The organism is Prauserella sediminis (assembly GCF_014195435.1).
Lineage (GTDB): Bacteria > Actinomycetota > Actinomycetes > Mycobacteriales > Pseudonocardiaceae > Prauserella > Prauserella salsuginis.
In genome coordinates this window covers 3,012,433-3,070,103 of record NZ_JACIBS010000001.1, presented here as the reverse complement: position 1 = coordinate 3,070,103, position 57,671 = coordinate 3,012,433, and the positions used below count along the sequence as shown (strand labels likewise).

Here is a 57,671-nt window from a genome sequence, read left to right as displayed (position 1 = left end):
GGTCAGCAGCAGGTCAGCGGAACAAGACCAGCGGTACCGACCGGCGACATGCCGCAGAGCAGGCTGGAAGACGCGGCGACCGCCCGCCCGATGACCGAATCCTGGGGGCATGCTCACCGTCGCAGCTCGCTTCCGCCGGATTCACCCGCCCACGTCCGTGGAACTCGCGAACAACCCGGCCGACATGTTGTGCAAGGCTCCTGTGCGGTGACTGTTCCGCACAGGAGCCTTGCACCCACGTAGCCGTGGTCATGGCGGGCCGTAGCCGCCCGCCATGACCACGCGAACTCGAGAACACGGTCAGTGCAGCTCGACCGTCAGCCCCGGTAGAAGTAGCCGGTGGCCTCAGCACACACCTCGACGACCGTGTATTCCGGCGTTTCCCACATCATATTTTCCTCCTCGTATTCGGCATACCCGTTAACCGGACAGCATGATCCGCCGGTCTCGAGGCCACCACCTCGAAACGTCACGGCTCGAACGAGCATCCGCGACCGCTCGGAGTTCCTGCAACAGAGATAGGACCAGTGGCCGGTAACCCGTGCCGAACGGCGGCTCGCGCGACACGATCGGAGTGACCGGCGTCACCAGCGGTGCACCGCCCGCCGTCCGGGTGATCACGACGCCCCAGGCGAGCCCCAGCCGCAGCGCACGTACCGCGGCGTTCAGACGAGCTGGTTCGCCGCGCCCGACCGGCGTCCACGCGCGGCCACTACCAGGCTGAACCCGCTCGATCGTAGCCCGGTCGGAGCAGTGCCGCACCGTCATCCGGGAAACGTCGACCCACGCGACAAGTCAGGACACGATTCCCCAGCACTCGCGACACGGAACCGGCCGAACACGCCCGCCGAGCGGCCCACGCCGGCGGCCAACGCTCCTCACCTCGCCCGGCGGCGGGATGGCGGTAGGCCGCGATCGCGACCGCCACGGCACCGCGACCGGCTGTGGCACCGCGTTCGGCGATGCCCCAGGCAGGGCAACGTCAACGTCCACGGCCGGCCACGGCATCGGCGACGTGTCAATGCAGCGCGACCCCCGAGAAAAATCCATTCTTAAATTCTTCGAATTACTTCCCATAAGGTACTTAAATGACGATCCGACGGAGGCCGATCCACTTTTCGACAGAGTTCGGATTAGACTCGGGTCGTGCGAATTTATCTTGGATCCGACCACGCCGGTCTCGAACTCAAGGAACATTTCGCGGTCCGGCTCTCCGGCCTCGGCTACGACGTCGTCGACGTTGGACCGGCCGTCTACGACGCCGAAGACGACTATCCCCCGTTCTGTGTCGAAGCGGCGCGGCGCGTCGTCGCCGACGAGGGCAGTCTCGGCCTCGTCATCGGCGGGTCCGGAAACGGGGAGCAGATCGCCGCGAACAAGGTGCCGGGTGCCCGCGCGGCGCTGGTGTGGAACGTGGAAACCGCCAGGCTGTCCCGCAAGCACAACAATGCGCTCCTGGCCGGCCTCGGCGCGCGGATGCACACGACCGCCGAGGCCGAGCACATCGTGGACGCCTTCCTCACCACCGCGTTCGAAGGCGGCCGTCACCAGCGCAGGATCGACCTGCTCTCGGACTACGAGCGCTCCGGCGAACCGCCCGCCCTGCCAGGGTGATCAAGCGTCCGGCCGGTGGCCCCCGACACCGCCGGCCGGACACCTCGCGGCTCACGGCGGCTGGACGAGTCCGAGCCGCCGTTCGATGCCTTCCCACGAGCCGGCGTCGTCGGAGACCGGCCGGCCCTCGTCACGTGCGGCCCACGCTGTGGCGACGACGGCCTGCAGCAGCGCGCCGTTGCCGAGGCCGTTGCCGTTGCCGTTGCCGTTGCCAAGGCCGTTACCGGAGCCCGCGTCGTCGGCACGCGGGATGAGTGGAACGCCGCCGGGCCCGAGTTCGAGCAAGTGAGCGGCAGATGGGCCGGGTACGGCCAGCGCCGGCGCGAGGAGACCGCCGACGTCGGCGGCGACGTACGTCGGACGCAGTGGCCGCTCGGCCAGCGCCAGGTCGCGAAGTCGGGAGGAACCGCTCAGCACGAACAGCGAGTCCAGGCCGGCCGCATTGGCGCCTTCGATGTCGGTGTGCAGCAGGTCCCCGCACACGAGGGTGTCCTGCGGTGCGCTGCCGAGCCTGGACCGTGCCAGGTCGAACAGGGCCCGCTGCGGCTTGCCGACGACGTGCGGCTCCGCGCTGGTCGCCGTCTGCACCAGGGCGACCAGCGCGCCGTTGCCGGGCGCTTTCCCGTACGGCGTCGGCAACGTGAGGTCGAGGTTCGTGGCCACCCAGGTGGCTCCGCCCTCGACGACGCGGCCCACAGCGGCCAATTCGGTCCAGGTGATGTCGATTCCCAGTCCCTGTACGACGGCCTCGACGGGCGCGTCCTCCAGCTCGGCGACGCGGACCGGGGTCAGTCCCGCTTCGGCAAGGGCGTGGGCGACTCCCGGTCCTCCCACGGCATACACACGCCCTCCTCGCGCCAGGCGCTGTGCCAGATAGGCGGCCGCCGCCTGCGAGCTGTTGACCACCGACCATCCGCCGGGTGCCAGGCCGATTCCGCGGAGATGATCGCCGACACCCTCGGGTGACCGGGACGCGTTGTTGGTCGCGAACACAACGGGCACACCGTCGGCCGTCAACCGGGTCACGGTTTCCACCGCGTGGGGGACCGCCGCGGCACCGCGATAGACGACACCGTCGAGATCACAGATCAGGCCGCGGTAGCGAGCGATGAGCGGCTCGGCCAGGCCCGACACGGTGGCGATCTCTTTCGTCATGCGTATCAGCACTCCTCGTGGGTGCGGCCGGTCGGCACCGGCCTGACCGTCGCGGCCGGACCACCCGGGAGACCACGGGCGGGCCGCTCCGGCGGTACCGGCGTCGCGCTTCCTGCGGTTCCGGCCTCAGCCGACCGCCTGGTGCTCCGACCGGACCGACCGCACGATGCCCGGGGTCGAACACATCACCGTCGACTCGGTCGTCGTGCGGTCCGGGTAATGACCGACGCCGCGCAACAGCTCGTTGCTGGTCACGCCGGTGGCGCAGAACAGGATTCGCCCGCCCCGCACCAGATCCTCGGTGCGGAGAACGCGATCGGCATCGCGGCGCACACTCTCCCGCCGGTCGGCTCCTTCGGGCCGGAGTAGGGCCTGCAGCGAACCGCCAATGCAGGTCAGGGCGGCAGCGGCGAGCACGCCTTCCTCGCCACCTCCGGTGCCCAGCAGCACGTCGATCGGGCTGTCGGGATGGGCTGCAGCGACGGCTCCCGCCACCTCGCCGCCCTCGACCAGGTGAACCCGCGCACCCGCCTCCCGGATGTCGCGCACCAGGTCCCGATGCCGGGGCCGGTTGAGCACGGCAACCGTCACGTCCGACGGAGTGCAACCCTTGACGGCCGCGATCGCGCGCAGGTTCTCCGCCACCGGCCGGTGGATGTCGACGACGTCGGCGTGGTCGGCGCCGACCACCAACTTCTGCATAGGCACGGCCGGTGGCGGGTCGTACATCGCGCCGCGCTCGGCCACGGCGATCGCCGTAATCGCGTGCGGCACGTCCCTGGCCGTCGACAGGGCGGCCTCGCCCACGGAGACGCCGACATCGCACGCAGGGCCGGTGCCGTCACCGATGACGGCTCCCTTCGACAGCGCAGGTGCACCGTCCGTCCGCTGCGAGCCGAGCACGACGACTCCCCGCATCGGCACCGGCAGGATGTACTCGTGCATGGCCGCCAAGGCCGCCGCCCCGCCCGCGTCGTCGTCGCCGTGCCCGACCCACCTGCCCGCCGCGATCGCGGCCGCCTCGGTCACCCGGACCAGTTCGAGCGCGAGCGTGTGATCGGGCCCGTCGGTGCCGTCCGACAGGATCGGTCCCAGCTCTGGCGAACGGGCGCGGCCGGAACGTGCGCGTATGTCCCACTGCTGACTTCTCATCGACACCCATCCACTCGGGCCGGCGACGGCGCGTGCCGGGTCACCAGCCTGCGCGCCGGTTGCGCCTCTCCGGCCGGGACCGCAGAAGCACGGTTGACCGGATCGGGAACCGCGTCACCGATCCGGTCAACCGTTTGTCACGTCAGGAGGTCAGCGCGCCGACGCGTTCGCGACGGCTCGCTCGGAGAGCGCCTGCTGCGCGGCCGCCTCGTTCCCGTTGACTCCTCGCCACGCCTCCAGCGCGGGGCCGACGAGCGCCCTGCCGAACGAGTAGGTGAGCTCCCAGGGAAGCGAATCCAGGTTCTGCATCGCCGCGAGGTTCTGCGTCGCGACCTCGGGGCGCTGCCCACCGGACAGGAACGCGATGCCCGGCACGGAGGCCGGCACGGAGGCCCGCAGCGCGTCCACGGTGGCCTTGGCGACCTCCTCGACCGACGGCTGTTTCAGGCTCTCCGACCCGGCGACGACCATGTTCGGCTTCAGGACGATGCCGTCGAGCTGCACCTGCATCAGGTCGAGCTCGTCGAACACCCGCTCCAGCACCGAGGTCGTCACCTCCTGGCACTTCGACAGCGAGTGCGCACCGTCCATCAGCACCTCGGGCTCCACGATCGGAACCAGGCCGCCCTCCTGGCAGAGACCGGCGTACCGCGCCAGGCCGTGCGCATTCGCACGCACCGCACGGTCCGTCGGCTGGTCGTCGCCGATGTTGATGACCGCGCGCCACTTGGCGAACGTCGCACCGAGGCGCACGTACTCCTCGATCCGCTCCCGAAGCCCGTCGAGGCCCTCGGTCACCTTCTCCCCCGGGGCGCCGGCCAACGCCTTCGCACCCGTGTCGACCTTGATCCCGGCGAGAATTCCGATGTCCCCGAGATACTCCGGGAACGTGCGCCCGTTGGACAGGCTCTGATGGAATGTCTCGTCGGCGAGGATGATGCCGCTGATCGACTCGGCGAGCTGCGGGGTCGTGACGATCAGCTCGCGGTACAAGCGGCGATTCTCCGCCGTCGCCTCGACTCCGACCTGCTCGAGTCGCGAGGACATGGTCCCGATACTCTCGTCGGCGGCAAGGATCCCGCGCCTGTTGGAGACGAGCGTACGCGCGATCTTGTTCAGAACTGACATTGAGCTTTGATCCTCCTGGCTTGGTGCCGAGAGTTCGGCAGGTTCACGAGTTGTTCGGCGTTCAGGTCATCGTTTCCATGGACTGCGAACGTAAGAACATGGTTCTTGCGGCATCTGCCTCCGCGATCACGTTGCTCCCGAGCTCCGAAACGCCGTCGACAGGCCGTAACGGGCTTCCCTTCTTCGCGGCGATCTCGACGAGCTCACGGGCATAGCCGGGCAGCGGCCGGGTCTTGCTCCACACCGCGTGAATGGGCTTCGCCGGCATGTCCCGATCGAGGGGCACCCAGTGCAACCGGCCGTCCGCGAGCTCGGACCTCACGGTGGAGACGTTCAGCACCGCCGCACGCTGACCGGCCGCGATCGCATGCTTGATCGCCCCGTTCGAGGGGAATTCGAGATAGTTCCGCGGGCCTCGTGCGGCCCCCAGCAGTTCCTCGGTGAACTCGCGGATGGCCGAGCCCCGCTCACGGACGACGAGCTGAGCGTCCGCCAGCTCCTGCACCGCCGCGGGACCGGGCCGGGTGGCCCACGGATGGCCCGACCCGACCACGACGGCCAGCCTGTCGTCACAGATGTACTGGGTGATCAGGTCTTCGCGGGACTGCTTCGGCACGAGCCCGCCGGCCTCACACCAACCGTCGATGAAGGCGAGGTCGACATGGTTCGCATGGACCAGCTGGCGGAGCGTGTCGACCTTGCCGGTCTGCACTTCGACCCGCACGTCGCCGAACGCCGCACCACCGCGGCTCAGCCATTCGGGAATCAGGTTCTCCGAGATACCCGGGCTGCTCGCGAGCCTCAGACGTTTCGTCTCCGAAAGCGACGATCCGGAGCCGAACTCGAGCAGCTCGCGCGCGGCGTACATCACGTTGCGGGCGTACTCGGCCAGAGTCTTGCCGTCCTCGGTCAGCTTGGAACCGGTCGGCGAACGTTCCAGCAGCCGGATCCCGAGGCGCCGTTCCATGGCGCTGAGCCGGATGCTGGCAGCCGGCTGCGACAAGCTGTGCGCTTGAGCCGCCTTTCCGACGCTGCCGTAGTCCTCGACCGACAGCAGCAGATCCAGGTCGGCGAGCTGCGGCATCTTCGACGGGAGAACCACGATTTCACCTCTCGTTCCATCGGACGTCGCGGACGCCACCTTCGGCCGGGCCGCTCGGCACGCGACGTGCACACCGGCCGTCCTGCGACACTTGTCGAACACCGAACATCGGTTGCTGGCGAGTTCACCCAACTCCCGGCGAGCAAGCCTCGCACCACGTCTTCTCGGTGTCGCGGTTTCCGTGTCGCAGCACGTGCATCCGCGACGGTCCCCGGCGTCCATCCGTTCGTTCCACCGCCTGCAGTTGTCGGTGACACCTGCGCTGCGAGACGTGCCAAGAGCGTGCACGGGCTCCGAACACACCGTCAATCAGTTGTGCACGAACGCGCCGCGTGCAGACACGAACGGCGGGAAGCCGGTTACCTACGGGGCGCCGCACATGCCGGGCGGTTCCGCCGAACCCCGTTCCTCGAGGACTCCGCAACCAGGTTTCCACCCGGCCGAGACGTCCCTCCTAACGCACCAGAGTCCCGGGTTTCCCGACCGCTCCCCGGAACTCGTTCAGCCCGGAACGACCGGAAAACCCCGCAGGTGTGCGGAGAATCGTTTTCTCCCGAAGCAAGGGGAGCACGGCCGTGTGCTTCCCTCCGTCACCGCGACGCAGCCATTCGTCCTCGGCCTGATTCCGCTCGTCGCACACCGGTCGCCAACGGCCGGCCGCCTGCACGAGAGTGTGCGACAACAGGAATCCCCTTCGAGAACGTCGAATCACCCGAGCGGTCGCCGCACCGGTTCCCGGCCACGCAACCCGGCCGGGTAGACGTTCCGTCCGATCGGATCGGACTTACGCCGTCCGACCGGGTTCCGGTCAGTCCTGTGCGTCCGCCGCGTCGCACGCGCGCGCCGCCCGGATGGTGAGCAGCTCGGCACGTTCCTCCCGGACAACCTTCAGTACGCTCTCCGGAAGCGGCTTGCGTGCGAGAAACCGGTCCGTTTCGTCGAGCACGGACTGCTCGATGTCGGTGAAGCAGGGATACAGCGCGCGTGCGAATGCCGACAGGAACTCGGTCTCGGCGGTGCCGGCCATGTATTCAAGAGCCTGCCAGTAGCGATCCGCGAACGGCGTGAGCAACGTTTCCTGTCCCGGCTGCCGTAGCCCTGCCATGATCGCCTGCCGCTCCGCCAGCGAGTGGTCCCCGCTGAACAATCGTGTCCATGCCTTTTCCTTGGCGGCGGGTGAGGGCCATGCCGCCTCTGCCGTCAAGGCGTTCCGGCGACCGTAGTCACCGGGGTCGGCCTCCATCGCGATGTCGACCAGGTCGTCGATGTCGCCTCCGGTCTCGGCGAGCCGGAGCAACGCCCGCCACCGCAGATCCCGATCGGCCTCCAGGCCAGCCCACGGGGGCCGGCCACACACGATGTCGCCGAGGAGGCCGTGATCGTCAGACCGAACGACACCCACCAGGGCCCGGGCGAACGCCAACTGGCGGTCGCTCCCTCCGGCGGCACACACCAGGTGTTCCCGCAGGCTGCGCGCCAGCACCTCGAGCGTGTCCCGCCCGGTGGCCGGGTCCCCGTACACCCGTAGCGCGCGCGACGCCCGTTCCAGGAGAGCCTCGAGGATACCGACGTCGGTCTCCCGCGTTCCGTGCGCGAGAACGGCCGAGGCGTAACTCCGCGCCGACAGGAGGGCGTCCTGGACCTCGTCCCACAACGCTCCCCACATGACCGCGCGTGCTCGCGGATCGTCCACTGCGGACAGACTACGGAGCGCCGCGCGTCGCGAGCGAGAGTCCAATCTGGTCTTCACATGACTCACGGCATCGGCGTTCGGCAGCAGCAGGTCCGGTGCCGGGCCGTCGAACTCCGCCAGAACGTGCTCGCATTCGGGAGGACCGAGCGATACGTGCACGGGCGTCCGCGGCACCAATGCGGCGTCCCGATAGTCGAACGCGGCGACCCGGAGCGTCAGATGACGCGGATCGACACCCGGGTCCGACTGCTGCACCACCCGGTCGCCGCCGTCACCGCGGCACACTTCGACCGTGTTGACGCCGGGACGCAACAGCCATTCGTCCACCCACCGGTCGAGATCCTCGTTCGACACCCGCCGCAGCGCCGCCACGAAGTCATCGAGGCCGGCATTACCCCACGCGTGCGTCTGTAAGTACGCCCGCATCCCCACGACAAAGTTCTCCCATCCGACCCGTTCGGCGAGGTCGCGGAGCACCGCCGCGCCTCGCCGATAGACGATCGGGCCGAAGTTCGACCGCGCCGCGTCGGTGTCGGCGGTGCCGACCCGAATCGCGTGCCTGGTGGGAAGTTGGTCGGCGCGGCGTGCCAACGGCATGTCGTGGTGCGCGAACGAGGTCCAACCCTCACCGTACGCCGTCGCTTCCGGCTGGGCGACGACCGCGAGCATCGTCGCGAACGCCTCGTTCAGCCACAGGTCGTCCCACCAGCGCATCGTCACGTAGTCGCCGAACCACATGTGCGCCATCTCGTGCGTCAGGAGCGAGGCCCGCCGTCGTCTCGCGTCCTCGGTGACCCGGTTCCGGAACAGGAACCGCTCGTTGAGCGTCACACAGCCCGGGTGCTCCATTCCGCCGAACGCATACTCCGGCGCAAAGACGTGGTCGTACTTGGCGAACTGGTACGGCAGATCGAACAGCCCGCCGTAGAAGTCGAGGCCACGGCGGATCACGTCGAACACCTCGGGTGCTTCGACGGTGAGTTCGTCGTAGAGCGAGGGGCGCGCGTACAACGCCAGGGGCACGTCACGATGCCGGGAACGCAGCACCCGGAACGGACCCGCAGCAAACGCCACCAGGTAGGTCGGCAACGGCGGCGTACGTTCGAACCGCCACGTCGACCGGTCGCCGCCTTCCACCGTCGGCGACTCCACGGGGTCGGTGTTGGAGACGACCACCCAGGACGGGTCGACCGTGAGCGTCAGGTCGACCGTCGCCTTCAGATCGGGCTGATCGAAGCACGCGAACACGGTGTGCGCCGCGAACGGCTCGAACTTCGTGTGCACGTAGACGTTACCGTCGAGCGGGTCCCGGAAACGATGCAGGCCCTCACCCGTGTGCGAATAGGACGCGGAACCGGACACGCGTACCGAGTTCCAGCCTTCGCGCACGTCCAGCCGGACGCGCCGGCCGTCGTGGGCGTCCGGGCCGGATCGGTGGCCGTTGCAGTCGACCGACTCGACCTCACCGGTGAAATCGAGCTCGAGCCGCGCGCCCCCGGAGCTCGAGTGGAAGCCGACGACCGTCGTTGTCGCGAATGTCCGGTCGCCCACGGTGAGGTCGAGCTCGACTGCGTAGTGCACATCGGAAATCACGGCCGAACGCGCCACGGCTTCGTCATGCGTCAGCGCACTCCTCGCCGCGACACCGGCAGCGGTGTCGGCATCGCCTCCCATGCTTCACGACCTCCGTGCCGACACGGTCGGCCTACGATAGACCAGCTGTTCCCGGTCCGTATCCGGATCCGCACCGTCGCCACCGTTGGCGCGGTCGAGCGCGTCCTGCACCAGGTGATGGTCGGACGAATGGATGCACACCGGATCAGTACGTCCGGCATCACCGGTCAGAGCGAAGGCCTGGCACCGGCAGCCACCGAAGTCCAGTTCCTTCCTGGAGCAGCTACGGCACGGGTCGGGCATCCAGTCAGTTCCCCGGAACGCCTGAAACGCGGGAGACTCCGCCCAGATCCACTTCAGATCATGGTCGCGGACCGAGGCGAACTCCATCGTGGTGATCTCCTCGGCCACGGGACACGGATACACGCGCCCGTCCGGCGCGACGGTCAACGCCGTCTGCGCCCACCCGCCCATGCACGGCTTCGGGTAGGGCTCGTAGTAGTCCGGCAGGATCCAGAGAAGCTCCATCCGCTCCGCGAGTTCGGCCTTCCTGCGCTCGTACACGGCGACCGCCTCGTCCAGCTGGGTCTTGCTCGGCAGCAGCAGCTCACGGTTACGCAGCGCCCAGCCGTAGTACTGGGTGTTCGCGAGCTCGAGTCGCTCGGCGCCCCACGACACACAGACATCGATGATCGCGTCCAGCCGGTCGAGGTTCACCCGGTGCAGGACCACGTTCATGTTCAGCGGCAGTCCGGCATCGCGGATGATGCGCGCGGCGGCCTCCTTCTTGTCGAACCGTTTGCTCGCCGCGACGAGGTTCGTCGACTCGGCCGTATCACCCTGGATGCTCAGCTGTGCACTGTTGAGCCCCGCCGAGACGAGCGACTCGGCACGGCGCTCGGTGAGCCCGAGGCCGCTCGTGATCAGATTCGTGTACAGCCCGAGCCCGCGACACTCGGCGACCAGTGTCTCCAGGTCGCCGCGCACGAGAGGCTCTCCTCCGGAGAAGTGGACCTGCAGCACGCCGAGCTCGGCCGCCTGCCTGATCGCCCGCAGCCAGTCGTCGGTGGTGAGCTCGTCGCTTCGTTCGAACAACTCCACGGGGTTCGAACAATAGACACAGTGCAGCGGGCACTGGTGCGTAACCTCGGCCAGCAGGCCGAACGGTTGCGGTATCCCGGTCATGTGACCACCCAGCCTCGTCCTCGTGCGTCCTTGAGGAAAGTCATGACGTCGTTCAACAGGTCGGTCGCCTCGAAATCCTGCTCGAGCTGCTCCACCACCTGCTGCACGGTCCGGTTGCCATCGCAGAGTCCGAGGATCGCCGCCCCGGACTTGTTCAGGAGCACGACTCGCTCCGGCAGCAGCAACAGCTCCACGTCGCGGACGTTGTCGTGTCTGAGCATCGCCTTGCTGGCCAGCCGAGGTTTGTCCGTCAGTTCGCTCTCGTCCATGATCAGCTCTTGCTGTACTCGAGTTGTACGGCGTCCAGCAGACTCCACAGCACGTCGCACTTGAACTCGAGTGCTCGCATGCAGGCGTCCTGCTGCTCCCTCGACGTCGCGTTCTCGATCACCAGCTCGAGCAGGTGCGCGATGTCCTTGGGCTGCTGGGTGAGCCGTGCCCGGAAGTACTCCAAGCCGTCCGACGCGATCCACGGATAGTGCCGCTCCACGTCGGAGATCCGCTTGCTGAGCAGGTCGGGCGCGAACAGTTCGGTCAACGCCGACGCCACGGACTCCAGCCACGGCTTCCGGCGGCAGAAATCCACGTAGGCGTCCACGGCGAATCGCACGCCGGGCAGCACCGATTCACCGTCGAGCAGTTCCTGCCTGGCCAGGCCGACGGCTTCGCCGAGCCGGATCCACTTCTCGATCCCGCCCTCGTCGCCGGTGCGGCCGTCGTGGTCGATGATGCGCTGGATCCACCGCCGCCGGTCGTCCCGGCCCGGCAACTTGGTCAGGATGAACGCATCCTTCACCGGTAGGTTCACCTGGTAGTAGAAACGGTTTCGCACCCACCCTCGAAACTCCTCTTCGGACAGAGTGCCCCCATGCATGCGTTCGTTGAAGGGGTGCAGATGGTGATACCGCTGCTCCCCGATCGCGCGTAGCTCCGCCTCGAATTCCTCAGCCGATCGAGCCTTCATACTTCCACCTCCAGGCCTGCTCGACCGACCTCGATACCCAGGTCCGTCAGCCAGCGCCGCTCTGTCGAATCCTCGTCGAGAACCGGGTTCGTGTTGTTGATGTGGGTGTAGATCTTCCGCCGTGCGGACAGGGCCGCCAGTCTGCGAGCCGACCCGTCGTCCCCGCTCACCGGCATGTGCCCCATGGAGCGCCCCGTCCTGCCGCCCGCGCCCCGGCAGGACATCTCGTCGTCGGTCCAGAACGTGCCGTCCACGAAGACGCAGTCAGCCGACTCGACCTCCTCGGCGAAGCTCTCGTCCCACCGAGGCAGCGTCGGCGCGTAGACGGCGGTCCCGCCCGTCACGGTGTCCTCCAACCGGTAGCCCACCTCCCAGTCCGACGGGCCGCGCGACGGCGATTCCCCGACGTACCGGGGCGCCTTGGAGCCGGTCACGAAGGCGGTGGCACGGAGCCGATCGTCCAGTGCGATCGGCTCGCCGATGCCGACCAGCGACCAGGACAGCTCGGCGTAATCGCCGAGCAGCTCCCTGATCGGGAAGTTCCCGCGCAACGCCTCCAGCACGGGATAGGTGCCGTACACCGTCAACGACGACCCCTCGCGCAGCATCAGGAGGCCGATGGTGTGATCGAATTCCGCGTCGGTAAGCAGCACACCGGCCACCGGGGTGTCCCGCACTCCGGGGCCAGGGTGCAACGCCGGATCCGCCGCTATCTGATGATGGACGTCCGGTGTCGCGTTGAGCAGAAACCACCGGTCGCCGTCGCCGGACACCGCGATCCCGGCGTGTTTCGTCGCGAGTTCAGGCTTGGCGCGCGCCTTGCGGCACCCTTCGCAGGCACAGTTCCATTGCGGATAACCTCCGCCTGCCGCAGCTCCGAGACAATGAATAAACACGACGCGAGAACAATCCTTCACAGACGGCGGCGACGATGGCGGGTCGGAACAAGAGCCCCGGTGTCAGCTGATTCGGAAGCGTGTCGGTTCATGGCGTCCTCCCTCGCATTCGACCACCGACGATGGCCGCAGAATGCAGGCGTCTTCGCCGGCGGAGGGTCGAGGCAGGGCGATCATCCGGAATCGTCGCACTGCGCTCGGCTTGTCGTCTCCCAGCTTCTTCCTCCTGGCCCGGCCTGGCAACGGATCAGGCATGACCGGAGACGAATCGCTGACGAACGGTGGGCAGGCCGTCACGGACGGGCCGCGCCGGCAGGTGGAGCGATCACGGCGGCGGCGCCGGAGGCGGAGACCCCGACACTCGGCCGTTTCGCGACCCGTTGACCAGCATCTATTCGAACGGAACAACAACGGCCCGAGCGGCCGTCCCGAGCGCGTCGACGATGTACCGGCAGCGGGAACCGTCACGAAGTGGTCCGCACGACCCGGCACGGGAGGCGGGTGCGGCCGAAACACATCGACCGCACCCGCCGGTACCCGGCAGTACCACACGCCGCCATCGGACGCGGGTTCCAGTCTGTTCCGAGCGACCGTGTCAACGGAATCAGAACGGTTATTGGTTGTGTGTATTGGGGGGTTGGGGTTTTTTATGTGCTGGTTGTTGCTGTTTTTCGGGGTGGTGGGTGATTGTTGGCGGGTCCGGTTTTTGTGTTTCTTCGGTGAGGAGTTTGTTGTGCGGTTGCAGGTGGCGTTGGATGTTGTGGATTTGCCGTCGGCGTTGACGTTGGCGTATCAGGTGTCTGAGCATGTGGACATTTTGGAGTTGGGTACGCCGTTGGTGAAGTCGGCGGGTATCGGTGCGGTGAGTGCGGTGAAGGCGGCGCATCCGGACAAGTTGGTGTTCGCGGATTTGAAGACTGCGGATGCGGGTGAGTTGGAGGCCGGGTTGGCGTTCGAGGCCGGTGCGGATCTGGTGACGGTGATGGGCACGGCTGATGACGACACGGTGCGGGGTGCGGTGGCTGCGGGCCTCAAGTACGGCAAGAGTGTGGTGGCGGACATGATCACGGTGGTGCAGGGCCGGGTGGATCGGATCCGTGAGGTGGCCAAGATGGGGGTGTCGTTCGTGGAGATCCATGCGGGTCTGGACGAGCAGGCGCGGCCGGGGTATTCGATCGAGACGTTGTTGGCTGATGGTCGTGAGGCCGGGGTGCCGTTCTCGATCGCTGGTGGTGTGGGTCCGGACACGATCGGTTCGGTGCGTGAGGCCGGTGCCACGGTGGCGGTGGCCGGTGGGGCGATCTACAACGCCCCGGACCCGGGCGCGGCCGCCCGCGAACTCCGCAAGCGCGCCAACGCCTGACCCACCACACCCACGTGCCCCCGGGCACCACAACCCGACATCCACCCACCCGCCGCCGAACGACGGTGATGCATCGTTCGGCGGCGCGGTGAGCCGTACCCGTAGCCGCGACCAGATCAACGCGACCAGACAAAGGAGTCGGCGTGAAAGGCACAGAATCACGAGTTCGGCTCGAAGGCGGCGCACCCGATACGTACTGCTCGTTGCTGCTGCAGGCCGCAACAGTACTGCGGATGCGTTACGTGGAAGCGCAACGCGAAACCTGTCTGTCCGCTGTGGAGGCCGACGGACTGGCGTACCTCTTCGAATGTGTCGCCCACAGTGACCCCGCGGGCGATCAGGTTGATCCCGAAGAGGCGATCGCCTTGGCACATCGCGTGATCGACAATGACCATCCTGAACTGTCTCCGCTCTGGCCGAAGGCCGCATAGCAGGCAGGCGCGGTTCTCCCGGCCCGCAGTACCGCCGACCGTCCCGAAGGGCGGCAGGCTCGGCATCGGGCCTACGACGATCTCGGCGTGACCACGGTGACCGAATTCTCCGGGGCATTCCAACGATGCCGGCTCCCGCCCATGGCGACCGATCCCAGACGGTCGCCGTACGGACCGCAGTCGAGGATCATTCGCAGCTCAAAGAGGAGTAACGATGGCCACTGAAGTTGCCAACGAGGCACCGGCCCGAGCCGTGCCCGAAAGCGACCCAGCCCTGATCGGTCTGCCCACCTTCATCGTCGGCGCGCTCGCACTCGCCCTGGTGCAGACCGGGTACGTTCCGGCCGACGCGGTCGGCGCCTCGATGGCGATCATCGTGCCCGCCACCGGCGTCGGCCAGTTCGTCGCCGCGCTGTGGGCGGTGGCCCTGGGCCAGGGTGCCGTCGCCGCGGTGTTCGGCGTGTTCAGTGGATTCTGGTTCAGCTACGCGGCACTCGTGCTCGGCCTGACCCACGGCTGGTTCGGCATCTCCGACGACGCGGCGATCGCCACCCAGGGTCTGTTCCTGGTGGCCTGGGTCGTGACGATCGGCGTGCTGACGCTGGGCACCCTGCGGCTGCCCGCAGCGTTCACGCTGTTATTCGCGTTGATCACCGTCGCGCTCGCACTCGTGTTGTACGGCACGGTGGCCGGACAGCCCGCCGCGATCACGACGGCCGGTTACGTGGCGTTCGTGTTCGCCGGACTCGGGATCTATCTGTTCATCGGTGCGCTCTCCACCGCGACGGGCGGCAAGCCCCTGCCGCTGGGTCGCCCGGTGCTGAGCTGAACCGATCCGAGGGGACCCGACGCCGGATGGGCGGCCGCACAGGCGCTGCCCACCCGGCGTCGGCTCATGCACACAGCCACCGACCCCTGGCGGCCAACCGTCACGGAATGGCCGTCAGCGTGGTGCCCAGGCTGCGGAGCGGTTCGGCGACGGCGGCCTCGGCGTCGACGGTCACCGCGGCACCGCGGGCCGCGGCCACCGCGGTGAGCAGGGCCGTGTACTGCACGACGAGTGGGGCCGAGTCCGCAGAGATCCGGGCCCGGCACCGGTCAGGCCCTTCGGCCACCACCTCCCCCGGCAGCGCGGGTACCCACCGGCGGGCCTCGGATTCGGGCAGCTCGATCGTCACGTGCGCGGTGTGGCGGTACGTCGCCGCGGCGAACGACTCCCTCAGCTGCGCCACGGCATCCTCGGGCTGCGGCCGCAGCGCGAACCGCCGCCCCGTGGCCGCGACATCGTGCATCCGGTCGAGCCGGAAGATCCGTGCAGCGTCACGCACGAGGTCGTGGGCCGACAGGTACCAACGCCCTTCGGCGAGGACGAGGCGGTGCGGTTCGACCCGGCGAGCGGTGTCGCGGCCCTTGCTCACGTACCGCAGTGACACGACCTCGGCGTCCCGGCACGCGGCCGCGAGCAGCGCGAGCCGGTCGGGGTCGACGCCTGGGAGCCCGGCGTCTGCGTCGCGAGCCGGTCCGTCCGCGTGGGCCCCGTCGGGCAGGTCGTCGGCGGGTACGCCGCGCGGCGGTGCCGCCACGATCGAACCCGCGGCCGCCAGGCGCGGCCGCAGGCGCGCGGGCAGCACCTGCCCGAGCTTGGCCAGTGCCCGCGTCGCGCTCTCGCCGAGGTCCGGGGTCACGGATGCGGCCGCGGCGAGCGCCACGCCGACGGCGACCGCCTCGTCGTCGTCCAGCACCAGCGGCGGGAGTCTGCCGCCCCGGCCCAGCCGGTAGCCACCGCCGGTACCGCCCGTGCTCTCCACCGGGTAGTCGAGCGCGCGCAGCCGGTCGATGTCGCGGCGCAGCGTTCGCGTGGTCACGCCGACCCGCTCGGCGAGTTCCCCTCCCGGCCATTCGCGCCTGCTCTGCAACAGGGCCAGCAGCCGCAGCAGTCTGCCGGGCATCTCCTGACGAACGGACATGCCGACCACACTGCCACGGCTCGAGGACAAGTTGTGTCCTCGAGCGTCTCTACGGTCGCCGTCATGACGAACACGACCGACTCGACCAGTTCCTCCTACGACACCGCCTCCTCCGGCACCGCCCCTTCCGGCACCGCCTTCCCCGACCTCGACGGCGCCCTCCGGCTGCCCGGCGACGACGGGTTCGAGGCCGCATGCGCCGGCTACCAGCGCGCCACCGTGCATCGGCCCGGTTGTGTCGTGTCGGCCCGGTCGACCGCGGACGTGCGCGCCGCCGTGAACCACGCGGCCGCCCACGGGCTGCACGTATCCGCCCAGGTCAGCGGACACGGCCTGACGACAGCGCTCGACGGCGGGGTGCTGGTCGACCTGCGCGGGCTGACGCGGGTCGAGGTCGACCCCGCCGGGCGCACCGCAAGGGTCGAAGGCGGCGCGACGTGGCAGCACGTACTCGACGTGGTGACCCCGCACGGCCTCGCACCGTTGTCGGGCAGCTCCCCGCGCGTCGGCGCGGTCCCGTACACGCTCGGCGGCGGCGTGGGACTGCTGGGACGGCGCTACGGCTACGCCGCCGATCACGTGCGCGCCTTGGAGGTGGTGACCCCCGACGGGGCGCTCCGCCGGGTGACGTCGACGTCGGAGAGCGCGCTCGAACGCGAGCTGTTCTGGGCGTTGCGCGGCGGCGGAGCCGGTGGCGGCGTCGTCACGGCGATGGAGATCGACCTCGTGGAGGTCTCCGAGGTCTACGGCGGCAGTCTGTACGTCGACGTGGCCGCGGCGGGTGATGTCCTCGAACGCTGGCGCCGGTGGACCACGTCGGTTCCGAACGAGGTCACATCCGGCGTTGCCATGCTCGTCTTCCCCGACGTGCCCGGAGTGCCTGCGGCCCTGCGCGGACGTCACGTCGCGCAGCTGCAGATCTGCGTGGCAACGGGCGGTGCGGAAGGGCTGCGCAGTGGAACGGGAGCGCGCGGTGGCGACGAGCTGCGCGGTATCGAAGGGATGCGCAGTGTCGAGCGGCTGCGTGAGGCGGTACCTGTCCTGCGGGACACGCTGTGCACCCGGCCGTTCTCGGATTCCGGTGCGATCTTCGACGAACCCGACCAACCCCACGCCTATCGGTCGCGGGCCGCGATGCTGCGGTCGCTGGATCCCGGCGCGCTCGCCCGGTTGCCCGCGGCGGTGGGACCTGCGGCGCCGGTGATGTGCGTGGCCGGTCTGCGGCATCTCGGCGGCGCGTTCGCGCGGTCACCGCGGGTGGCGGGAGCCATCGGGCACCGCGAAGCGAACTACCTCGTGTCCGTGCTCTCCCCCGTCGCGCCGACGTCGGAGGCCACCGACGCCGAGGTGGCGGCGCTGCACGCCGATGTGCTGACGCCGTTCGCATCGGAGACGCTCGGCGCGAACCTGTCGTTCTCCTTCGGCCCGTCGACGCCGGACGAGGTGCGTTCGGCGTTCACCCCCGCGACCGCGGACCGGCTGGTGCGGCTCCGGGAGCGGATCGACCCCAGCGGCGCGGTCCTGGCGAACCACACCCTCCCGACGCGGTGAGTGCCCCAAGGGCACGCGGCATCAACACAGCCACGCGTCAGCGTGTCGTTGAGGGGTGGTGGCCGGGCCGGCGGGCGGGGAGCCCACATCTTCCCCTCGCAATCGCCGGTTCCGTCTCCGCCTTCACATGGCGGAGCCGCTGCCGGCAGCGGCTCCGAAGCCGTTCAGGCGAGGAGGCGTTTCGCCAGGTCGGCGGCGTCGACGCGGTCGGCACCGTCGACCACGTGCCACGGCGACAGCCAGTTCACCGCGGCCAGCTCGTCGTAGACGGCCGAGCAGCGGGACTGGAGGTCGTCGTCGGTTTCGAACGCGTCGCGGGCTCTCGCCGTGTCCGCCTCGGCCCGGTCTCGTGCACGGGAGGCTGCGACGTCGGGGGCCACCCGCAACAGCAGGTGCGCATCGGGCACAGGCAGGCCGAACCGGTCGATCTCCAACTCGCGGACCCAGCGCACGACGTCGCTGTCGACTCCTTCGCGCAGGCGTGCGGCCTGGTATGCGGCGTTGGAGGCGACGTACCGGTCGAGCAGTACGACGTCGTGGTCGGCGAGCAGAGCACGGATGTCGTCGGCGGCGCCGCGACGGTCGAGCGCGTACAGCAGGCCCATGCCGTAGACGGACTCGCCCAGGTCGCCGTGGTCGCCGTGCAGTGCTTCGCGGACGAGGTCGGCGTGCACGCTCACGCCGTACCGGGGGAAGGCCGTCGCGGCCACGCTCGCGCCCGCGTCGCGCAGCGCCGCCGTCAACGCGTCGGTCAGCGTGCGCTTCCCCGCGCCGTCCAGCCCTTCGATGACCACCAATCGACCCACGCCCCAAGACTAGGCAGCGGCGCGAAGCGCCTCAGTGGGGGGCGGCGGTCGGGCGACGGGTGGGCCAGCGGCGCGAAGCGCCTCGCTGAGGGGCGGCGGTCGGGCAACCCACCACACCACCCAGGTGGGCTAACCGGCGGACGCGCTGGAGAGTCGGCACGCTCACACTCGCGTTCGGCGTTTACCGTGGCAGTTCGGCCATGACAGCAAGCGTCAACCCAGCTAGGAGGCGTGCCACGTGCCTCTCCCCGGCCCCGACACCCGGGTCGTCGAACTTCGCGTGCCCGGGCTGGTCGGCACGACCGGCGAGTCGCTGCTCGATTCCGTCGACACCGTCGATGTCGACGGCGACGGCACGGGGCGGATCGTCCGCCCGTCCGACCGGCTGCGCAGGCCCGCGCCCGGTCCCGTGCTGCAGGCCCTGGGCCGGTCGATGCCGCGCACTCTCGAGGGCTACCTGTGGAACCGGATGACCTCCGGCGGCGCGGCGAAGGCGACGTGGGCGCTGCTGTTCCCGTTCTCACTGGCCAACGTGGCGCACTGGATGCTGCCGCCGGTCCCGGAGGATTCGCGGGCCTCGGCGGTGCTGAACCGGGTGTGCCGCGGGCTGCTCCGGGTGGCGGCGGTACTGCTGACGATGCTGCTCGTGGCGCAGCTCGGAGTGGTCACGCTGGATCTGTTCGCCGCACAGTGCCTCACGGCGGGCTCGGGCTGTCTCGACGCGGCGCCGTCGTGGCTCGGCGACGTGCCGGGGTTGCGCACCGCGGCCGGGCTGCTGCCGCTGCTGGCGGTCGCGGCCGTGCTCTTCGGGGTGTCCCGGACGAGCTGGCGGCCGAGTCAGCATGTCGAACCGCTGCGCGACCATCTGGGCGGTGGGCTGTCGGACGTCGCCGACACGGCCGCGCTGCGCTGCGTGCACGTCGTCGCAGCACTCGGCGTGACGGCGCTGCTGCTGCTCGGCGGCCCGTCGACGATGCCGCCCGGCACCGCCGGGGCCGTGCTGTGGATCCTCTCGCTCGTCCTGCTGGGCTCGGTGCTGCTGGTGAGCGTGACCCCGGCGCGGCGGCTGCTGCCCGCGCCGGTGCGGACGACGCTGTTCGTCGTGGCCATCGCGCTGACAGGGGCTGCCGCCGTGGTGGCCGCACCGCTGTCGGCGACGTTGCCCGGCACGAACGCCACGGTGGAAGTCGTCGGCGCCGCGCTGCTCGCCGCGTGCTCGGTGTTCGCGCTGGTGCTGGTCCCGACGGTGCTGCTGGCGCGCCGCGAGTGGGCACACCTGCCGCGCAGGCTCCGCCCGTGGGCCGGCGGCTGGGCGGCGGCGCCCACGCTCGCGCTGGCGGGCCTGCTCGGCGGCGGGTTCGGTGCGGGCCTCGCGGTGGCACTGCGGCAGCTGCTCGGCGCCAACGGACTACAGCTGCCCGAGGGGTACGACCTCATCACGATGCTGTGGGGCGGCGGACTCGTCATCGCGGGGTTGCTCGCGATCTGGGCCGTCGCCGGGTCGGCGCTGCGCCGCGCGCGCCGCGGCGTTCCCGACATCGTCACGCTGCTACAGGGTGAGGACGCTCCGGCGGCCGACGACGAGGACGCTTCGTCCGCGTGGGCGCGCGCGGGCTGGGAGCGCAAGTATCTGCACCGGCTGGTGTTGACCTTCGCGTGCGCGCTGGGTGCGGGCGCGGTCGCGCTCGTGACGCTGCGGATCGTCGTGGGCCCGGTGCCCGAATGGCTCGCGCCGTTGTCGGCGGTCGGTGTGCTGGCCCTGGGCGGGCTCGCGGCAGGCCTGCTCCGCGCGGTCTACACCGCGGCGACCGGGGATCAGCGCAGCAGGCACCTGGGTGCGTTCACCGACCTGGCGTGCTTCTGGCCGCGAGCCGCCCATCCGGTGGTTCCGCCGTCCTACGCGCTGAAGGTCGTGCCGGAACTGGCCGAGCGGGCGCGCACACACCTGGACGAGCCGAACGCGAGGGTGGTCCTCGCCGGGTATCACGTGGGCGGGCTGCTGACGGTGCTGGCGGCCGCACGCCTGGCCGACGAACTGCCGGACGAGGACCGGGAGCGCCTCGGGGTGCTGACCGCGGGCGCCCCGCTGCAGTGGGGGTATCAGCGGGCTTTCCCTGCGATGTTCCCTTCGGAGTCGCTCGCCCGCCTCAACGGAGAGTTGGGCGGCCGGTGGCGCGGACTGTGTCGCGGCACGGACGCGTTCGGCGGTGGAGCGACCACGTGGCGGCACCAGGTGGCGGGCGGCATGCTCCTCGGTGTCGGCTACTGCGGCGACGGCAGCATCGGTGCGGTCGAACCGGCCGTCCAGGGCCCGACGGGCGTACTCGTGCTTGGCGGCGACCACTGGCTGCCGGATCCGATGCGGGAGCCGGTGGCCGGCAGGCGCTGGGCCGCGGGGGTCCGCAACCACGCCGACTACATCGGCGATCCGGAATGGGACCGCGCCGTCGTCATGGCGGCGGGCCTCGAGGACGCCGACCTGTCCGCGGGCCTGGCCGAACAGGTGTCACTGTTCGGCGACATCCTCGGCAAACCGCGCTGCACCACGTAGGTGCCCCCACCGGGCCTGCGCGAGAATCGGCCGCATGCCGAGCATCACGCCCGTGCGCGGTGACATCACGCAGCAGGACGTCGACGCCGTCGTCGACGCAGCCAACAACGGCATGCGAGGTGGCGGCGGAGTCGACGGTGCCATCCACCGCGCGGGCGGGCGCGCCGTGCTCGACGACTGCATCCAGCGGTTTCCCGGCGGCCTCGCGACGGGCGACGCGGGCTGGACCACCGCCGGGCAACTGCCCGCACGGTGGGTGATCCACACCGTCGGGCCCGATCTCCGTGCCGGTGAGCACGACCCCGGCCTGCTCGAGGCGTGCTATCGCCGGTCGCTCGAGGTCGCCGACGAACTCGGCGCCCGCGCGGTCGCCTTCCCGCTGGTCAGCGCGGGCGCCTACGGCTGGCCCCTGCGGGAGGCCGCACTTACCGCGGCGTACACGGTCGCCATCACCCGCACGGACGTGACCGACGTCCGGCTCGTCGCCTTCGACGACGACGCCTGGGAGTCGATGCGGTTCGCGGTCATGTGCCTGACCCCGCTGCGGATTCTGCAGGCGGTTCGGGTGCTGCACCGACGCGGCGCGCAACACGCACGCATCAGGCCGGGTATGGCCCCTTCCGGTGTGTACTGGCGCGTGTCCGTGTGGCCGGAGGGCTCCCCCGCGGGGTTCAGCTACTCGACAGGCGACGAAACGAACGTCCACGGAACCGAGGTCACCGCGGCCACCTCACCCGCCGAGGTCGCGAACGTGCTCGAGGCCGCGGTACCCGCGCTGGCCAGCCGAGTGTCCGGTCCGGACTACGCGCGCTGGTACGACGGCATGCTCGCCGCGGTGGAACGTACCCGCGAACTCCCCGTCTCATTCGCCGAATACTTCGACAGCGGGCCCGGGTGGCAGATCGGCGACCAGCGGTACCCCCACCCGCCGGACGCCGCCTGACCCATGGACGCCGCCTGCCCCGCAGTCACGACGGCCCGCGAACGGTTCGGGCGGGTGGGAACGACGATCCTCGCTCCCACCCGCCCGAAGCCGCCTCAGTCGGAGTCCTCGCCGCCGACCGTGCTCCGCCCGCGGCGAACCGCCGTCACGGGTTCGCCGTCGGCTTGCGCGACAGCGTCATCGCATCGTCCACATTCGGCAGCGGACGCAGCCGGTAGGTGTACGCGTAGTCGGTGTCGGCGAACAGTTTGTACTCGTCGAGCGGCTGCTGACCCCACGAGTCGTTGCCGCCCACGCCCATCTGCCGGTGATTCAACCGCAGCACGACCTCGTCCCGCGGCTCCAGTTGGTAGTCGTGCCGTGCGTCCCCGGACAGGTCCTCCGGCGTGACGTGCGAGGCGTTGATCTCCAGCAGGGACTCCCCCGTCGCCAGCAGACCGGCCCCGTCGGAACCGACCAGCGCCAGCCAGCGGACGTCGGTCTTGTTGCCGTTCTCCTGCGGCCGGATGTACGGAGTCCACTGCTCGTCGACCGTCGAGTCGTACACGCCCACCTCCGAGGCCGATTTTCGGTCCCAGTGGTTCTCCTCGGGTCCGCGGCCGTAGAACCGTATGGTGTCGAGGCCCGCAGGGACCCGCAGGATCGTGCCGACCTCCGGGATGTACGGCAGCGCCGCCGACCCCGGGTGCAGCGTGTTGTCCACTTTGATCTCCGCATTGCCGAAGATCGTGTACACGGTCGTGTAGGTCGACTCCGTCGACGTCGGCAGCGTGCCCTCGACCGTGACGACCACCGCCTTGTCCCGCACCGGTTCGACCGACACGTCCGTCACGGTGCGCCGCGCACCCGCGTGCCGCCACGTCCCGTTGCGATCCGGCTGGTCGTTGCCGAGGTCGTTGTCCGTCGAACCCCGCCAGAAGTTCGGCACCGGACCGGATTCGACGAGCGTTCGCCCCTTCGCGACGTACGACGTGATCACGCCCGTGTCCCGCGCGATCGCGACCGTGAAGTCCTCGCCCGTCACCGTCACCGAGCCGCCGGAATCGTCCACAGCCAGCGCGGGCACCGAATCGAGGGGAACCGGCTCGACCTCGGGACTGCCGACGTCGATCGGGAACTGGTGCTTGGCGACCTCGAACCCGGCGTCGGCCCACCGGGTGCCCTCGCGCGTGGTGAACGACAGCCGCAGGAAGTACTCCGCCCCTGGAGCCGGGTTCGCCGGCTTCGTGAACGGCACCGTGATGGTCGCGCTCGACGACGGCGGCACCGAAAGCTGCTCGCGCGTCAGCTCACCGGTCTCGACGACCTCGCCGTCGGCGATCACCTCCCACGTGCCCGCATAGGCGCTGACGCCGGTGAACAGGTGCTCGTTGGTGATCGTAACCCGGCCCGAGCTCGGATCGTCGGCGGACAGCAGAATGTCCTGGTAGACGTGTTTGACCTCCGCGGCCTTGCCGCCCGCGGCCCGATCGGCGGTCACGACGCCGTTGGCGCAGAAGTTGCCGTCGTTGGGGTCGTCGCCCCAATCGCCGCCGTAGGCGAAGTACGTGCCCCGACCGTTCGGCACCGACCGGCGCAGCGACTGGTCGGCGAAGTCCCAGATGTAGCCGCCCTGTAGCACATCGTGCGCCCGCACGATGTCCCAGTACTCGCGGAAGTTGCCCGTCGAGTTCCCCATCGAGTGCGCATACTCGATCATCACGTACGGGCGAGTGTCCGATTCGGCCGCCCGATCCTCCACTCTGGACGGACTCTCGTACATTGCCGAGCGGACGTCACTGACCTCCGGACGGTCATCGCCCTCGTAGTGGATGACCCGCATGTCGTCGTAGGAGCGGATCCAGTCGTACATGGCGACGAAGTTGCTGCCCCCACCCGCCTCGTTGCCGAGCGACCAGATGATGACGCTGGCGTGGTTCTTGTCGCGGTGCACGACGTTCTTCGCCCTCGCCACGACCGCGTTCGTCCACTCCGGATGCGAACCCGGGTAGTCGTCACGGATGCCGTGCGTCTCGAGGTTCGTCTCGTCCATGACGTACAGGCCGTACTCGTCGGCGAGTTCGTAGAACAGCGGATCGTTCGGATAGTGCGAGGTCCGCACCGCGTTGACGTTCATCCGCTTCATGACGCGGATGTCGGCGACCATGTCCTCGCGGGTCAGCGCCGAACCACGGTCCGGGTGCAGCTCGTGCCGGTTGACGCCCTTGATCGTGATCGGCCGGCCGTTGATACGCATGAGTCCGTCGACCATGGCGAACTCGCGGAAACCCACCCGGGTCGACAGTGTCTCGAGCACATCACCGGCCGGTCCGCGCAGGACGAGCACCGCGGTGTAGAGGTTCGGATGCTCTGCCGACCACAACTTCGGCGCACGGACCCGCTTGCTGCCACGGGCGACGACCTCGTCCTCGCGTGCGGTGTCCTCCCGTGTGGCGTCCTTCCGTGTGGCGCCGAAGTCGGCCGACTGCCGCAGCGGCTCGCTCCACACGGGATTCCCGCCGTCGTCGTAGAGCTGCGTCTCGACCGTGAACGCGCCCTTCTCCGAGCCGGTGTAGTCCCGGACGTTCGCCGTGACGGCCAAGTCCGCGTTCGTGTAGCCGTCGCGCAGCGGCGTGTCGACCCGAAAGTCCCGCACGTGCACGGTCGGGGTCGAGAACAGGTAGACCGACCGGAAGATGCCCGACAGCCGGATCATGTCCTGGTCTTCCATCCAGTCGCCGTCGGAGAAGCGGTACACCTCGACCGCGACCTCGTTGTGGCCGGGCTTGACCAGCCGTGTCACGTCGAACTCGGACGAGGTGTACGAGTCCTCCCGGTACCCGACCAGCTCACCGTTGACCCACACGTAGAACGCCGACTTGACGCCCTCGAAGTGCAGGAATGTCCGGCGGCCGCGCCAGTTCGGCGGCATCGTGAAGCTCCGCCGGTACTGTCCGACCGGGTTGAACTTCGTCGGCGCGAACGGCGGCTCCGGGTTCTCGCCCTTGCCGTTGGCTCCCGACCACGGGTACGTGATGTTGGTGTAGATGGGGAAGTCATACCCGTGCAGCTGCCAGTTGGCCGGTACCGGGATCGTGTCCCAGCCACGGTCGCCTGCGCCCCGTCGGTAGAACTCCGGGTCGCGCGAGTCCGTGTTCTCGGCGTGCCGGAAGCGCCATTCACCGTCGAGGTCGAGCCGGAACGGCGACTGCGTGCGATCGGCCGCGAGCGCCTGGTCCAGACCGGCGTACGGCATGAGCGTCGTGTGCGGCGGCTCCGAGCCGACGTCGAACAGCTCGAGATTGTTGTTCCACTCCGGATAGTCGTTGCGGCCGCCCTCCTGCGCGGCCGCAACGGGTGCACACGGCAGCAGCGACGCGGCCGACATGCCCGGCACCGCCAGGCCGCCGAGCACTGCAGCGCCCGCACCCAGGATCCCGCGGCGGCTGACCCCGCGGGAAGCGCCGGACTCCGCCGGCTGATCGTCGTTGACTCGCTTGCTCGGCCCGGTCAGGGACATCGGTGAACCACTCCGTTCCTCGATCATCTTCACCTTGGAACCGAAACACCCAGAAGTCAACACAGTCACACAGTTACAGCAATTGAAAGTGTGCGATGTTGATTGATACGGATTGCGGACGGCGTTGGACACCGAACGACGTGCACCGGAGGCCGCGCGCGGCCGTCCACGCCGCGGCCGCGCTGCGGGCAGGGCGCAGCACCTCACCTGCGACGTTCGGTGCGGCACGCTGCGGCACCTCGTGCGCGACGATCAGCCGTCCGGCTGCTACGGCCCCACGGGGCGAACGCGCGGCAATGGCGGCCCCGGATGCCGCCGGGGCCGGCGTGTGCGAGTGCCCGCGGCGCCGTGACCGGCGATCGGCCGTGCTGGATACACGGGACCCGCCCGGGCACACCAGCCCGGTTGTGTCTCAGGCGCGGCCGTCTCAGGCGCGGCGGGTGCGGACGGCGAGGACGGCCGCTGCGGCAGCCGCCAGCAGACCGCCGCCGCCGATCAGCAGCAGTCCGCCGCCGAAACCCATTCCGCCGTCGTCGGAACCAGCGCCCGCCGCGGCAGCGCCGTCGTCGGAACCAGCGTCGGAATCCGCGTCCGCCCGCTGCACCGAGGGCGCAGGCGCGGCGGACGACGGGAGGTGCTTCTCCGACTCCTCCCCGGCCGGATCCTGCGGTTGCCGGTCGGCGGTCGGTTGCCCCGGCGGCTCCGCGGGCGCACCGTCCACGCTCGACTCGGGCTGCGCCGTGTGCTCGGTGCCGGGCCCGGCTTCGGACTCCGCGCCGTCGTCACCGGTGCCGCCACGGTCGGGGTCGGCGTGCACATCGGCGTCGGGCTCGGATTTCGGCGGCTGCCCGGGATTCTCAGGTGCGGGCGGCGTTTCGACGCAGTGTTTCCAGTGGTTGAACCACCCCTGCGTGCCGCCCGGACCACCGTCGCCGAGGTCCCAGTCCGCCGTCTCCCGATCGAACACCTGACCGCGACGGGAACGATCGGGGTCGACTGCCAGCTCGCCGCGGTGCATCCGTTCGTCTTCACACAGCGGCCGGTCGTTATCGCCGCCGCGGCGCTCGTGACCACCCTTACCGCCGCCGCGGTCGTCGTCGCCGTCGCCACGATCGCCCTTCCCGCCGGCGGGCTCACCGGGGCCCTCGCCGGGATCGACCGGGCCGAGATCGTCAAGACCCCGCACGATCACGCCGCCGTCACCGCGAGGATGCCCGGCATCCTGACCGGCACCAGCGACGCCCGCGGAACCGAACACGGCCGCACCGGTCACGACGGCCAGGGCGAACGAACGGGTCACGCGCATGAGGCACTCCGTACGGTCCGGCGGCAGGTCGATCCATCACGCCACCCGCAGTGACGGGCAGTGATGTGCCGGGGCGGAACTTTACCCGCGTACGAGTGGTGTCGGGACCATCTTTCGTACGTTGCACCTACACCGGGTGATGCAACTCAGTGCCTCAACCGGCCGAGTCGGTCGAAGCCTCCTTGGACTCCCGCGCCAGGACCGAACGCCGCCGCCCGTAAACGAAGTAGATCACCACGCCCAGCGCCATCCACAGCACGAACCGCAGCCACGTCAGCACCGTCAGGTTCAGCATCAACCACAGGCAGACGCCGATCGCCAGGATCGGAATCACCGGCACCCACGGCACCCGGAAGCCGCGCGGCAGCTCGGGCCGCTTCTTGCGCATCATCATCACGCCCGCCGACACCAGCATGAACGCGAACAACGTGCCGACGTTGACCATCTCTTCGAGCTGGCTCGCGTCGAAGAACGTCGCCGCGACACCGACCACGACGGTCACGAGCACGTTCACCCGCACCGGCGTGCCGCGTTGCCCGGTCTTGGCCAGTCCGCGTGGCAGCAACCCGTCGCGCGACATGGCGAACAGCACGCGCTGCTGACCGAGCAGCAACACCATGACCACGGTGATCAGGCCGACGACGGCACCGATCGACACGATGTGTGCGGCCCAGTCGACGCCGTGGTGGGTGAACGCCGTCGCGAGCGTCTTGCGGCCCTCGGGTTCGGCGGCGGTCGACAGCTCGTTGTACGGCACCATCCCGGCGATCACCAGCGAGGTCGCCACGTACAACACCGTGACGATCGCCAGCGAACCGAGGATGCCGCGCGGCACGTCCCGCTGCGGGTTGCGCGTCTCCTCCGCGGTCGTGGCGACGATGTCGAACCCGAGGAAGGCGAAGAACACCAGCGACGCACCGGCCAGCAGGCCGAATCCACCGTAGACACTGCCGGAACCACCTGCCAGCAGCGAGAACAGCGACTGCTCGATGCCGCCGCCCGCATCCTCGCCCTCGGCCGCGGGCGGGATGAACGGGGTGTAGTTGTCCGGCGTGATGTAGGCGATGCCCAGCGCGATCACGAACAGGATGATCAGGACCTTGATCGCGGTGACCACCATGCTGAACCGCGACGACAGCTTCGTCCCCAGCGTCAGCAGTACCGCCAACGTGACCACGAGCAGCAGCGAACCCCAGTCGGCGCTGATGCCGCCGATCTCGATCGTCGTGGCGACGTTCATGCCAAAGATCGAGGTCAGCAGTTCTTCGAGGTAGACCGACCAGCCCTTGGACACCGCAGCCGCCGCGACCGAGAACTCGAGTACGAGGTCCCAGCCTATGATCCACGCGAGGAATTCGCCGAACGTGGCGTACGAGAACGTGTAGGCACTGCCCGCCACCGGCACCGTCGAGGCGAACTCCGCGTAGCACAGGGCGGCGAGACCACATGCGATTCCGGCGAGCACGAATGCGACCGCCACCGAAGGGCCTGCCAGATCACCCGCGGTGCGGGCGGTGAGCGTGAAGATACCGGCGCCGACCATGACCGTGATGCCGAAGACCGTCAGGTCCCACGCGCTGAGGTTGCGGCGCAGCCGAGTCCCCGGCTCGTCGGTGTCCGCAATCGACCGCTCTACGGACTTGGTGCGCCAGATCCCGTTACCGGCCACGATGCCACTGCCTCCTGCCTCGCCTGGGCCGCAGGCTGATCGGCCACGCACTCGCCGCCCGAGCGTGTTCCGGCATGGAACGCTCCGGCAAGTCGCTGGCCTCACAGCAACCAACCCGGTGAGGATATCCCCACGGGTGGGCTCGCAGGGAACGGTCGCCTTCCGATGACGACACCGCCTCCCGGCCGCGCCGAGCCGCAGGGCCGGGAGGCGCCGATGAGGGGTCCGTCAGGAGGTCGTGCGCCGTTTGCGGGTGAGCGTCACCAGCGCACCGCCCCCGGCGAGCAGCAGGGCACCCAGGCCGAGCAGCCAGCCCGCGCCGAAGCCGGTCGAGGCCAGGTCGTCGGTGTCGCCGGCGGGCGCGACGGCGGGTTGCGAGGTCGTGGTCGCCGCGCCCGCGTTCGAGGTCGTGGACGACGGACCGGTCGAATCCGGTTCCGGCGATGTCGTGTCCGTACCGGTCGTGGTCGTCTCCGGCGGGGTGGTCGACTCGGAAGGCGTCGTCGACTCGGGCGGGGTGGTCGTGTCCGGCGGCGGCGTCGACCCGGGCGGTGTCGTCGTCTCCGTCGGGACGCCCGTGCCGCAGAGGAACCAGTGGCTGATCGCCGCGATCTTCCCGCCGTTGTTCAGCGGGGACCGCAGCTTCTCCCACGCAGGATCCTGCGGCAGCCCCCGCTCACCCGGTTCGTAAAGGTTGTAGGCGGGGCCGCCCTTCACGAGGATTCCGGTGACCTCCACGCCGGCCGGCACCTCGGTGATCGTCAGGAACGTCTCCGCCGGACCGCCGGTGAAACCGACGTCGGCCTTGTCGATCGGCTCGCCGTCGAATCCGGCCTGCTCACAGGCGCGTTTCATACCTTCGTCGACGTTGCCGTCGACGGCCACGGCTCGGGGATCCTTTTCCGGTTTGTCGTGCGCCGCGGCGAGCGGCATCGAACCGGCCAGCACGCCCAGCGCCATCGCCGAGGTGACGAGCGCGCGCAGGCGGAAACGCGGACCAACAGACATCAGGAGACTCCTGGGGGATCGGACGCGGGGGAACACGGGGGGACAAAACATCCACAACGGGCAGATGACCGCCCGGACCCTAGACCCGACCGGGTGATACTCCCTAGACGATCACGACCAAAGTGATCACTTCGGGCCGAATCGGTAATCTAATCGAGTCACAGCCTTCCCACGAAGGATCGACTTTCCCGCAGAGCAACAGCAGATATATCACTCACTGTGACATTCGGGCGATTGGTCGGCGCCTCGCCGCAACGGCGGACGGTTCCCGGCGTCGTCGAGCGCCGTGACGTACCGGAACCCGCCCGTCAGGAACCGGCCCTGGACAACCCGGGCCTCGACGAATCCTGCTCTGCACCGTGCCCTGCAGAGCACCGGCGTCTATGCGGGCGTGCGGTCCAGGTCCGGCTCGAGATAGATCAACCGCGCCGTGGGGACGGCGTCGCGGACGCGACGTTCGGCGTCGTCGATCGCCGCAGCCACCTCTGTCAGCGCCATCCCCCGCCGCATCGCGAGCTTGGCCGCGATCAGGAGTTCGTCCGGGCCGATGTACTGCGTACGGATGTGGATGACCCGCTCGACCTCACCCACCGTGAGCTCACCGACGATGGTGTCCAGCTCCTCCTCGCCGGAGCCCTCACCGATGAGCAGGCTCTTCATCTCGATGATCAACGTGATCGCGATGATGCCGAGCAGCACACCGATCATCAGCGTGCCGATGCCGTCCCACACCGGATCACCCGTGACGACCGACAGTCCGACCCCGATCAGCGCGAACACCAGGCCGAACAGGGCGCCCGCGTCCTCGAGCAGCACCACCGGCAACTCGGGCGTCTTCGACTGGCGGACGAACCCCCACCAGCTGCGGTCACCCTTGATCGCCTTCGACTCCTTGATCGCCATGGCAAAGCTGTAGGTCTCGAGTGCGATGGCGACGACGAGGATGACGACGGCGACGAGTGGCGAACTCAGCTCCTCGGGGTGCTGCACCTTGTGCACGCCCTCGTACAGCGCGAACGCGGCACCCAGGGTGAACAGCATCAGCGCGACGATGAACGAGTAGAAGTACCGGTCCCGTCCGTATCCGAAGGGATGTTCGCTGGTCGCCTTCCGCTTGGCGGTCCGCTGGCCGAGCAGCAGCAATCCCTGGTTCGACGTATCGGCCACCGAATGCACCGATTCGGCGAGCATCGACGACGAACCCGTGATCACGAAACCGACGAACTTCGCCACCGCGATACCGGCGTTCGCGACCAGCGCCGCCAGGATCGCCTTCGTTCCCCCAGTTGCCGCCACAGTTCAACCTCCGGCGTTCTCGACGTGACGGCGGAAGCCTAGAGTCCGCGGCCGGCAAGGCATCCGTCAGGGTGACCAAGCGAACACGGTGAGTAAAGGGGCGTTAATGCCCGCGCAATGAGGTTCCCGAAGTGGCGCGGAAGAGCTGCGCGACCTCCTCGCCCACGGCCCGCACCCGTACCGCCGGGTCCGAGGCGGGCCGCCACACGGACTCACCGCGCCGCAACTCGACCTTCGTCCCCTCGTCGTCGTAGAGCAGCACCTCGCCCGCGGTGCAGAGCAGGATCTCCGGCCCGGAACCGTCGAGCTCCACCTCGCGCCGGTCCACGGAGTCCCAGTCGACCCGCGACAGCTGGAACTCCGGCGTCCCGGTTCGGTACACCGCGGCCGAGCCGTCGGGCTCGCCGGTCAGCACCGGCATGTCACCGCACTGGAAATCGACCACCCGCAGCAGTTCGGGCACGTCGACGTGTTTGGGCGTCAGCCCGCAGCGCAGGATGTTGTCGGAGTTGGCGAGGATCTCGATGGCCGTGCCGTACAGGTAGAGGTGCAGATTCCCCGCGGGCAGGTACAGCGCCTCGCCCGAACGCAGCGTCACGCGGTTGAGCAGCAGCGCAGCCAGCACACCCGCATCACGCGGATGCGCCTCGCCGAGCTGCAGCACGGTGCGGCATTCGACGGCGAACTCGCCGCCTTCCCTGACGTGCCGCACGCAGGCGTCGAGCACCTCGGGAAGCAGCTCGTCGAGCGCCGACTGCGGCAACGTGATCCACGTCGTGAACAACGCGCGCAATCCGTCCGGATCCGGCTGCCCGGCCAGCAGTTCGACGTAGTGGGCCAGGCCGGGCGTCTCGATCTCGCGCAGCAGCCGCACGGTCCGATACGGATCGCGGAACCCCGCGAGCGCGTGGAACTCCGTGAGCGCGCACACCAGCTCCGGCTTCGCCGTCGGATCGGGATAGTTGCGGTTCGCCGCGTCCCGCGGGATGCCCGCAGCCTCCTCCCGTGCGTAGCCCTCCGCCGCCTGTTCCGCCGACGGGTGTGCCTGCATCGACAGCGGCTCCTCCGCCGCGAGGATCTTCAACAGGAAGGGCAACCTGCCGTCCCACCGGTCGGCGCACAGGGTGCCGAGCTGGCCGTGCGGATCGGCGTCGACGATCTCCAGCAGACTGACCTCGGAGCCGTCGGCCCGCCGTACGCGCGCCGGGTCGCCGGGATGAGCGCCGTACCACAGTTCCGCCTCCGGATGCGGAGACGGAACAGGGCGGCCCAGCAGCTCCGGAATCGTCGTGCGGGACCCCCACGCATATGCCCGCACCGCGCCCTGCAGCAGCTCCACGGTCAACTCCACTCCTCGCCGGCCTCGCCCGGCCGTGCCACCGTCACAGTGACAGCGGCGCGACGCGGCCGGCTCCCCCGATGGTTCCAGCCGCGAGCCCCAGGTACACCGCGGCGAACTCGAATCGCAACGCCAGCACGGCTGCGCACGCGACGTCGTCGGCCTCGGCCAGCTCTTCCGCCGGTGCGAGCACGTCCGCGGCGGGCAGGGTCTCACCCACCCGGAATCGCGCCTCATCGGTCGCGGGGCCGCTGCGCACCGACAACAGCAGTGCCCGGGGTGGCGCGGCACCGCTCCCCTCGTCGAGATCCGGGTCGGCGAAGATGTCCCGCTCGTTGCCCCCGCGCGCGGCCAGCGCGTGCAACGCGGGCCGCGCGAGCGCCTGGCGGTAATCGGACACGTCCGCGACGACCGCCGCGTGCGCCCCGAGCGCGTACGCGGCGTGTTGCCCGACGGCCACGCCCGCGTGGTCGAGCCCCCACAGCAGCGGCGTCCGGTCGGCGAGGCGCAGCGCCAACGACTTCGCCGGGTTCACGAACGACTCGTGCTCGAGATGCCCGCGGGCCGCCTCGTTGTCCAGCCGGTCCGCGAGGCCGTCGACGTCGGACACCAGCAGGCCGAGCGCACCCGCCGTGAGCAGGCCCGTGGTCAGCGCACGCGGGAACGCCAACTCGGGCGGTCCGACGACCCGAGGTGACAGCACCAGGCCTCGGCCCGCGACGGCGGACGCGACGGGGCCCTCCGGCGGAGCCGACAGCACCACGGTCGCGCCGTAGCGGGCGGCACGCTCGAGCGACGCCGCGAGATCGCGGTCGTACGGGTCGTCGGTGTGGGCCAGCACGACGTCGAGCGCCCCGATCCACGGCGGCACCGTGTCGGTCACCACCGTCGGCACCGGGCAGGCGGGCGCGAGCAGGGCCGTGAGCAGCTGCGCCGCGCCGTGGCCAGCACCCGGCCGCACGATGATCACCAGCGACCGGGGCCGCCCGATGTCCAGCCGTTCGGCCAGCTCCAGCTCCGTCGCGGCTTCGATCGTCGACCGCACCTGCGCGCCGGCCATCGCTGCCGCGCGCAACACACCACCGGTGTCGGCGTCGTCGAGCCGGCGCGGGTCGTCGAGCAGCGTGTCGTCAAGCACTGCCGGCCCCGGAATCGCCGCCGGCCGGCGAATCGCCCGCGCCGGCGGGGTCGGCGGCCGGATCGCCGCCGACGGCCTCGTCGAGCAACAGCACCGGAATGCCGTCCCGCACGGGGTACTGCCTGCCGCAGGACGTGCAGGTCAGCACGTCGGCGGCAGGGTCATCCGGCGTGCCGGCCGTCAGCGGGGCGTGGTCCGCCGACGGGCACGCGAGAATGTCGAGCAGTTGCGGATCGAGAGTGACGGCCATTTTTCCTATTTACCACGGTTGGCCCTCCTCTCGGAGGGCAGTCGAAAACTGTTCGTCCGCGGCCGGTCGGGTTTCCGCCGCGGACCGCTCAGGCACGGACGATGGCCAGTACCTCGTCGGTCAGCGCCGCCACGGCCTCCTCGTCGGGCGCCTCGACGTTCAACCGCAGCAGCGGCTCGGTGTTGGACGCACGGAGGTTGAACCAGCGGTCGCCGAAGTCGACCGTCAGCCCGTCCAGCTCGTCCACCGACGCACCGCTGCGGCCCTCGTAGGTCTTCTTCACCGCGGCGAGCCGGCCTGCCTGGTCCTCGACCGTGGAATTGATCTCGCCGGAGGCGGCGTACCGCGAGAACCGCGCGGTCAGTTCCGACAGCGTGCCCGGCTGCTCACCCAGCGCGGCGAGCACGTGCAGCGCAGCCAGCATGCCCGTGTCAGCACGCCAGAAGTCGCGGAAGTAGTAGTGCGCCGAGTGCTCGCCACCGAACACCGCGCCCGTACGCGCCATCTCGGCCTTGATGAACGAGTGGCCCACGCGCGTGCGGATCGCCGTGCCGCCCTGCTCGGCGACGATCTCCGGCACGGCCTTCGACGTGATCAGGTTGTGGATGACGACCCCGCCCGGCTCCTTGGCCAGTTCCCGGGTCGCCACGAGCGCCGTGACCGCCGACGGCGACACCGGGTCGCCGTTCTCGTCGATCACGAAACAGCGGTCGGCGTCGCCGTCGAAGGCCAGGCCGACGTCCGCACCGGTCTCCCGGACCTTCGCCTGCAGGTCGACGAGGTTCTTCGGGTCGAGCGGGTTGGCCTCGTGGTTCGGGAACGTGCCGTCGAGCTCGAAGTACATCGCCGTGACCTCGATGGGCAGTCCGTCGAAAACGGTGGGCACCGTGTGGCCACCCATGCCGTTGCCCGCGTCGACGACCACCTTCAACGGGCGGATCCCCGTCAGGTCCACGAGTGACCGCAGGTACTCGGCGTACTCGGACAGCACGTCACGCTCGGTGATCTCACCCGCCTGGCCCGCGAACTCGGGCACACCGTGCTCGACCGTGTCGCGGATCTCCGCCAGACCGGTGTCCTGGCCGACCGGAGCGGCGCCGGACCGGCAGAGCTTGATGCCGTTGTACTCCGCCGGGTTGTGGCTCGCGGTGAACATCGCACCGGGCATACCCAGCTTGCCCGAGGCGAAGTACAGCTCGTCGGTGCTGGCCAGGCCGATCGACACGACATCGAGACCCTGCGACGTCACCCCGTCCGCGAAGGCGGACGCCAGTTCCGGCGACGAATCACGCATGTCGTGCCCGATGACCACCGACGGCGAGTCGGGCTTGATGAGCAGGGCGAACGCGGCACCGAAGTCCCGCACCAGGCCTGCATCCAGCTGGTCACCGACGACGCCACGAATGTCGTAGGCCTTCACGATGGCCGACAGGTCTGACACGCCTCACTCCCAGATCATCCGATTGGTGACTCCCCAGAGCCTGAAATCTCGCCCCGGAGCCTACCCATTCGCCCGATCAACCCAACGGAGCGGTGACGCCACGCGGCCGGAATCACGGAGCGTGCTCCGCCGGTGACGGGATCACCCGAAGCCGACGTCGGCGCGCGCCCTCGCAGCCGGCACCACCGGCATCGCGCAAACGGCCAGGCGGGTCAGGCGTGCCCGGGGAGAACGCGCAGATGTCCGCGCCTGCCCGATTCCGTACCCGTCGTGCCCATCGCGCCCGACTCCCCGGAACGGTCCGTCACCGCGGCCGGCTGCTCGACCGGCTCCGGACGGCCTGCCTCCCGTACGGCCTCGGCCAGCGCAGTCAACTCGTCGACCGTCGGCTCCGGCGGTGAGAAGTCACCCTCGTGCCGCACGACCTCCCAGCCTCGCGGCACGGTCAACCGCATCGCGTGCGCCTCGCACAGGTCGTAGGAGTGCGGCTCGGACGAGGTCGCGAGCGGACCCACCACGGCCGTCGAGTCGCCGTAGGCGTAGGTCAGCGTAGCGACGGCGGGCTCATGACAGCCCGTCCGCGAACACTTCCGTACGCTCCGCACGGTTGATCACGATAGCCCTTCCTCCCGCAAGAGGGGTAGCTGACACGCCCGCCCGCCCGTCGCCCACCACCACCCATCGCGCCGGTGCCGCCCCGTGCAGTAGTCAGTTACGGACCCGGGCAGTCCCTGCGACGGCATACAGACACCAGTGGTTGGCGCCCACCCGTCGCCCGCCACCGCCCATCCCGGCAGTGCCGCCCCCGTGCAGTGGTCGAGTACGGACCCAGGCCATCCCTGCGACGGCATACAGCCACCCAGCAGTAGGCGCCCACCGGTCGCCCACCACCGCCCATCCCGGCAGTGCCAATCGCGTGCGGTGGACGCGTACAGGCTTCGGCAATCCCGATAGGTGGTCCTGCCGAGTGGGTCGCCGGGAAGGTTGGTGCGGTCGGGGTGGGCGGATAGGTACCCTTGGCCCGGTGACGACGGCTCGAGGTGCACGGTTTCGACGGCGCATGCGACGCGACCGCCACGGGCGGGGCCTCCGCGGCCCGCTGTATCCGGCCAGCCTGCCCGCCGCGTCGAGTCCCGCCGAGCGGTTCGACTCGCTGGTGCTGGACGCACTCGAACCCATCGAAGGTCGCTGGCGCAGCGAGCTGACCAAGCTCGACGTCGCTGTCGACGACGTCCCGGAGGTCAAGGACGGCCCGCCGGGCACCGTCGACGAAGGGGTGCTGCACGACGGGGCCGTGCCGTTGTCGCGGCTGGTCCCGGCGGGGGTCGACCGTTCCGGTCTGCCGACCCGCGCGCGCATCGTGCTCTACCGCAGGCCGCTCGAAGCGCGCGCCCAGGACCCCTCCGACCTGGCCGATCTGGTGCACGACGTGCTGGTCGAACAGATCGCCGCCTACATCGGGGTGGAGCCGGACATTATCGACGGCGGCCACTGACCCGCCACCGCATCACCGGCCGCGGGACGTCCGCGCCCTCCCCGGAACCGCCGTGAGCGCCGCGAACAGCAGCGCGGCCACGCTGACGAGCAGGAACACCGAGTGCCACGGCGCGGTGTAGCGCACCACGACCTCCGATTCCGACTCCGGTACCGCCACCGACACCTGGTGCCCCCACGCGGGCGTGATCGGCACCGGCTCGCCGTCCACCGTGGCGCTCCACCCCGGTTCGTACTCCGCGGCCAGGACCAGGAGCCTGCCGTCCGGCCCTTCGGAGACGCGGACACGCGCGTCGGGCAGGCGCGCGTCCACCGGCGCGATCGCCGAACCGCGCATGAGCTCGTCGTTCGGGGCGCTTCCACTGACCGCACGATGAGCCTGTTCCGGGGACACGAGCGTGACCTGGCCCGCCTCGGGGGTCAGGCGCAGAACCGCGCGGCCGTCGGACGCCGAAGGTGCGGAACGCACGAGATCGCTCGCGTCGCTGCGCAGCGCGTCGCCGTTCTCGCCGGGCGGCAGCACGACGAACTCGACACCGGCCGCGGCGGCGTTCGTCACGGCGTCGCGGGAGCCGCCGAGTAGCCCGTTGCGCCAGCCTTCGAGCCGCTCGGCCATGCCCCCGACGGGAGACAGTGCGTCGTCGCCGAACCCTGGGGTGCGCCCGGCCGTCAACCGGTCCGGCGCCGACCCGCCCGGCCCGTCGTGGCCGAGCACCAGGACGCCACGTCCACTGTCGTCGAGCTCGTCATCGAGCGCCGCGGGCAGGCGGACACCGCCGCCCGTGCGCACCTCGCCTGCACCTCCGAGCAACGCGGCCGTCGCGAGCACGGCCAGCGTGACGGCCGAGCCGCCGAGCACCGCGGTCCTCGGCGCACCGGCACCCGCACGGGCACCCGCGCCGAGCCGGCCGCCGAGCACGACGGCGACGAGCCCGGCAGTGACGATCACCAGCGGCGCCCCGGCGTATCCCGGCATGGCGTCACCGCCCGTGACCGGTTCGGCCCGCACGAGCTGCGTCACGGCCGCGCCCGCGCAGCCGATCACCACGAGCATCGCCCCCGCGGCCATCCGCACGGACGCCGCGACCACGACCGCGACCACGGCGACGACCACCAGTACGAGCCCGAGGGGCACGCCGCCCGACGGATGCAACCCGACCAGGCCCACCGCGGATGCCGCGTCGGCGGGGCCCGTGAGCCCGTGCAACAGCAACTCCGGATGCCTGACGAGCGTGGGCAGCCACGGCAGGGCGAGCGCGAGCGGCAGCAACACCACCATGGTCAGCGCGGGCAGCCCCTGCCAGGACCGGCCTCCCGGGACGGGCAACGTCACGAACGCGACGACCAGCCCCAACAGCACCATGCCGTAACTGATCGGGGAGAACACCCCGATCAACGTCATGCCCAGCCCGCACCACGCGCCGAGCGGCAGTCTGCGCACGTCGTTGCTGGTCAGCAGCGACGCGATGCCGGCGACGACCGCGGGCAACGCGATGTGGACGACCACCACACCGATCCGCCCGGACGCGACCGCGTCGACCGCAGCCGGAGCCAGCGCGTAGGCGGCGGCCGCGCCCGCACGCGCCCACCGCCGCGTGGTGAGGCGCCGCGTCGCCGCGTAGGCGACGAGCGCCGAGGCGGGAAGATCGAGCAGCAGAAGCAGCGACACGGCCACGGCCGGGCCGCCGAGCACCGCGCCCGCAGCCCCCAGGACGGCCAGCGCGGGCGAGCCGGCGCTCGTCGTGCCGCCCGCTACCCCGTGCCACGCGTCGAGATAGGCCGACCACACGGCGCCGAGGTCGCCGACGGGCAGCAGCGCGCCGCCTGCGAGATCGAACCCGAGGCGGTCCCCGACGATTCCGTGGAGCAGCAGGGACAGCACCGCGAGCGATCCGGCCAGCACGGTCGGGGGTGCGATCAGGAATCGTCGCCACGCGGGCCCGTCCTGCCGCGTGTCCGGCCGGGCCTGTGGCACGGAGTCGTCCGACGGCCGTGCCTCGTCCGGTTGCCGTGTCCCGGCCGATTCCGGTGTCTCGTCCGGGTCGTCGGCGTGGTCCGAACCGGCCGTCACGTCCGGCGGTTCCTCGTCGGCGGCCTCGTCCGCGCCCACCGGTTCGTCGGCGCCCACCGGTTCGTCGGCGCCCACCGGTTCGTCCGCGCCTGCCTGCTCGTCTCCGTCAGCCTGCTCGTCCCCGTCAGCCTGCTCGTCCCCGTCAGCGGTCACGTCGGGCGGCACCGAGTCCGTAGCCGCCTCGTCCGAACCGGCCACGTCGTCCACACCGGTGGTTGCGGCCGAATCGGCTTCGTCTTGGCCTGCGCCGGGGCCGTCGGATTCGGCAGGGCCGGACTGCGATGTTCGGGGCACTGAGTCACTCCGGGGCTCGAGGATTACCAGCGCGGGAGGATCACCAGCGCGGGGAATCACCGACCGCGACGGATGACCTACAAGCGGATCACCCGTCGCAGCGTCAGCGTGTGAACGTCGCAGGCACCCGCCTCGGACTCTCCCCTCGCGCGCACTCGCGTGCGCACGTTACGCCTGCCCGTACGAGTGAGTCGCGCGGACCGTCAGACGGCGCGCTTCTTCAGCTTGCGGCGCTCCCGTTCGGACAGTCCGCCCCAGATACCGAAGCGTTCGTCGTGCGCCAGCGCGTATTCGAGGCAGTCGTCCTTGACCTCGCAGCCCTGGCAGATCCGCTTGGCCTCGCGTGTAGAACCGCCCTTCTCGGGGAAGAACGCCTCCGGGTCGGTCTGCGCGCAGAGAGCGCGTTCCTGCCACTCCTGCTCTTCGGTGACGTCGAGCAGCTCCGCGAGAGCCTCGAATTCGCCGTCCGCCTGAGCCGCCCGGTCCACCGGCCGCCCCCGCTCGGTTCCCGTCATGTCCAACCGCACGTCCGCCTCCTCGCTTTCACGCACTCCCAGGCTGGCGGTGTTCGTCCCCTGAGCCCGTCAGACCGGTTCGCAGTGCGAACCTGCCCTGCACTGCCCCCCTTCGGCAGCGAATGACATCAATGTGATTACACCTGTGTAGTGCGGCGAGGTCAAGCGGAGTAGCGAGGATGGGGGATAGATCGCGGCGGTTTTGCAAGCGGACACGCCGAGCGAACCACACGCCGATCTCACACCTGGTTCCGCAACCGATCCCACCACGGTGAACGAGCCTCCGTCGACCCGGCCGCACCGATCGGCGGACGTGTGGACCGGACCACCGGTCGCAGCCGCCCCCGCCACTTACACCGGCCATGCACCCGATGCGCGAGGATGGGCACGTGCAACGTTCGGTGGTCCGGCCCAGCCCGCTCTTCTACGCCCTGCTCGCCACTACAGCCGTGGGCGGCGTGCTCTGCGCACTGTTCCCGCCGCTGTCGGTCGGCCTCGACGGGGTCGACCGCGACGTCGTCGGCACGCTCGGCGTCGTCGTACTCGTCCTCGGCGGCTGGGCGGTGTCACTGACACTGCACGAGTTCGGTCACGCGATCGTGGCCTACCGCGGCGGTGACAGGGAGGTCGCACTCAAGGGCTACCTGTCGATGGACATCCGCCGGTACACCGATCCGGTGCTGTCGCTGGTGCTGCCGCTGATCATCCTCGCCATCGGCGGTATCCCGCTGCCCGGCGGCGCGGTGTGGATCAACCGGTGGGCGCTGCGCTCGCGCAAGGTGTCGTCGTGGGTGTCGCTCGCGGGTCCGCTGAGCAACCTCGCCCTCGGCATTCTGCTGACGCTCGTCGTCGTGCTCGCCCCGCTGCCCGCCGGACTCATGATCGGCCTGTCCTACCTGGCCTCGGTGCAGATTCTCGCGTTCGTGCTGAACATCCTTCCCGTGCCGGGACTTGACGGCTACGGCGCGATCGAGCCGTACCTGTCGCCGCAGGCGCGGGAGTTCGGTGCGAAGGCCCGACCATGGGCTCCGCTGGTGCTGTTCGCCTTCATCATCGCCGTGCCCGGAGTGAGCGCCGCGCTGTGGGACGTCACGGGCGCCATCTTCGGCGCGGTCGGCGGCAGCGACATCGCCGCACAGCTCGGCCAGCTGGCGTTCATGTTCTGGCGCTGACCCACCGCAACCCCGCCGCAACGGAGCCCAGGCTCGCTGCCGGCTGCATCCCGCCGGTACACCGGTCCCGGTACACCGGTCCCGGTACACCGGTTCCGGTACACCGGTCCCGGTGCCTCGGTTCCGTTGTGTCGGTTCCGTTGTGTCGGTTCCGTTGTGTCGATCCGAGCGTGTCGATCCCGGCGTGTCAGTCGCGGCCGGGTGGCACGTCACCACGGCCTGCGGCCGGGGCCGGGGCCGGATGGGCGGCGAACCACTTGTCCGCCCGCTTCGCGACCCGCTTGAGGCCGGACCGCTCACCCAGATAGTCGGCGGCCATGCCGATACCGGGCAGCAGCCCGAACGCCTTGTGGTAGAAGCGCCCGCTCGGCCGTTTCTCCAGTTCGTCCGGGATCTCCTGCAGGGACCGGCCGAGGTGCCACAGCGTGCGGGCCACCGTCTTCAGCGAAGCCTTGCCACGCGCGGAGCGTTCGCCGTCGAGTTCCTCGGTGAGGCGCTCGGTCTCGGCGTCCTCGGCGTCACGGTCGGCGTTCCTGCCCTCGGCGAGCTCGGCCGGGATGTCCCGTTCGAACAGCACCCAGGCGATCAGTCGCACCCGCGTGGCCACATCCGTGTGGCCGCGTTCGCCTGCGAGCGCACACAGCAGCAGGCCCTGACCCGCCGCGCCGATGGTGTCCTGCACCGGCAACAGGTCCGACACCGCGCCCGCGATTCCGGGGACGGCCGCGAGCAACGAGGTGAACCGGCCCACCCGGCCCGTCCACCACTTCGTGCGCGCCTCGGTGTCCATGTCCGTCCACGCGGCGGTGCCCGGCAGTTTCATGGCGTTGAGCCCGTGCAGCAGCCGGTCGCGCACCCGCGGCTCGTCGATCACCGGGTCCTCGGCTTCACGCGCCAGCACCGAGAACGGGTCCTTCTCCCGCAGGGCGTCCACGAGCGGCCCCGTGGCACGCACGTAGGGACGCAGCACGCTGACCACGTAGGCGTCGGTGATGTGCTCGGCCATGTCCGCGTCTACCTCCGTGTCGGTGTCGGGCTCGGCCCGGTGCGCTTCTCCTGCACCGACGACTTCCGCCGGTTCGCGTCCCGTGCCGCGCGGCCAAGGACACCGCCGAGCACGAGCGCCGCGGGAAGCGCCCCGCAGGCGAGCAGCAGCAGCGTACGCAGGTCCGCGACGAGCACATGGTCGTCGCCGGGGCCCGCGATGCCCACCACCAACACCGTCAGTACCCACACCCCGAGCGGCACCATGCCCAACCTGCGCTCACCGAGCCTGCTCGCCGCAGCCACCAGCCACGGCGTCGTCAGGGCAGCGAGCACCACCACGATCGGGAACGGCACGTCGCCGAAACGCGGCAGCAGGGTTCCGTCGAGCCGGATCGGCAGGAAGAACAGTTCCAGCAGCGCCAGCAGCACAGCGTCGACCGAGAGCAGGACGAGCCACGCAGCCGTGGCCATCCGCGGCCGCTCGGCACTCACCGCAGCCCTCCGAACAGATCGGTTTCCGCACCCTCGGCCGGGCCGTGGGCCAGCACGAAGTGCTCGGCCCCGGGAACCGGCTGGGCGATGCCGTTGGACAGGGCGAAACAGTCCGGCCCGACGTCGACCTGCGTCTCGTGGGCGGCGAGCGCGGCGAACTTGCGCCACCGGTGCGCGCGGATGTCGACCACCGTCGTGACTGCCTCGTCCGGAGTCGTCGGCAGCTCGTCGTCGGCGGGCACCCGGAACCCGACGTCGCCCGCGGCGCGCAGGGCGGCCAGGCCGTCGGTCACCGCCCTGCGCGAGGACACCGTGTGGAACACCCGCTGCACCGACGCTGCCCGCGGCGCCGCCGCCATGGTGATCTCGTGGGCACGGATGTGGTCCGGATGGCCGTACCCGCCGTGGCTGTCGTAGGTGACGACGACCTGGGGCCGCAGCTCGTCGAGGATCGCCGTCAGCTGTTCGGCCTGCTGGTCGAGGTCGCCGACGACGAACGCGCGCGGATGCTCCGCCGACGGCGTGCCCGCCATCCCCGAATCGCGCCAACGGCCCATGCCGCCGAGGTAGCGGTGGGCGGTCCAGCCCAGGGCCCGTCCCGCAGCGGCGAGCTCCGCACTGCGGTATCCGCCCAGCTGGTCGCCCGCCCACGCGCCGAGTTCGCTCAGGGCGGGCGGAATGATCTCGCCCTCCTCACCGAGCGTGCACGTGACCACGGTCACATGTGCCCCCTCGGCCGCGTAGCGGGCGATCGTGCCGCCCGTCGTGATGCTCTCGTCGTCCGGATGCGCATGCACCAGCACGACCCTGCGCCCGTCGGTCCCGCGCTGCCGGTCGGTCCCGCGCTCATCGTCCGAGATCACAGCTCAACATTAGTTCCTTCGGCCCGTCCCTCGAACGGCCCATGTCGACTATCCTCGCGGCCACGTCCACGACCACCGAACGTGGCACCCGAACCCGCACTCGAAGGGCATCTGGTGAGCACAGAAACACAATCACCGCAGGCCGCCGGCACAACCGGGCCAGTCCTGTCCATTTCGGACCTCAACATCTCGTTCAAGACCGAGGACGGTCCGGTCGATGCCGTCAAGGGCATCAGCTTCGACGTCGAACCCGGGGAGATCCTCGCGATCGTCGGTGAGTCCGGGTCGGGTAAGTCCGTGACCTCGATGTCCGTTCCCGGGCTGCTGCCGAAGACGTCGTCGATCACGGGTGCGCGCAAGGTCGAGGACCTCGACCTCGGCGGGCTGCCACCCAAGGAGCTGCGCAAGCACCGCGGCAACGACGTCGCGATGATCTTCCAGGAGCCGATGACCGCGCTGAACCCGATGTACACCATCGGCTGGCAGCTGCGGGAGTCGCTGCGGGCGCACAACAAGAACATGTCGAAGGCCGCCGCCGACAAGCGCGCCGTCGAGCTCCTCGAACTGGTCGGCTTCCCCGAGCCCGAAACGCGGATCACGCAGTATCCGCATCAGCTCTCGGGCGGTCTGCGCCAGCGGGTGGTCATCGCGATGGCGATCTCCTGCGACCCGAAGATCATCATCGCGGACGAGCCGACGACGGCGCTCGATGTGACCGTGCAGGCGGAGATCCTCGGGCTGCTGCGCAAGCTGCGCGACGAGCTCAACACCGCGATCGTGCTGATCACCCACGACATGGGGGTCGTCGCCGACCTCGCCGACCGCGTGCTCGTGATGTACCACGGCGAGATCGTCGAACAGGCGCCCGTCGAGGACCTGTTCGCGAACCCGCAGGAGGACTACACGCGGCGCCTCCTGTCCGCGGTGCCCGTGCTGGGATCGCGCCCTGCGGGACGCAGGCTCCTCGAGTCCGAGCCTGCCGCGACGTCCGAGCCCGAGATCTCCGATTCCGAGGTCGCGGAACGGCTCAAAGCGGTCGAAGAGGAACTCGCGAGCGAGGTCAAGGACGAGGCACCCGCTCTCGAACTCAAGAACATCGTGCTGGAGTTCCCCGGCCGTGGCCGCAAGAACAAGGTCCGCGCCGTCGACGACGTGTCGCTGAGCATCCAGCGAGGCGAGATCGTCGGCCTGGTCGGCGAGTCCGGCTCCGGCAAATCGACCGTCGGCCGGTGTGCGACCCGGCTGCTCGACCCGACCTCCGGCACCGTGTCCGTCGGCGGCCGTGACATCACGAAGCTGTCGACGAAGCAGCTGCGGCCGCTGCGCCGCTACTTCTCCATCGTCTTCCAGGACCCGGCCTCCACGCTGGACCCGAAGATGACGATCGGCGAATCGATCGCCGAGCCGCTGGTGCTGCACAAGGTGCTCTCCGGCACGGCGCTGACCTCGCGGGTGACCGACCTGCTCGACCAGGTGCAGCTCTCCGGCCACTACCGGAACCGCTACCCGCACGAGCTCTCCGGTGGTCAGCGGCAGCGCATCGCGATCGCACGCGCGCTGGCGCTCGACCCGAAGCTGCTCATCGCGGACGAGCCGACGTCGGCGCTCGACGTATCGGTGCAGGCCAAGGTCCTCGACCTGTTCCTCGACCTGCAGCAGCGCCTGAACTTCGCGTGCCTGTTCATCAGCCACGACCTCGCCGTCGTGGACCTGCTGGCCGACCGGGTCGCGGTGATGCGCAAGGGCGAGCTGGTCGAGGTCGGCGAACGGGACCAGGTGCTGCACGACCCGCAGCACGACTACACCAAGCGCCTGCTGGCCGCCGCCCCGGTGGCCGACCCGACGAAGCAGCGCGAACGCCGCGAAGCCTGGGAGGCGGGCCGCTACACGCTCGCCGAATGAGATAGCCGCAGCCGGCGAACGGGGCGGTGGTCGATTCCGAAAGGAACGGCCACCGCCCCGTTTTTCAGCGGGCACCGAATCCCGCGCGGATGGGCACCCGGCACCGGAAAATCCCTCGAGCACACGAAAACGGGCGCGAGGAGATCCTCGCGCCCGTCCTCCGGCACATCCCGTTTCGCCGAGCGCCGAGGCCACGCCCGGAGATCCGCTACGAGTCCCCGGCGGCACCGAGCCCCAGCGGCGCTGAGTCTCCGGCGGCACCGAATCCTCGGCGGCACTGAATCCTCGGCGGCAGTGAATCCCCGGCCAGGCTGAGCCCCCGGCGCTCAATCCCCGGCGGCCCGCTACGGAACCGAAACGGGCCGCCACCCCGTGGGGTGGCGGCCCGTCGTCGGCCTCACGCCTTTACGCCCCGCTGGCGCGGGTCGAAGGCGTCCCGCAGCCCGTCACCGATGAAGTTGATCGTCAGCGAGATCAGAACCAGGACCGTGAACGCACCGAAGAACAGCCACGGCCTGCCCTGCATCTGCTCGTAGTTCTCCGAGATCACCAGGCCGAGCGAGGTGTCCGGGATCTGCACGCCCAGGCCGATGAACGACAGCGCCGCCTCGGCCAGCACCGCCTGCGCCACGGCGAGCGTGGCGTTCACGGTGATGGTGCCGACCATGTTCGGCACGAGGTGTTTGAACACGACCCGTCCGGTACCGGCACCGGAGGCACGTGCGGCCTCGATGAACTCGCGTTGCGACAGTGACATCGCCTCGGCGCGGGTGATCCTGGCGATCGGCATCCACGCGAACATCGCCAGCACCAGTGCCACGACGTACCAGCTGCCGCTGAGCACCCGCACCATGATCGCCGCGGCCGCGATCGACGGCACGATCAGGAACAGGTCCGTCAGCCGGGAGATCGCCGAGTCGGTGAACCCGCGCAGATAGCCGGCGAGCGCACCGAGGACGACGCCGATGATCGTCGTCAGCATGGCCACGGTGATGGCGATGAGCAGGGAGAACTGGGTTCCCCTGAGCACCTGGGCCATCATGTCCTTGCCGACCTGGGTGGTGCCGAGCGGGTGTTCCACACTCGGATCCACATAGGACGAGAACGACGCGTCGGCGAAGCTGTGCGGATAGAACAGCGGGACGATGATCGACGCCAGGATGATCAGCGCGAGTACGATCACGCTGCCCATCGCGAGCTTGTGCCGCAGGAACTTCCGCAGCACCATCCTGCCCTGACTGCGGGCCTCCGGAAGCGCCTCGGGGGCGCTCCCGCCGGTGTTCTTGCCGTGGCCGGACTCGACACCGGCCTCCATCGAGTTCAAGTCAGCCAACGCGAATCCTCGGGTCCAGAATGCCGTAAACCAGGTCTGCGATGAGGTTGGCGACGACCACCGCGATGGCGATGACCACGATCCAGCCCATCAGCGTGTTCGGGTCGTTCTTGTTCACGGCCTCGACGAGCACCGAGCCCATACCGTTCCACGCGAACACCCGCTCGGTGATGATCGCGCCGGTCACAACCGTCACGAAGTTCACCGAGAACAGCGTCGTCACCGGGATCAGCGCGTTCCGGAAGGCGTGCCGCATGATCACGCGACCCTGCGAAATGCCCTTGGCCTGCGCCGTTCGGACGTAGTCCATGTTCATCGTCTCCAGCATCGACGACCGCTGGAAGCGGCTGTAGGCCGCGAAGCTGATGAACATGATCGACAGGGTCGGCAGCAGCAACCCGCCGATGTAGGTGATGATCGAGCCGAAGAAGCCGTCCCCGCTGAGCGATTCGGGGCTCGTGGTCTTCAGGAACGGATTGCCCAGCCAGGAATCCCAGCCCAGGTCGTTGATCATCACGTTAAGGTCGATGCCGTACATCTTCAGCACGATCGCCACACAGAAGATCGGCATCGAGAAGAAGATGAACGCCAGCGTCGTGGCGATGTAGTCGATCGGCGAGTACTGCTTCACCGCCGCGAGCACACCGACGGCCACACCCAGCAGCAGCGCGATGATCTCCGCGGCGAGGATCAGCTGGATCGTGACCTCGAAGGCACTCATGACCTTCGGGAACACGGGCTCCATGTTCGAGCCCTGAGCGATGGAAATACCCCAGTCGCCGGTGAGGAAACCACCGAGCCAGTCGAAGTATCTCGGCACGATGCCCTTGTCGAGCCCCAGCTGGTGCGACAGCTGATTGATCGACTCCTGACTCACCCCTGGTTGCGTTCTCAGTTCGCCGAGAGGATCACCCGCGGCCGCGACCATGCAGAAAACCAGGAAACTTCCGACAAACAGGATCGGAATCGAAATCGCCAATCGGCGAAGGATGTAGACAACCAGGTTCAACGACTTGCTCCTAGTCCGAGCGCCGCCCGGAATCATGCGCTACTGCTCGCGCCACGATAGTGGTTCCGAGTGCAGAGTAAACAGGTACTTACGTCGGACGTCGGGGGCCGGACGGTCTGTCCGACCCCCGACGGTCCACGTCAGCGCGATCGAGTGGTCTCACCCACTGTCAGTGAGCAAGAAACCGAGTGATCACTCGGCGGCTTCCCACTCGCCGGCGTTCCACAGCGCACCGTTGTAGGACTGCATGTACACGCGGTCGATTCCGCGGAAGCCCCACATCGACGGCGTGGCGAACAGCGGGAGCGTCGCGTGCTCGTTCGCCAGTGCCTTGTCGGCCTCCTGGTAGTGCTTCCGGGCCTCGTCCTCCTTCGTGGCGGCGACGGCCGACTCGTAGGCCTCGTCGACCTCCTTGCTCTCCAGGCCCTGCCAGTTCTGACCGCCGTCGGAGGAGTAGAGGTCCGCCTGAGTGGTCTTGAACGGCTCCGAGGACCAGCCGAACAGCGCGACGTCGTAGTCACCCTTGTCGACCCGGCCGGCCAGGAAGTTGGCGTCCTGGTCGTCCTTGACCTCGATACCGGCCTTCGCCGCCGCCGACTGGATGATCTCGACGGTCTGCTTCCGGCGGGCGTTCTCGTTGTGGGAGATCTCGATCGAGAGGCGCTTGCCGTCCTTGGCGTAGATGCCGTCGTTGCCCTTCTCCCAGCCACCTTCCTGCAGGATCTTCTCGGCCTCTTCGGCGCCCTGGTCAGCCTTGTCGCTGTAGACGTCCTGGTAGCCGTCCTCACCCTGGAAGAACACGATGCTCTGCAGCACCTCGGCGTCCGGCTGGACACCCTTCAGCAGCTTGTCGACGATCTGCTGCCTGGGCACGACCGCGAAGAACGCCTTGCGGGCGGCCTCGTCGGCGAAGATGCGCTTGAAGTTCAGGTCCAGGTGCTCGTAGGTCAGCTGCGGCGCGGAACCGTAGGTGACGCCCTGGGATTCCAGGTTCTGCATCGTCGTGGCCGCGGTGGAGTCGGGCTGGGTCGACGCGGCGACGTTGATCTCGCCGTTCTCCAACGCGGTGGCCATGGCCTGCGTGTCCGGGATCGTGCGGACGGTGATCTCCTTGGGACCGCCCTTGGCGCCGATCCACTCCGGGTTCTTGTCGAGCACGACGTTGCCGGAGTTCCGGTCGAAGCTCTTGATCTTGTACGGACCCGAGCCCGGCATCTTCTCGGCGTCGAAGCCCTTCCACTCGCCGGCCCAGAACTCGGCGACGTCGGAGACCTTCGGCGAGTCCGGCTTGATCGACGTGATGTCGTCGATTCCCGTCCCTTCCTCCAGGACGTGCGCCGGGAGGACGGCGCCTGCGGAGAACAGGCCCTTGTAGTCGATGTAGGGCTGCGAGAACTCGGCGGTGAAGGTCTGCGCGTCCTTGCACTCGGGCTGTTCGATCAGCTCGTAGCCGGTGCTGGAGGCGACGTTGAACCCCTCGGCCTTACCGGAGTGCGACAGCCAGGCGAGGTAGAGGTCGGAGCAGTCCCACGGCTCGCCGTCGGACCACTTGGCGCCTTCCTTGATCTTCCATTCGACGGTGTAGGGATCCTCGGAGGTGACCTCGATCGACTCCATGACGTCGCCGTTGGTCAGGACCTCGTTGTTGCCGTCGAGCAAGGTCGGGGCGGTGAGCACCGAGGTCAGCACGTAGTTGTTGTACGAGCTGTTCGCGTCCGCGGTGTCGTTGTTGTAGGCGGTGAAGTTGTCGTCGATCGCGACGGTCACCGGGTCCATCTCCGGCACATCGGCGAGTTTGAAGACATCTCCCTCCTGTGCCTTGCCCTCGGCCATGCTCGACACGTCGCCCGACGAGCCGTCCGAGTTTCCTCCTCCGCCGCCACAGGCGGTCAGCACCAGAGCCGACACAGCCGTCACAGCCATGGCGGAGATTGCTTTGGATCTCCTCATTCGTGTGCCCTCCTAGCACTGAAGACTCTGCGGTTGTCCGCACCGCAGAGTCCACACCCTCCGGCCGGTCTGACCGGAGCATATGACACGCCAAGCCACTCGTTTGGCGCATATGCGGAGGAACGCTAGGAACCGGAGGCACTGCGAGTCACCATCTGCCTTGCGATCGTGACCAAAGGGTGACTTCCGCCTAGCGTCCGGACATCCACTTCTTACGTTCGGTAAACATTTGTCGCCCACCGAGTGGCATGTGAGGAGCAATGTAAACCCTGAGACCGAATCTCGGGTATCGAAACCGCGGAAATGTTCGACGGGCGCCCCGGCCGCCCGTCCGGCTCACTTCTCGCCGCGGCTCCACTCGACCGCTGAGGCGAACGGGCCCGCGGGCATCGGCGAGGCTCGCACGCCCTCGACATCGGCCGTCACGGCGACCGTGTCTGTGGGCTGGAACAGGGGAATCGTCACCCCGGCGTCCCACAGCGCCGGCTCAACGGTGCGCAACGCCTCGTCGAGCGGCTTCGAGCCGGTCAGCGCATCCACGATGATCGACTGCAGTTCGGGGTCGCAGTACCCGGCGGGGTTCGCGGGCCGTATCGGATCGCCGTCCGAATCGTCGCTCTGCGCGGTTTCGGTCTCGTTCGATCCGGTATCGGAATCGGACGCGTCGCCGGTGGATCCGCCGGATTCGCCGGTTTCGCTTTCGCTGGATCCGGAACCGTCACCGGAGTCGCCCGGCTCACTTTCTTCCGTACGACCGTCGGCCGATTCCGAACTTTCGTCGGTATTTCCCGCCCCGGAACCGTCCTCGTCTTCATCGCCGCCGGAGGAGCCACCGGTGACGAGCGGGGCACAGCCGTAGGACGAGGCGAGCGACGACGCCGGATCGCCACTGACAGGGCGCCCGACGACGGCCATGTCGACCTGCACCGCACCGTCGGAGTTCTCACCGGGGGCCAGCAGCCGGTTGAACAGCTCCCGCGGCGCTTGCGGCGTGGCGTCCCTGACCTCGATGCCGGATTCGACGAGCTGGCGCGTCAACTCGTCGGCGACGGCCTTGAACGGCTGGCGCTCGCCCGGTGCCGCCAGCGCGAGCGACAACGGCTGCCCGTCGCGGGTCCAGGTGCCCGCGACCCGTTCGTAGCCGGCTTCCTCCAGCAGCATGCGCGCCTTCCGCGGTTGCGGGCGCCGCGGGGAGGAGTCGGCTTGCAACGTCGCGCGGTAGTCGTCGTCCGAGGGCGGCCGGACGTGCGCTCCCGCCCGCTCGTAACCGGAAGGACCGCCTTCGGCGCCCGCCTCGATGAGCTTGTCACGATCGATGAGGGCCTCGACGGCTTCCCGCACCTGGTCGTCGGCGAGCGTGGCGACGGGACGCAGCAGCGTGGAGACGACGTAGGGCCGCGGCACCTCCGACACCGACACGTCGTCGCCGAGGCCGTCGAGTCGTTGCCTGACCGTCTCGTCGGTGCCGACGACGGCGAGCTGGTCGGTACCACTGCCCAACGCGCCCGCGAGCGCCGACGGGTCGGCCCTGCGGAGCACGACCCGGTCGACGGCGGCGGGGTTCTCCCAGTACCGCTCGTTGCGCTCGAGGACGATCTCGCCCCGGGCCGAGTCGATCGTCGTGATCGCGAACGGACCGCCGTATGCGGGGAAGCTGTCGCTCAGCGCGTTCTGCCAGCCGCCGGGAACGTCCTTCATCAGGTGCTGCGGCAGCAGGTGGTCGAACAGCGTCCGCCACCCCGGATACGGCTCGGAAAACTCGACGTCGACGCGCTTGCCACCGTCCGCAGGACGGATCTCGGAGATCAGCCGGTAGCCCGCATCGCCCACGACGCCGGGCTGTGACGTCATCGCCTCGTGCAGGTAGACGAAGTCCTCGACAGCGATGGGCGCACCGTCGGACCAGGACGCATCGGGACGGATCCGGTAGGAGACGGTGAACGGGTCGTGCGCGGTGACCTCGGCCGACTTCATGAGCCGCTCGTCGAGCACCCGCCCGCCATCGTCACCCTCCCGGAAGACCGACGGCAGCAACATCGTCGCCAGCGCCTGGGTCGTCGTCGACTGGTCGGCGAGGTTGTGCGGGTTGTAGCCGCCGCCGATGGAGTCGACGGCCACGGCGATGTCCGAGCTGTCACCGGGAGCCGCCGTCGACGTCGCCGCGACGGGCGAGCTGACCACCGGCGGAGGCGGCATGTTCGTACACGCCGTCACCAGCAAGGCCACCAGCGCGAACACGAGCACGGCCGGCTTCCGGCCTGCTCGCCCCCCAATGATCGCGCGCACCTGCCGCTACTCCCCTCGCGTGTCCGTTCCTCCGGCGCGGATTCGGCAACCGGATCGGTTCGAGCCTGCCAGACCGGTTGTCAACTCCCGGCGAGGCCACCATTGCCGACGCACGACCGGGTCAGCCGGTTCCCCCGACGACGGCCCGGCCGCGGTCCGCACACGCGAGAACTCCCGCGCGGGAACCGTCCGGCCCTTTCCCGGACGAGTGTCCCGCACGCCCGCGACCGGCTCAGGAGCGGTCGCGGGCCTTCGCGCGGGAGCGCTCCTTGGCCCGCTGCGGCCCGTCGAGCGTCATCTTGCGCACTCGGACGGCCTTCGGCGCCACCTCGACGCATTCGTCGCTCGAGCAGAACTCCAGCGCCTCCTCGAGGCCGAGTTTGCGCGGCCGGGCGAGGCGTTCGAGCTCGTCGCCCGTGGCCGAGCGCATGTTGGTGAGCTTCTTCTCCTTGGTGATGTTGATGTCGAGGTCCTCGGCGCGCGGGTTCTCGCCCACGACCATGCCCTCGTACACCTCGGCGCCGGGCTCGACGAAGAACTCGCCGCGGTCGGCGAGCTGCAGCATCGCGTACGTCGTCACCGGGCCGGGGCGGTCGGCGACCAGCGAACCGGAGTTCCGCGTGCGAATCTCGCCCGCCCACGGGAAGTAGCCCTCGAAGACATGGTTGGCGATGCCCGCGCCGCGGGTCTCGGTAAGGAAGTCGGTCCGGAAGCCGATCAGGCCACGGGAGGGCAGCACGTACTCGAGCTTGATACGGCCCGTGCCCGAGCCCTCCATCTCCTCCATGCGGCCCTTGCGGGCGGCGAGAAGCTGGGTGATCGAACCCATGTACTCCTCGGGTGCGTCGATGTAGAGCCGTTCGAACGGCTCGTGCAGCTTGCCGTCGATCGTCTTGGTGACCACCTGCGGCTTGCCGACGGTGAGCTCGAAACCCTCGCGGCGCATCTGCTCGACGAGCACGGCCAGCGCCAGTTCGCCGCGGCCCTGCACCTCCCAGGTGTCGGGGCGCTCGGTGGGCAGCACGCGCACGCTGACGTTACCGATGAGCTCCTGGTCGAGCCGCGCCTTCACGAGGCGCGCGGTCACCTTGTCACCGCCGCCGCGGCCTGCCAGCGGCGAGGTGTTCACGCCGATGGTCATCGAGATCGCGGGCTCGTCGACCGTGATCCGCGGCAGCGCGTCGGCGTGTTCCGGATCGGCGAGCGTATCGCCGATGGTGATGTCGGGGATGCCCGCGATCGCGACGATGTCGCCCGCGGTCGCCTCCTGCGCAGGCACCCGTTCCAGGGCCTGCGTCACCAGCAGCTCAGAGATACGGACCTGCTGGACCTCTCCGCCTTCACGGATCCACGCGACGGTCTGGCCCTTGCGGATCTTGCCCGCGTAGACGCGCACCAACGCGATCCTGCCGAGGAAGCTGGAGGCGTCGAGGTTGGTCACGAGGGCGCTGAGCGGCGCCTCCGGGTCGGCCGCGGGCGGCGGCATGTGGTCGAGCAGGACGTCGAACAGCGGGTCGAGGTTCTCGTTGGCGGGCACCTGCCCGTCGGCGGGCCGTTCCAGGCTCGCGCGCCCGTCGCGGGCGGCCGCGTAGATCACCGGCATGTTCAGCACGGCGTCCATCGCATCGTCGGTCATGCCGTCGATGTCGCCCGCGAGTTCGAGCAGCAGGTCGTGGGTCTCCTCGACGACCTCGGCGATGCGGGCGTCGGCCCGGTCGACCTTGTTCACCACGAGCACCACGGGAAGACCGGCCTCGAGGGTCTTGCGCAGCACGAACCGCGTCTGCGGCAGCGGGCCCTCACTCGAGTCCACGAGCAGCACGACGCCGTCGACCATCGACATGCCGCGTTCGACCTCACCGCCGAAGTCGGCGTGGCCCGGGGTGTCAATGACGTTGATCGTCACCGGACCGTCCTGGGTGTTGCGGCGGATGGCCGTGTTCTTGGCCAGGATCGTGATGCCCTTTTCCCGCTCCAGGTCGCCGGAGTCCATGACGCGGTCCACCAGCTCGTCGCGCTCGTTGAAGGCGCCCGACTGCCGCAGCATGGCATCGACCAGCGTCGTCTTGCCGTGGTCGACGTGAGCCACGATCGCGATGTTCCGGAGGTCTGTCCTGACCTTCTCGGAGGTGAGTGCAGGCACGCGAGAACTCCTGATGCGAAGAGGGTTGGGGTGACCTGCGCCGTCACGGCGACGCCCGGTCTTTTCCCAGCGTACCGGCGGCGGCGATGTGCCCGGCGCCACACCTCGGGACCACCCCGCCGGAGCGCACGCCGCCGCGGCCGGACCGTGTCGTCGGCGGCCACCGGACCGGTGGTCGCAGGCGGCCACGACACCGCCCGCGGCGCGGTGTGGTCAGCGCCACTCTTCACAACAACTGAGGTTGGCCTAACCTAACAGGGGCAATCGACGTCGCCCCTGGAGCGTGCCCGTGGGCAAGAAGAGCAAGTCCGGCAAGCACATCAAAGCCAGCACCAAGCTGGCGGTGGCGCTCGCACAGGAGGACGACCCGAAGTCCGCGGTCCGCGGAATGATCAAGGCCGGTCAGCTGAAGAAAAAGTGCTGCAAGTCGAAACCGCGGTGCAAGAAGTGCCCGGTCATGGCGTTGCAGACGGCCAAGACGATGCAGTCGAAGGTGTCGAAGGCAGCCTGACCCGGACGGCCGGCCGACGCGCATCGGGCCCGGCGCCGCGGGACCGGTCACATCGGCACGACGTTCCGGACGGAGCCCGTGTCGAGCCGTGGTGTCTCGCCCGGGCGGGACCGGTGCCCCGCTCGGTTCACGCGCTCGACCTCAGCCGGCCAGAAGCTCGTTGATCTCGTGGAGCTCGTGACAGGTACGGCTCGCGGCGAACTCGATGACCTCGTACGACACGAGATGCCGGATCGAGAGCGGATCGGACGCCAACATCGCGTCCAGCTTCAACCTCGACATCGGGCGCACGATCATCACCTCGCCGCGATGCAGGTCCCTGCGTCCCGACGCGATCAGGTGCTCCTGTTCGTACTGCTTGGTGAGCCACTCGGCGTGGTCCGGCAAGGCGTAGTCCACGTCCGTGACCGGGGCCGTGTAGGTGACCAATACGACGTACATATCTCGACAGTACGTCCGCCACCATCCCAGCGCAGCGTGGAAAACCACCGCGTGTCCTGCACCCAGCACCGCGTGTCCTGCATCCGGCACCGCGTGTCCTGCACTCAGCACCGCGGCGTGCCTCGGCGCGGCCCGGCAGCAGGCTGAGCGGGAAGACCTCGAGGTCAGCCGAGCAGCTCCTCGAGCTCGGGAATCAGCGCGCGGTCGGCAGGCAACCAGTCGACGGCCGCCACCTCGTCCGCGCCGACCCATTGCAGCGCCTTGTGCTCGGCGGCCTGCGGGGTGGCGCCGCTGTCGACCAGTGCGGCGGCGTAGACGCGCAGCACCGCCCCTCCCCGCAACGCGATGTCACCACCGATGCGCACGCCGACGGTGACATCGACGCCGAGTTCCTCGTGGCATTCCCGCACCAGCGCCTCGGTCTCGGACTCGCCAGGCTCCACGCGTCCTCCCGGCAGCTCCCACAGCCCGGCGACGTCGTCGGGATAGGCGCGCTGCCCGACGAGCAGCTTGCCGTCGTCGACGATCGCCGCCCCGACGATCACCCCGTCCATCTCCGCTCCTCACGATCGGCGGTCGTGCCTGCGCCAGCTCACCTCGAATCGAGCACCCCCGTCGGGCGACTCGCCGACGACGACCCGTCCGCCGCGCCGGCGCACCGCTTCGGCGACGAGCGCGAGCCCGAGCCCCGTTCCGCCGGAACTGCGTGCCCGGTCGTCGGAGGCCCGGTAGAACCGGTCGAACACGTGCCCCCGGTGTTCCGGCTCGATGCCCGGACCGTCGTCGTCGACGACCACGCGCACCCACGCACGCATGGCCAGTACCGACACGACGACGCTGCTCGCCGCGTGCCTGCAGGCGTTGCGCAGCAGATTGTCCAGCACGAGTTCGACCTCCGACGGGGCGGCCAGCGCCCACGCCGACGGCACGAGCGCACTGACCCGCATGTCGGGCTCCTCCGCACCGAGCCGTTCGACCGCCGCACGCACCTCGGTGACCAGCTCGACGGGTTCGGCCGCGGGCACCTCCCCCGCATCGGCGCGCGCCAGGGTCAGCAGGCCGTCGAGCAGTGTCGACAGACGTTCGGTCTCGACGAGGATGTCCGCGAGCGTCTCCTGTGCGAGGTCGCCGTCGGAAGCGGCGACGCCGACCTCGGCCTGCACGCGGATCGACGCCACGGGGGACCGCAGTTCGTGCGCGGCATCGCCGGTGAATCTGCGGAGCCGCTCCCCGACCTCGTCGTAGCGGGCCAGCAGGTCGTTGAGCTCGGCGGCCAGCGCACCGAGCTCGTCGGCCGACCCCGGTTCGGGCAGCCGTCCGCCGCTCGGCAGCGCCCGCAGCGACCGGCGCATCCGGCCGACCGGGCGCAGTGCTGCACCGGTCACCAGCCACGTCGTGGCACCCACGAGCACCGCGCCCGCGACTGCGAGTCCGACGAGCAGCATGCCGCCGTCGGCGATCACCGCCGAGGCGCCGGCCAGCGGGTCCTCGGCCACCACGAGGCGCTGCGCACCGTCCGGCGCCGTGGCCACGGTGCCCGCCCAGCGCGTGGGCACGGCATCGTCCGGGCCCTCGAAGGTCACCGCGAGACCGGCCTTGAGATCGCCGACGTGGGCGTCACCGAGCGCGGGAGGTCCACCGCCGTCCACCGGATCGCCTGCGGTGTCGAGCACCCGCACCCGCAGCCCGTCCGACGTGGACGGTGCCGTGCCCGACTCGACTGCCCGTGCCGCCGTCGACACCGCTGCGCGCAGGTCCGTATCGACCCCGCCGAGCAGCCATGGGCCGACGAGGCGCCCCGCCAGGAGAGCGAGCACGAGCAGCACCGCCGCCGCGACAACGGTGGCCACCGCGGTGATGCGCAGCCGCAGACTCCTCCTGCGCCACCAGCGACGCGGATCCTTCATGCGACGGGCCGGGCTCGTCACGCGCCGGTCGCAGAATCCGAGGCAGGGTCGCCCGCGACGTACCCGTGGCCGCGCACGGTGCGCACGAACGCGGTCGCCCCCACTGCGTCCAGCTTGCGCCGCAGATAGCCCACGTACACCTCGACCACGTTGCGCGTGGCGGCCCGCTGGTCACCCCACACCGATTGCAGCAGCTCCTCCTTGGTCACCACCGTGCCCGCGCGGCCCGCGAGCGCCTCCAGCAACGCGTACTCCCTGGGACTCAGCGGCACCGGCTTGTCCCGCCAGTACACCTCACGGCGTCCGCGGTCGAGCACGAGCGGGCCGATCCGCAACTGTCCGCGGACACCTTCGGCCGCGGTACGCCGCAGCGTCGCACGCACCTGCGCGACGAGGACGACGAACGAGAACGGCTTCACGACGTATCCGTCTGCGCCGAGGTCGAGACCGTCCGCCTGGTCGACCTCGCCGTCCTTGGCCGAGATGAGCAACACCGGCGTCGTCACGCCGTCCGCGCGCAGGCGTTCGAGCACGCGGTAGCCGGAAAGGCCGGGCAGCATGATGTCGAGCAGCACGACGTCGAACGCCCCGGTCCCGGCGAGGCTCAGCGCGGTCGGACCGTCGGCGGCCACGGTGACGTCCATGCCCTCGGCGCCGAGGCCACGGCTCAGCGCCTTGCGCACACCCGCTTCGTCGTCGACGACCAACACTCGTGGTTCCACAGGTGTCAGGATGCCGCTTTCCCGGCGTCGGCGCGGGATCTCTCAGCGCTCTCTCAGCGTGGCGGGTCTTCTCAGCCCGGTCTCAGCACCGGCCGCGAAGACTCAGCGGTGTCAGGAAACGCCGGTGACTGGGAAACTGGCGATCATACCGGGGGCGAGGAGGACTCGTGAACACGAAACGGAAAGCGGCGACGGTGGCGGTGGCCGGGACGGCGGCAGGCGCGCTCGGGCTGGGCCTGCTGGCGATGCCTGCGGGCGCCGACAGCGCTCCCGAACTCCCCGAGATCGGGGCACAGCAGCTGGTCGGCTCGGTGCTGAAGACGGAGCCGCCCGCGATGTCGGGCACGGCGACGGTCGACAACGAACTCGGGCTCCCCGCCATGCCGGGCGTGCCCGCGCTGGACGCGCAGTCCGCACGCGTCTACTACGACGGCGACGGCAAGGGCCGCGTAGCGATGGAGCAGCAGTCGAGTGAGCTGACCTACGTACTGGGCGACAAGGAGTTCTGGTCCTACGAC

The 57,671-nt window shown here is 69.6% G+C and carries 47 protein-coding genes (1 of these 47 running past the window's edge); 12 read left to right on the top strand and 35 right to left on the bottom strand.

The window, feature by feature from the left end; genetic code table 11:
* The first annotated feature begins 1,146 nt into the window (after window positions 1-1,146).
* On the top strand, window positions 1,147-1,614 hold the full coding sequence (locus FB384_RS13980; protein WP_183783325.1) for a ribose-5-phosphate isomerase: 468 nt from the start codon (window positions 1,147-1,149) through the stop codon (window positions 1,612-1,614).
* A 51-nt stretch (window positions 1,615-1,665) separates the two neighbouring features.
* Here the strand turns inward: FB384_RS13980 and FB384_RS13975 are convergent, their stop codons facing one another.
* The 9 genes from FB384_RS13975 to pqqB form a co-directional block, all read right to left on the bottom strand.
* A complete protein-coding gene (locus tag FB384_RS13975) occupies window positions 1,666-2,769 on the bottom strand; it encodes an HAD-IIA family hydrolase (RefSeq protein WP_183783324.1) in 1,104 nt (367 codons plus the stop codon).
* 126 nt (window positions 2,770-2,895) lie between these two features.
* Window positions 2,896-3,921, bottom strand: coding sequence for a fructose-bisphosphatase class II (locus FB384_RS13970; protein ID WP_183783323.1), 1,026 nt, complete (start codon window positions 3,919-3,921; stop codon window positions 2,896-2,898).
* A 150-nt stretch (window positions 3,922-4,071) separates the two neighbouring features.
* Window positions 4,072-5,049: a class I fructose-bisphosphate aldolase gene (locus FB384_RS13965; RefSeq protein ID WP_183783322.1), complete on the bottom strand. Its 978-nt coding sequence runs from the start codon at window positions 5,047-5,049 to the stop codon at window positions 4,072-4,074.
* A gap of 61 nt (window positions 5,050-5,110) precedes the next feature.
* Complete coding sequence (locus FB384_RS13960; RefSeq protein ID WP_258935682.1) at window positions 5,111-6,151, bottom strand: LysR family transcriptional regulator; 1,041 nt, start codon at window positions 6,149-6,151, stop codon at window positions 5,111-5,113.
* A gap of 808 nt (window positions 6,152-6,959) precedes the next feature.
* Window positions 6,960-9,518, bottom strand: a complete 2,559-nt coding sequence (gene pepN / locus FB384_RS13955; RefSeq protein ID WP_183783320.1) for an aminopeptidase N — start codon at window positions 9,516-9,518, stop codon at window positions 6,960-6,962.
* Window positions 9,519-9,521: 3 nt separating this feature from the next.
* A complete protein-coding gene (gene pqqE / locus FB384_RS13950; protein WP_183783318.1) occupies window positions 9,522-10,643 on the bottom strand; it encodes a pyrroloquinoline quinone biosynthesis protein PqqE in 1,122 nt (373 codons plus the stop codon).
* Window positions 10,640-10,912: a pyrroloquinoline quinone biosynthesis peptide chaperone PqqD gene (gene pqqD / locus FB384_RS13945; protein WP_183783316.1), complete on the bottom strand. Its 273-nt coding sequence runs from the start codon at window positions 10,910-10,912 to the stop codon at window positions 10,640-10,642. The genes pqqE and pqqD overlap by 4 nt, the downstream gene beginning before the upstream one ends.
* Window positions 10,913-10,914: 2 nt before the next feature.
* Entirely contained in the window at window positions 10,915-11,607 is a 693-nt protein-coding gene (gene pqqC / locus FB384_RS13940; protein ID WP_183783314.1) for a pyrroloquinoline-quinone synthase PqqC, read from the bottom strand.
* Entirely contained in the window at window positions 11,604-12,503 is a 900-nt protein-coding gene (pqqB, locus tag FB384_RS13935; RefSeq protein WP_183783312.1) for a pyrroloquinoline quinone biosynthesis protein PqqB, read from the bottom strand. Before pqqB ends, pqqC begins: the two co-directional genes overlap by 4 nt.
* Before the next feature lie 592 nt (window positions 12,504-13,095).
* Here pqqB and hxlA point away from each other — a divergent pair.
* From hxlA to FB384_RS13920, 3 genes are all read left to right on the top strand, one after another.
* Window positions 13,096-13,866, top strand: a complete 771-nt coding sequence (gene hxlA, locus FB384_RS13930) for a 3-hexulose-6-phosphate synthase (protein WP_323985231.1) — start codon at window positions 13,096-13,098, stop codon at window positions 13,864-13,866.
* A gap of 143 nt (window positions 13,867-14,009) precedes the next feature.
* Window positions 14,010-14,297, top strand: a complete 288-nt coding sequence (locus FB384_RS13925) for a hypothetical protein (protein WP_183783310.1) — start codon at window positions 14,010-14,012, stop codon at window positions 14,295-14,297.
* A gap of 214 nt (window positions 14,298-14,511) precedes the next feature.
* Window positions 14,512-15,126 carry a GPR1/FUN34/YaaH family transporter gene (locus FB384_RS13920; RefSeq protein WP_183783308.1) on the top strand — a complete coding sequence of 205 codons (615 nt, stop codon included), beginning with the start codon at window positions 14,512-14,514 and terminating at the stop codon, window positions 15,124-15,126.
* 100 nt (window positions 15,127-15,226) lie between these two features.
* On the opposite strand, the gene FB384_RS13915 is transcribed toward FB384_RS13920, so the two are convergent.
* Window positions 15,227-16,264: a helix-turn-helix transcriptional regulator gene (locus FB384_RS13915; protein WP_221212731.1), complete on the bottom strand. Its 1,038-nt coding sequence runs from the start codon at window positions 16,262-16,264 to the stop codon at window positions 15,227-15,229.
* 63 nt (window positions 16,265-16,327) lie between these two features.
* Here FB384_RS13915 and FB384_RS13910 point away from each other — a divergent pair, with 63 nt between their 5' ends.
* Window positions 16,328-17,815 (top strand): FAD-binding oxidoreductase, encoded by a 1,488-nt coding sequence (locus FB384_RS13910; RefSeq protein ID WP_183783306.1) that lies wholly within the window; start codon window positions 16,328-16,330, stop codon window positions 17,813-17,815.
* A gap of 164 nt (window positions 17,816-17,979) precedes the next feature.
* Here FB384_RS13910 and FB384_RS13905 read toward each other — a convergent pair whose 3' ends face one another.
* Window positions 17,980-18,621, bottom strand: coding sequence for a dTMP kinase (locus FB384_RS13905; RefSeq protein WP_183783304.1), 642 nt, complete (start codon window positions 18,619-18,621; stop codon window positions 17,980-17,982).
* Window positions 18,622-18,859: 238 nt separating this feature from the next.
* On the opposite strand from FB384_RS13905, the gene FB384_RS13900 reads away from it, so the two are divergent.
* Together FB384_RS13900 and FB384_RS13895 are read left to right on the top strand one after the other, a co-directional pair.
* Entirely contained in the window at window positions 18,860-21,172 is a 2,313-nt protein-coding gene (locus tag FB384_RS13900; RefSeq protein ID WP_183783302.1) for a hypothetical protein, read from the top strand.
* A 34-nt stretch (window positions 21,173-21,206) separates the two neighbouring features.
* Window positions 21,207-22,115 (top strand): macro domain-containing protein, encoded by a 909-nt coding sequence (locus FB384_RS13895; RefSeq protein WP_183783300.1) that lies wholly within the window; start codon window positions 21,207-21,209, stop codon window positions 22,113-22,115.
* 145 nt (window positions 22,116-22,260) lie between these two features.
* Here the strand turns inward: FB384_RS13895 and FB384_RS13890 are convergent, their stop codons facing one another.
* The 10 genes from FB384_RS13890 to FB384_RS13845 form a co-directional block, all read right to left on the bottom strand.
* The gene (locus tag FB384_RS13890; RefSeq protein ID WP_183783298.1) at window positions 22,261-25,614 is read right to left on the bottom strand and encodes a glycoside hydrolase family 2 TIM barrel-domain containing protein; all 3,354 of its coding nucleotides are present in this window, start codon (window positions 25,612-25,614) and stop codon (window positions 22,261-22,263) included.
* A gap of 427 nt (window positions 25,615-26,041) precedes the next feature.
* Window positions 26,042-26,920, bottom strand: a complete 879-nt coding sequence (locus tag FB384_RS13885; RefSeq protein ID WP_183783296.1) for a hypothetical protein — start codon at window positions 26,918-26,920, stop codon at window positions 26,042-26,044.
* Window positions 26,921-27,074: 154 nt separating this feature from the next.
* On the bottom strand, window positions 27,075-28,589 hold the full coding sequence (locus FB384_RS13880) for an amino acid permease (protein WP_183783294.1): 1,515 nt from the start codon (window positions 28,587-28,589) through the stop codon (window positions 27,075-27,077).
* A gap of 228 nt (window positions 28,590-28,817) precedes the next feature.
* On the bottom strand, window positions 28,818-29,597 hold the full coding sequence (locus FB384_RS13875; protein ID WP_183783292.1) for a hypothetical protein: 780 nt from the start codon (window positions 29,595-29,597) through the stop codon (window positions 28,818-28,820).
* Window positions 29,598-29,978: 381 nt separating this feature from the next.
* Complete coding sequence (locus FB384_RS13870) at window positions 29,979-30,893, bottom strand: cation diffusion facilitator family transporter (RefSeq protein WP_183783290.1); 915 nt, start codon at window positions 30,891-30,893, stop codon at window positions 29,979-29,981.
* 103 nt (window positions 30,894-30,996) lie between these two features.
* Window positions 30,997-32,232, bottom strand: coding sequence for a mannose-6-phosphate isomerase, class I (manA, locus tag FB384_RS13865; RefSeq protein ID WP_183785516.1), 1,236 nt, complete (start codon window positions 32,230-32,232; stop codon window positions 30,997-30,999).
* A gap of 43 nt (window positions 32,233-32,275) precedes the next feature.
* Entirely contained in the window at window positions 32,276-33,370 is a 1,095-nt protein-coding gene (locus FB384_RS13860) for a hypothetical protein (RefSeq protein WP_183783288.1), read from the bottom strand.
* The gene (locus FB384_RS13855) at window positions 33,363-33,620 is read right to left on the bottom strand and encodes a Trm112 family protein (RefSeq protein WP_183783286.1); all 258 of its coding nucleotides are present in this window, start codon (window positions 33,618-33,620) and stop codon (window positions 33,363-33,365) included. Before FB384_RS13855 ends, FB384_RS13860 begins: the two co-directional genes overlap by 8 nt.
* A gap of 88 nt (window positions 33,621-33,708) precedes the next feature.
* Window positions 33,709-35,061, bottom strand: coding sequence for a phosphomannomutase/phosphoglucomutase (locus tag FB384_RS13850; RefSeq protein ID WP_183783284.1), 1,353 nt, complete (start codon window positions 35,059-35,061; stop codon window positions 33,709-33,711).
* A 212-nt stretch (window positions 35,062-35,273) separates the two neighbouring features.
* Window positions 35,274-35,666, bottom strand: a complete 393-nt coding sequence (locus FB384_RS13845) for a DUF3499 domain-containing protein (RefSeq protein ID WP_183783282.1) — start codon at window positions 35,664-35,666, stop codon at window positions 35,274-35,276.
* A 455-nt stretch (window positions 35,667-36,121) separates the two neighbouring features.
* Between FB384_RS13845 and FB384_RS13840 the strand changes: the two genes are divergently transcribed.
* Window positions 36,122-36,556, top strand: a complete 435-nt coding sequence (locus tag FB384_RS13840; RefSeq protein WP_183783280.1) for a metallopeptidase family protein — start codon at window positions 36,122-36,124, stop codon at window positions 36,554-36,556.
* Between the two features lie 12 nt (window positions 36,557-36,568).
* On the opposite strand, the gene FB384_RS13835 is transcribed toward FB384_RS13840, so the two are convergent.
* The gene (locus FB384_RS13835) at window positions 36,569-38,920 is read right to left on the bottom strand and encodes a hypothetical protein (protein WP_323985230.1); all 2,352 of its coding nucleotides are present in this window, start codon (window positions 38,918-38,920) and stop codon (window positions 36,569-36,571) included.
* A gap of 203 nt (window positions 38,921-39,123) precedes the next feature.
* Window positions 39,124-39,447 (bottom strand): WhiB family transcriptional regulator, encoded by a 324-nt coding sequence (locus tag FB384_RS13830; protein WP_253855919.1) that lies wholly within the window; start codon window positions 39,445-39,447, stop codon window positions 39,124-39,126.
* Between the two features lie 377 nt (window positions 39,448-39,824).
* Here FB384_RS13830 and FB384_RS13825 point away from each other — a divergent pair, with 377 nt between their 5' ends.
* Window positions 39,825-40,607 carry a site-2 protease family protein gene (locus FB384_RS13825; protein WP_183783278.1) on the top strand — a complete coding sequence of 261 codons (783 nt, stop codon included), beginning with the start codon at window positions 39,825-39,827 and terminating at the stop codon, window positions 40,605-40,607.
* 187 nt (window positions 40,608-40,794) lie between these two features.
* Here FB384_RS13825 and FB384_RS13820 read toward each other — a convergent pair whose 3' ends face one another.
* From FB384_RS13820 to mshB, 3 genes are read right to left on the bottom strand one after another with little or no spacing between them, the layout of a single operon-like run.
* Window positions 40,795-41,613 carry a hypothetical protein gene (locus tag FB384_RS13820; RefSeq protein WP_183783276.1) on the bottom strand — a complete coding sequence of 273 codons (819 nt, stop codon included), beginning with the start codon at window positions 41,611-41,613 and terminating at the stop codon, window positions 40,795-40,797.
* Window positions 41,614-41,621: 8 nt separating this feature from the next.
* Window positions 41,622-42,086 carry a hypothetical protein gene (locus tag FB384_RS13815; protein ID WP_372497766.1) on the bottom strand — a complete coding sequence of 155 codons (465 nt, stop codon included), beginning with the start codon at window positions 42,084-42,086 and terminating at the stop codon, window positions 41,622-41,624.
* On the bottom strand, window positions 42,083-42,949 hold the full coding sequence (gene mshB / locus FB384_RS13810; RefSeq protein WP_323985229.1) for an N-acetyl-1-D-myo-inositol-2-amino-2-deoxy-alpha-D-glucopyranoside deacetylase: 867 nt from the start codon (window positions 42,947-42,949) through the stop codon (window positions 42,083-42,085). The genes FB384_RS13815 and mshB overlap by 4 nt, the downstream gene beginning before the upstream one ends.
* A gap of 114 nt (window positions 42,950-43,063) precedes the next feature.
* Between mshB and FB384_RS13805 the strand changes: the two genes are divergently transcribed.
* Window positions 43,064-44,851 (top strand): ABC transporter ATP-binding protein, encoded by a 1,788-nt coding sequence (locus tag FB384_RS13805; RefSeq protein ID WP_258938079.1) that lies wholly within the window; start codon window positions 43,064-43,066, stop codon window positions 44,849-44,851.
* 397 nt (window positions 44,852-45,248) lie between these two features.
* Here the strand turns inward: FB384_RS13805 and FB384_RS13800 are convergent, their stop codons facing one another.
* The 5 genes from FB384_RS13800 to typA all read right to left on the bottom strand — a co-directional run bounded on the left by FB384_RS13800 (window position 45,249) and on the right by typA (window position 53,572).
* The gene (locus FB384_RS13800) at window positions 45,249-46,175 is read right to left on the bottom strand and encodes an ABC transporter permease (protein ID WP_372497775.1); all 927 of its coding nucleotides are present in this window, start codon (window positions 46,173-46,175) and stop codon (window positions 45,249-45,251) included.
* Between the two features lies 1 nt (window position 46,176).
* Window positions 46,177-47,193, bottom strand: a complete 1,017-nt coding sequence (locus FB384_RS13795; protein ID WP_183783274.1) for an ABC transporter permease — start codon at window positions 47,191-47,193, stop codon at window positions 46,177-46,179.
* A 192-nt stretch (window positions 47,194-47,385) separates the two neighbouring features.
* Window positions 47,386-49,143 (bottom strand): ABC transporter family substrate-binding protein, encoded by a 1,758-nt coding sequence (locus FB384_RS13790; protein WP_183783272.1) that lies wholly within the window; start codon window positions 49,141-49,143, stop codon window positions 47,386-47,388.
* Window positions 49,144-49,479: 336 nt separating this feature from the next.
* Window positions 49,480-51,429, bottom strand: coding sequence for an ABC transporter family substrate-binding protein (locus tag FB384_RS13785; RefSeq protein ID WP_323985228.1), 1,950 nt, complete (start codon window positions 51,427-51,429; stop codon window positions 49,480-49,482).
* Between the two features lie 232 nt (window positions 51,430-51,661).
* Window positions 51,662-53,572 (bottom strand): translational GTPase TypA, encoded by a 1,911-nt coding sequence (gene typA, locus FB384_RS13780; RefSeq protein WP_183783270.1) that lies wholly within the window; start codon window positions 53,570-53,572, stop codon window positions 51,662-51,664.
* A gap of 289 nt (window positions 53,573-53,861) precedes the next feature.
* Between typA and FB384_RS13775 the strand changes: the two genes are divergently transcribed.
* Window positions 53,862-54,083 carry a hypothetical protein gene (locus FB384_RS13775; protein ID WP_183785758.1) on the top strand — a complete coding sequence of 74 codons (222 nt, stop codon included), beginning with the start codon at window positions 53,862-53,864 and terminating at the stop codon, window positions 54,081-54,083.
* A 141-nt stretch (window positions 54,084-54,224) separates the two neighbouring features.
* Here FB384_RS13775 and FB384_RS13770 read toward each other — a convergent pair whose 3' ends face one another.
* The 4 genes from FB384_RS13770 to FB384_RS13755 all read right to left on the bottom strand — a co-directional run bounded on the left by FB384_RS13770 (window position 54,225) and on the right by FB384_RS13755 (window position 57,153).
* Window positions 54,225-54,524 carry a YciI family protein gene (locus FB384_RS13770; protein ID WP_183783268.1) on the bottom strand — a complete coding sequence of 100 codons (300 nt, stop codon included), beginning with the start codon at window positions 54,522-54,524 and terminating at the stop codon, window positions 54,225-54,227.
* A 164-nt stretch (window positions 54,525-54,688) separates the two neighbouring features.
* A complete protein-coding gene (locus tag FB384_RS13765; RefSeq protein ID WP_183783266.1) occupies window positions 54,689-55,078 on the bottom strand; it encodes a (deoxy)nucleoside triphosphate pyrophosphohydrolase in 390 nt (129 codons plus the stop codon).
* Window positions 55,079-55,087: 9 nt separating this feature from the next.
* Window positions 55,088-56,431: a sensor histidine kinase gene (locus tag FB384_RS13760; protein WP_183783264.1), complete on the bottom strand. Its 1,344-nt coding sequence runs from the start codon at window positions 56,429-56,431 to the stop codon at window positions 55,088-55,090.
* A 17-nt stretch (window positions 56,432-56,448) separates the two neighbouring features.
* Window positions 56,449-57,153 (bottom strand): response regulator transcription factor, encoded by a 705-nt coding sequence (locus tag FB384_RS13755; RefSeq protein WP_323985227.1) that lies wholly within the window; start codon window positions 57,151-57,153, stop codon window positions 56,449-56,451.
* Between the two features lie 167 nt (window positions 57,154-57,320).
* Here FB384_RS13755 and FB384_RS13750 point away from each other — a divergent pair, with 167 nt between their 5' ends.
* Window positions 57,321-57,671, top strand: partial view of a sigma-E factor regulatory protein RseB domain-containing protein gene (locus FB384_RS13750; protein ID WP_183783262.1) — the 5' end (the start) only. Its footprint extends 705 nt past the window's final position; 351 of the gene's 1,056 nt are visible here — the first part of the coding sequence; the start codon lies at window positions 57,321-57,323; the stop codon falls past the right edge of the window.

Excerpts from the sequence above, each read along its gene's own strand:
- pqqD (WP_183783316.1), bottom strand. The coding sequence starts at position 10,912 with ATGGACGAGAGCGAACTGACGGACAAACCTCGGCTGGCCAGCAAGGCG.
- FB384_RS13915 (WP_221212731.1), bottom strand. The coding sequence starts at position 16,264 with ATGTCCGTTCGTCAGGAGATGCCCGGCAGACTGCTGCGGCTGCTGGCC.
- FB384_RS13820 (WP_183783276.1), bottom strand. The coding sequence starts at position 41,613 with ATGGCCGAGCACATCACCGACGCCTACGTGGTCAGCGTGCTGCGTCCC.
- FB384_RS13885 (WP_183783296.1), bottom strand. The coding sequence starts at position 26,920 with ATGCGCGTGACCCGTTCGTTCGCCCTGGCCGTCGTGACCGGTGCGGCC.
- FB384_RS13890 (WP_183783298.1), bottom strand. The coding sequence starts at position 25,614 with ATGTCCCTGACCGGGCCGAGCAAGCGAGTCAACGACGATCAGCCGGCG.
- FB384_RS13895 (WP_183783300.1), top strand. The coding sequence starts at position 21,207 with ATGCCGAGCATCACGCCCGTGCGCGGTGACATCACGCAGCAGGACGTC.
- FB384_RS13965 (WP_183783322.1), bottom strand. The coding sequence starts at position 5,049 with ATGTCAGTTCTGAACAAGATCGCGCGTACGCTCGTCTCCAACAGGCGC.
- FB384_RS13760 (WP_183783264.1), bottom strand. The coding sequence starts at position 56,431 with ATGAAGGATCCGCGTCGCTGGTGGCGCAGGAGGAGTCTGCGGCTGCGC.
- FB384_RS13770 (WP_183783268.1), bottom strand. The coding sequence starts at position 54,524 with ATGTACGTCGTATTGGTCACCTACACGGCCCCGGTCACGGACGTGGAC.
- FB384_RS13875 (WP_183783292.1), bottom strand. The coding sequence starts at position 29,597 with ATGTCTGTTGGTCCGCGTTTCCGCCTGCGCGCGCTCGTCACCTCGGCG.
- FB384_RS13855 (WP_183783286.1), bottom strand. The coding sequence starts at position 33,620 with ATGGCCGTCACTCTCGATCCGCAACTGCTCGACATTCTCGCGTGCCCG.
- pqqC (WP_183783314.1), bottom strand. The coding sequence starts at position 11,607 with ATGAAGGCTCGATCGGCTGAGGAATTCGAGGCGGAGCTACGCGCGATC.
- pepN (WP_183783320.1), bottom strand. The coding sequence starts at position 9,518 with ATGGGAGGCGATGCCGACACCGCTGCCGGTGTCGCGGCGAGGAGTGCG.
- FB384_RS13790 (WP_183783272.1), bottom strand. The coding sequence starts at position 49,143 with ATGAGGAGATCCAAAGCAATCTCCGCCATGGCTGTGACGGCTGTGTCG.
- FB384_RS13765 (WP_183783266.1), bottom strand. The coding sequence starts at position 55,078 with ATGGACGGGGTGATCGTCGGGGCGGCGATCGTCGACGACGGCAAGCTG.
- FB384_RS13920 (WP_183783308.1), top strand. The coding sequence starts at position 14,512 with ATGGCCACTGAAGTTGCCAACGAGGCACCGGCCCGAGCCGTGCCCGAA.
- FB384_RS13840 (WP_183783280.1), top strand. The coding sequence starts at position 36,122 with ATGCGACGCGACCGCCACGGGCGGGGCCTCCGCGGCCCGCTGTATCCG.
- FB384_RS13910 (WP_183783306.1), top strand. The coding sequence starts at position 16,328 with ATGACGAACACGACCGACTCGACCAGTTCCTCCTACGACACCGCCTCC.
- pqqE (WP_183783318.1), bottom strand. The coding sequence starts at position 10,643 with ATGACCGGGATACCGCAACCGTTCGGCCTGCTGGCCGAGGTTACGCAC.
- FB384_RS13975 (WP_183783324.1), bottom strand. The coding sequence starts at position 2,769 with ATGACGAAAGAGATCGCCACCGTGTCGGGCCTGGCCGAGCCGCTCATC.
- FB384_RS13970 (WP_183783323.1), bottom strand. The coding sequence starts at position 3,921 with ATGAGAAGTCAGCAGTGGGACATACGCGCACGTTCCGGCCGCGCCCGT.